The organism is Pseudomonas sp. H1_G08 (assembly GCF_054681355.1).
Map to the genome: position 1 here is coordinate 3,830,109 of NZ_CP162822.1, position 56,269 is coordinate 3,886,377.

Consider the following 56,269-nt stretch of genomic DNA (forward strand, 5'->3'; position numbering starts at 1 on the left):
AGGAGGCTTGATGAATGATGAACTGCAACACCTGAAAAATCTTGGCAAGACATCGGCGCAATGGCTGCATGCCGTGGGCATCCACAGCGCCTCGGACTTGCGTCGCCTCGGTGCAGTGGATGCCTACCGGGCCGTGCGTACTCGAGGCTTTCGCGCTTCAAAGGTGTTGTTGTATGCGATCGAAGGGGCGTTGATGGACGTGCACTGGAACGACATCCCTGCCGAGCGCAAGGACGCCTTGAACAAGCAGCTCGAAGCCATTTCTGCGCGCCATAAAAACTGAACAGGCGCTGACGCCATGTATTTGCTGGGGGAACAGTCGGCGCACGCCGACGTATTGATCAATCGCTTGCAGAGTCTTCCCGGGCAATGGCTACAGGATTTGTCGCCGTGTGCGCCTGTTGTCGAACTGGAGGCCACGGATGATTTGTTTGCGCAGTTGCCGGACGATCAGCTGTTTTTGCTGAGCGAGGGCGTTGTGCATGGCTGCATCGCGGGCCGCCCTCTGTTCTATTGGCAGGAAGGTGATCTGCTCGGTCTGCAACGTGGCGAGCAATGGAGCGACTGTCGCGTATGCGGCGACAGCACTGTGCGCCTGCTGCCCTACGGTCGCGCAGAGGTTTTGCAGCATTTGTATGCCGACCCTGATCGAGCCGAGCAGCTTCTGAGCTATCTGCTCGGGCAAATGGCGCTGCTCGCCCACGCTGTGGCCGAGTTGAAACCCCGGGAGTTCCGCAGCACCAACGGCTTCAAACGGGTCGAGGCCGGCGCCGTGCTGATCCAACAGGGCGATGCAGCGGATCATGTCTTCGTGATCATCGACGGGCACGCCGAGGCATTTGTTGACGGGCACAAGGTCGGTGACGTGCCGAAGGACGAGATTTTCGGCGCCATGGCGTTGTTTACCGGCGAGCCGCGCAACGCTTCGGTGGTGACGTCCGAGCCGAGCACGGTGATGTTGATTCCCGGTGATCAATTTTTGAGCATGACTCGCAGCAATCCGAAGATCGCCCATGGCCTGATTGAGGGTATGGCTCGACGCATCGGACAGTTGAATCGCCAGATCACGCAGTTGACGACGCAGCGCACCTAGCGCATAGCCCTTTATTCACAGGGCCTCACCACCACTCGCAAAACTAAATTACAGATTTGCAAAAACAGCGGTTGACGCGGTAATGAGAATCGCTATGATTATCACAACTGGTCGCGAGATCAGTCGATATTCTGAAAAGCCCTTGGTTCGGACTCTCAGATTATCTCCTCATCAGGCTAATCACGGTTATTTGACCCGGTTTTTTACCGGGTCTTTTTTTGCCTGCCGAAAAGTCATTTGGCGAATTGCTGACGCATCTGCTCGCAGTAATCCGGCTTCGGTGTGGCCGGCGTGTACCAGACGTAATCGGCCATCGCCGGCGTTACCGCAGCGCCCTGCTCGGCCAGCATCAATACGATCGGTGGCTTGCCAGCGCCGAGATCCATCAGATGCAGCGGCACGCCAACATCCTTGCGCGCATGCCAGGCACCGGCCAGCAGGATCGAAGGCATTGGCGCCGCCAGCATGCGTTCGGCCATGCGTCGATCACGCTGTTGCTGAATTGCCAGCATCGCCGGCATCCGTGATTCGGGCAGCAGGCCGCAGTGGGATTCACTGACTTGTCCAAGCAACGTGTTCTGCACGGACAACGCATTACTGCGAGGACCGTTCAGCGCAGGTGGATTTCGGTAAAACGCACGGATTTCCCTGTCATCGAGATTGGCCGCCAGCAGCGGATATGGCTGTGTCAGAGCGAAGCGCACGATCGGCCCGTAAAGATTCCAGTCCCAGCCCTCCTGCCAGGTCAATGCCGCAGGCAAATCAGCCGCGACGGACTTCGACTGGCGCAGCGCATCGACTTTCGCTTGTTGATCCGGCGTGAGCATTTCCAGCAGCAGACTGCCTTGCGCCCGGCGCTCGCCCAGCGACTGCAACAGCCACAATTGCGCAGCATGATGATCGGCATTGTCGTGCTGCTCACCGATGATCAAACGCTCAGGTTCAGCGAGACGCACCAGCAGTTGCTGCGCGGTGAGCATCTCGCCGCTGCGCAGATCGCGGATATCGCCGCCCACCGGTGGAGCCGCCACGTGCTGACACCCCGCGAGCAACACCAGTGCCAACAACCACAATCCACGCATGCGACACCTCGATGATTGATCAGCGGGCGATGATCAGCGGATGCCCACGCTCCGGGTGCGGTTGCACCAAAACCTCCAGGCCGAACACCGCTCTGAGCGTATCCGGACGCAGAACCTGCTGCGGGGTATCCAGCGCAACCGGGCGCCCCTCCTCCAGCAACAGCACGCGATCACAATAGCGCGCCGCAAGATTCAGATCATGCAGGATCACCAGTACCGCCGCGCCGCGATCGGCGAACTCGCGCACCGCCTGCAAGGTGGTGTGCTGATGCAGCGGATCGAGCATCGATGTCGGTTCGTCGAGCAACAAGGTTTGCCCGGCCTGACCCGGCCAGAGTTGCGCCAGCACCCGCGCCAGATGCACGCGCTGACGCTCGCCACCTGACAACGCCAGATAGCTGCGCCCACTCAGGTGCCCGGCATCGGCGGCGGCCAGCGCTCCCGCGACGATTTCGTCATCACGTACGCGCCCGGTCTGGTACGGCAAACGGCCCATGCCGACGACCTCTTCGACGGCGAAGGCAAAATCCAGCGTCGACACCTGCGGCAACACCGCCAGTCGTTGTGCCCGCTGTGTTCCGCTCCAATAGCTCAATGCCTGACCATCGAGCGAAACGTTGCCGTCACTGGCAAGCAACTCCCCGCACAAGGCGCCAAGCAACGTGCTTTTCCCGGCGCCGTTCGGCCCCAGCACCCCAAGCACCTCGCCGGGTTCGAGTTGCAGCGTGACCCCACTGAGCACTGCTTTGCGGCCACGGCGGACATGCAGATTGTGCGCAGACAACATCAGGCACGCCCTCGCAGCAGCAGATAAAGGAAGAACGGCGCGCCGATAAACGCGGTGACAATGCCGATCGGCAACTCCGCCGGCGCCAGCGCCAGGCGCGCCACCAGATCGGCGAGCAATAACAGGCTCGCACCCGCCAGCACCGAGGCTGGCAATAGCACTTTGTGATCGGGGCCGGCCAGCAGGCGCACCAGATGCGGCACCACCAGCCCGACAAAACCGATCATGCCCGCAGCGGCCACCGCCGCGCCGACACCCAGCGCGGTGCAGAACACCAGTTCGCGCTTGAGCCGTTCGACATCGATGCCCAGATGACCGGCCTCGGATTCACCGAGCAACAAGGCATTCAATGCCTTGGCCCGACGCGGCAACCACAGCGCCACGCCGATGGTGATGATCAGCAGTGGCCACAGCCGCGCGTAACTGGCGCCGTTGAGGCTGCCCAGGTTCCAGAATGTCAGGGTGCGCAGCGTGGCGTCATCGGCCAGGTAAGTGAACAGACCGACCGCCGAACTGGCCAGCGCCGTCAGCGCGATACCGGCCAGCAACATGGTCGCCACGTGGGTCTGACCGTTGCGCCTGCCCAGCCGATAGACCAGCGCCGTCACCCCGAGCCCGCCAAGAAACGCGCACACCGACAACAGATACGGCCCGAACCACTCCGGCAGGCCGCCAAAGAACGAGCCGCCGACAATCGCAATCGCCGCGCCAAGTGCCGCGCCACTGGACACCCCGACCAGCCCCGGGTCCGCCAGCGGATTACGAAACAGACCCTGCATCGCCACGCCGGACAGCGCCAGCACGCCACCGACAGCCAAGCCGAGCAAGGTTCGCGGCAGGCGGATCTGGCCGAGAATCAGCTCGGCCTGCTCCAGACCTTCCGGCGCCAGCGGCACGCCGATCAGACGCAGCGCCGCGCGCAGGGTATCGAACAACGGCAGGCTCACCGGCCCCAATGCCAGCGACAGCCAGATCGCCAGCAAACACAGCAATGTCAGGCCGATGAACAAGCCACGGGGTTTGACCTGTGTGGTCATTGGCCGCCCTTGGCCGGGTAGAAACCGTCCGTCAGGGTTTGCAAAGCAGCCGGCAACCGTGGCCCGAGACCGCCCACCAGCAGCGTCGGGTCCAGCTCCATCACCCGCCCGCTCTTGGCCGCGCGGCTGGAATTGAGGATGGGGTTTTCCTTGAACAACGCGGCTTTTGCCGCCTCGCCGGTCAATGCTCGGTCAGCGAACACCAGCACTTCGGGATCGAGGCTGGCGAGGGATTCGACAGAAAACGGTTTGTAGCCGGTATGCGTCGCAAGGTTGTGCCCGCCAGCCTGTTGCAGCAACCAGTCGGCGGCAGTGTCCTTGCCGGCGATCAACGGCTTGCCGCCGGCGTGCCCGAGCAACAGCAACACACCGGGGGCTTTCTGTGTGGTTTGCACTTGGGCAACTCGCACTGTCTGCGCCTGGAGTTGCTGTTGATAACTCTGCAGTAGCTGCGCCGCCTGGCTTTGTGCGCCGAGCAACTGGCCCAGATGAGTGACATTCTTTTCCAGCGTCGGCAGATCAGGCTGGGCTGAAAACAACTCGACCTGTACCTTGGCTGCTTTGACTTGCGCCAGAACCGGCGGCGGCCCCATTTCTTCGGTACCGATCAGAATGTCCGGACGCAGGCTCAAGATGCCTTCGGCCGACAGGCTGCGCTGATAACCAATACTCGGCAGCGCCTGCAACGATTCGGGATGCTGGCTGGTGGTATCGACCCCCACCAGCTTCGACTCGCCGCCCAGTGCGCTGACCCATTCCGACAGCGCGCCACCGGCGCTGACCCAGCGTTGCGGTAAATCCGCCGCAGCCGCCTGATGGCAGAGCAAAAGGCCGGCGCACAGCACGGCAACGCGGGTTTTCAGGCGCATACACAGCTTCCTTGAACAAGGTTTCCCGGGCATCGGCGCAGCGAGCCAAGTATCCTCGGCAACGGCCAGACTCCCTGTGGGAGAAGGTCGCCATTTGATAATTGTTTGCATTTGAACGTCAAGCTCGGACATATCCAGACACGAGCGGACATTAGAGGATAGCCATGAAGTTTCTCTGCGCCGGCAGTGATCTGGCCGAAGCCGGCAGTCGCGGTTTCGAAATTGAAGGCAAAAAGCTTTTCGCCGTGCGTCGTGGCGGGCAGGTCTATGTCTACTTCAATCGCTGCCCGCATCGCGGCGTCGGGCTGGAATGGCAGCCCGACCAGTTTCTCGACCCCAGCAACAGTCTGATCCAGTGCGCCACCCATGGCGCACTGTTTCTGATCGAGAACGGCGAATGCGTCGCCGGCCCCTGCGCCGGGCAGTCACTCACGGCAATTGAATGCCGGGAAGATACACGAGGCGTGTGGATCGACGTTTAACCGTTGAGCCGCACGTCGAGTCGGCGATCGATGACCATCTCTTCATGGTCAAGGCGCACGCCATACGCCAACACCTCGACACCGCACGCGACCGCCTCACGCAGCGCCTCGGCGTAAGCCCAATCGATTTCCTCGGCCGGGCGCACGGCATCGATGCCGGTGAGGTTCACGCAGTACAACTGCACCGCCCGAATGCCGTCGCGCGCCAGATGCGCCAGCTCGCGCAGATGTTTGGCGCCGCGCTGGGTCACCGCATCGGGAAACGCCGCCACCGCCGTGCCGTCGAAGCCGAGGGTGACGCTTTTGACTTCGACATACGCCGGGCCGCTGGGGTATTCGAGGCGGAAGTCGATGCGGCTTTTTTCCTGTCCGTAGGCAACCTCACGCTTCAACGCGGTAAAGCCGTTCAACTCGGTAATCACCCCAGCGTGCAAGGCTTCTTCGACCAAACCGTTGGCGCGCCCGGTGTTGACGCAAAACAGCCGGCCCTGCGGGGTTTCGCCAATTTCCCAAGTGCCGGGCAACTTGCGTTTAGGGTCATTGGAGCGACTGAACCAGACCTGCCCGCCCTCGACCTGGCAATTGAGCATCGAACCGGTATTCGGACAGTGAATGGTCAGCAACTCGCCGCTAACGGTCTCGATATCAGCGAGAAAACGCTTGTAACGTCGAATCAGCCGCGCTTCTTCCAGAGCAGGATAAAAGCGCATCAGCCTTGCCAGCTCTTCAAGCCGCGCGCGATGCGCTCCACCGCTGCCTGCAAACGTGCGAGGTTTTGTGTGTAAGCGAAGCGCACGTGATGACCGGCCTGATAACGACCGAAATCCAGTCCCGGCGTAAAGGCGACGTGCTCGGTTTCGAGGAAATGCCGGCAGAACGCGAAGGCATCGCCGCCGAAACGGCTGATATCGGCGTACAGATAAAACGCACCTTCAGGCTCAACGGCAATGTTGAAACCGAGTTCACGCAGCGCCGGCAGGAGAAAATCGCGACGGCGCGCAAACTCGGCGCGGCGCTCTTCGAGAATCGCAATGGTGGCGGGCTCGAAACAGGCCAGCGCAGCGTATTGCGCCATGCTTGGCGCGCTGATGTAGAGGTTCTGCGCAAGCTTTTCCAATTCGCTGACCGCCGCGTCTGGCGCCACCAGCCAGCCCAGGCGCCAACCGGTCATACCGAAATACTTGGAGAAACTGTTAAGGACAAAAGCGCCGTCATCGACTTCCAGCACACTGGCAGCATCAGTGCCGTAGGTCAGGCCGTGGTAGATCTCATCCACCACCAAGTGCCCGTGCCGGGCCTTGATAGCTGTGGATAATCCGCCCAGTTCATCGCGGGTCAGCAGGGTTCCGGTCGGGTTGGCCGGCGAAGCGACGAGGGCGCCGACACTGTCGTGGTCCCAATGCCGCGCCACCAGATCCGGGGTCAGTTGATAACGCACCTCCGGCCCGACCGGCACCAATTGCGCCGCGCCTTCGACCAGCCGCAAGAAATGCCGATTGCACGGGTAGCCGGGGTCGGCGAGCAGCCAGTGTTTACCCGGATCGACCAACAGGGCACTGGCCAGCAACAACGCGCCGGAGCCGCCCGGCGTGATCAGAATCCGCCGTGGGTCGATATTCAGGCCGTAACGCGATTGGTAGAAACCGGCGATCGCCTCGCGCAGTTCGGGAATGCCACGGGCGGCGGTGTAGCGGGTCTTGCCCGCCGTCAGCGCCGCTTGTCCGGCGCGAATGATCGGCTCGGCGGTGGTGAAGTCCGGCTCGCCGATTTCCAGATGGATCACGTCGTGGCCTTCGGCCTGCAATTCATTGGCCCGCGCCAGCAGCGCCATCACATGGAACGGTTCGATCGCACGACTGCGCGCACTGTAGGGGGCCATTGGAATGCCTTCGACGGAAAAAAGAGACGATTCTACCTGTCTGCCGGAACGAGCGAGAACCCGTGAAGGTCACAGCCTCAAGAACGCTGGACCGTAACGATCTGAACGTACGCTCCAGGATTGACTAAAATCAGTGATTGAACAGGTCTCCCTTCCCACAGACACGGCTTGTCAGACATCTGCAAGCGCCACCCGCCGGGGGCTCGACATCCGGGAGTAGCGCAGGCTGATTTGATCTGGTAAGTTCGCCCGCTTGCAGCCGCAGGGCCGGCAGGTGTCGGTGATGGAGCAATCCTGCGCAATGGATTACAAGAGTAGAGGCGGTCCATTTCATGCCCACCCAAGCAAAGCAACAGCAGCAAACGTCGATCAGCGGCTTCGAACCTTACGTTCAGAAGGCGGGTGAAGAGTACATGGGCGCTCCGATGCGCGCGCACTTCACCAAGATCCTGAACAAGTGGAAACTGGACTTGATGCAGGAAGTCGACCGTACGGTTGATCACATGAAAGACGAAGCGGCCAACTTCCCTGACCCGGCCGACCGTGCCAGCCAGGAAGAAGAGTTCTCCCTCGAACTGCGCGCCCGCGACCGCGAGCGCAAGCTGATCAAGAAAATCGACAAGACCCTGCAGTTGATCGAAGACGAAGAGTACGGCTGGTGCGAGTCCTGCGGCATCGAGATTGGCGTCAAGCGCCTCGAAGCCCGTCCGACCGCGGATCTGTGCATCGACTGCAAGACCCTGGCGGAAATCAAGGAAAAGCAGGTCGGCAAGTAATCTCGGCCTGAACGAAAAACGGAGCGTGTGAACGCTCCGTTTTTGTTTCTGTGTTTTGCCCGCGGAACCTGCTTCTGCCTCTGTGGGAGCGAGCCTGCTCGCGAAAGCGTCCTCTCAGATAACTCTCTTTCATGACTGACACAGCTTTCGCGAGCAGGCTCGCTCCCACAGGGGTAACCTGCTTAAATTCTGAATAGCCTTTATCGCCTCCATGACTGCCAAATCCCCCGCCTACATCGGCCGCTTCGCCCCTACCCCCAGTGGCCACCTGCACTTCGGTTCGCTGGTCGCTGCGTTGGCGTCTTACCTCGACGCCCGCTCCGTCGGTGGGCGCTGGCTGGTGCGCATGGAAGATCTCGATCCGCCGCGCGAAGAGCCCGGTGCGCAAGCGGCGATTCTCAAGGCGCTGGAAAGCTACGGTTTCGAATGGGACGGCGAAATGGTCCGCCAGAGCGATCGGCACGCTGCCTACGCCGAAGTGCTCGACAGCCTGTTCAACCATGGCCTTGCCTACGCCTGCACCTGCTCGCGCAAACAACTGGAGCCCTATCACGGGATTTATCCGGGGTTTTGCCGCAATGCCGGGCATGATCAGCACGACGCCGCGATCCGCCTGCGCGTGCCGGAGCTGGAATACCACTTCATCGATCGCGTGCAGGGCGAATACCGTCAGCACCTGGGCCGCGACGTCGGCGACTTCGTCATTCGTCGGCGCGATGGTCTCTACGCTTATCAATTGGCGGTGGTGCTCGACGACGCCTGGCAAGGCATTACCGATATTGTGCGCGGCGCCGATCTGCTCGATTCGACGCCGCGTCAGCTGTACCTGCAAGAACTGCTCGGCCTGAAACAGCCGCGCTATCTGCACCTGCCACTGATCACCCAGCCGGACGGCAACAAACTCGGCAAGTCCTACCGTTCGCCGCCGCTCGAAGCCGATCAGGCCACGCCGTTGCTGCTGCGGGCCTTGCGCGCGCTGGGGCAGCATCCCGGCACCGAACTGGCTCACGCTTCGCCGCGCGAACTGCTGGCCTGGGGCAGCGCACATTGGGATGCTGCCAAGATCCCGCGCACACTGACCCTGCCCGAAGCGCAACTGCAATGACGACACTTGCAGTCGCGCGCCCATCCGTTACCATCGCCGCACGTTTTCGGGCACGCGCATAAAAAAGAGAGGCCGGGATGTACATCTATCGCTTGGTCCTGCTTTTGGTCGTCGGGATCTACCTGTTCTCCCCCGCCATCATGGATTGGTGGATCGACGCGACGGGCGCCTGGTATCGCCCTTATCTGCTCTGGCTGATCCTGATTGTCGTGACCTTCATCCTGCAGAGCCAAAAAGATGCCGATGAGCTTTAGCCTGACCCAGATGATCCTGATCAGCGCCGCGTACCTGGCGGCGCTGTTCGGCGTTGCCTGGGTCAGCGAACGGGGCATGATCCCGCGCGCGATCATTCGCCACCCATTGACCTACACCCTGTCGCTGGGGGTTTACGCCAGTGCCTGGGCGTTCTACGGCACGGTGGGCCTGGCCTATCAGTACGGTTACGGCTTTCTGTCCAGCTATCTCGGCGTGTCCGGTGCATTTCTGCTGGCGCCGGTGCTGCTCTATCCGATCCTGAAGATCACCCGCACCTATCAACTGTCGTCGCTGGCCGACCTGTTTGCCTTCCGCTTTCGCAGCACCTGGGCCGGCGCGCTGACCACGATTTTCATGCTGATTGGCGTCTTGCCATTGCTTGCCCTGCAGATTCAGGCAGTGGCCGACTCGATCGGCATCCTCACCGGCGAACGCGTGCAGAGCCGCGTGGCGCTGGCGTTCTGTGCGCTGATCATTCTGTTCACGATTTTCTTCGGTTCCCGGCATATCGCCACGCGCGAGAAACACGAAGGGCTGGTGTTCGCGATTGCCTTTGAGTCGATCATCAAACTGATCGCCCTCGGCGGCGTTGGCCTGTATGCGCTGTATGGTGTGTTCGACGGCCCGCAACAGCTCGAACTGTGGCTGCTGCAAAACCAGACGGCCCTCGCCGCCCTGCACACGCCGTTGCAGGAAGGCCCGTGGCGCACGCTGCTGCTGGTGTTCTTCGCCTCGGCGATCGTGATGCCGCACATGTATCACATGACCTTTACGGAAAACCTCAACCCGCGCTCGCTGGTCAGCGCCAGTTGGGGCCTGCCGCTGTTTCTGCTGCTGATGAGTCTCGCCGTACCGCTGATTCTCTGGGCAGGCCTGAAACTCGGCGCCACCACCGACCCGGAATATTTCACCCTCGGCATCGGCATTGCCGCCAACAGCAAACCGCTGGCCTTGCTCGCCTACGTCGGTGGCCTGTCCGCCGCCAGTGGCCTGATCATCGTCACCACCCTGGCCTTGTCGGGCATGGCGCTGAACCATCTGGTGCTGCCGCTCTATCAGCCGCCGGCCGAAGGCAACATCTACCGCTGGCTGAAATGGACCCGTCGGGCGCTGATCGTGGCGATCATCATGGCCGGTTTCGGTTTCTACCTGATGCTCGGCGTCGAACAGGATCTGGCCAACCTCGGCATCGTCGCGTTCGTTGCGACCCTGCAATTTCTGCCCGGGGTGTTGTCGGTGCTGTACTGGCCGACCGCCAACCGCCGCGGTTTCATTGCCGGTCTGCTGGCGGGGATCACGGTCTGGGTGGTGACCATGCTGCTGCCGCTGGTCGGCAATCTGCAGGGTTTCTATATCCCGCTGCTGAACATGATCTACGTGCTCGACGACACCAGTTGGCACATGGCGGCCATCGCCTCGCTGGCCGCCAACGTGTTGATGTTCACCCTGATCTCGCTGTTCACCAACGCCAGCCCGGAAGAAGCCAGCGCCGCCGAAGCCTGCGCCGTGGACAACGTGCGCCGCCCGCAACGCCGCGAACTGCACGCCGCTTCGCCGCAGGAGTTCGCCACGCAACTGGCCAAGCCGCTGGGTGCCAAGGCCGCGCAGAAGGAGGTCGAGCAAGCGCTGCGCGACTTGTATCTGCCCTTCGATGAACGCCGGCCGTATGCCTTGCGCCGGTTGCGCGACCGCATCGAGGCCAACCTGTCCGGCCTGATGGGTCCGAGCGTTGCGCAGGACATGGTGGAAACCTTCCTGCCCTACAAGGCTGGCGGCGAAAACTACGTCACCGAAGACATTCACTTCATTGAAAGCCGTCTCGAGGATTACCACTCGCGCCTCACCGGCCTGGCCGCCGAACTCGACGCCCTGCGCCGCTACCACCGCCAGACCTTGCAGGAACTGCCGATGGGCGTCTGCTCGCTGGCCAAGGATCAGGAGATCCTGATGTGGAACAAGGCCATGGAAGAGCTGACCGGCATCGCTGCGCAGCGAGTGGTCGGTTCGCGTCTGAGTACCATCGCCAACCCGTGGAAAGAGCTGCTGCAAGGCTTCATCAACCTGCCCGACGAGCATTTGCACAAACAGCATCTGGCCCTCGATGGTCAGACCCGCTGGCTGAATCTGCACAAAGCGGCAATCGACGAGCCGTTGGCCCCGGGTAACAGTGGCCTGGTGTTACTGGTCGAGGATTTGACCGAAACGCAGATGCTCGAAGATAAACTGGTGCATTCCGAACGGCTGGCCAGCATCGGTCGACTCGCAGCGGGTGTGGCCCACGAAATCGGCAACCCGATCACCGGCATCGCCTGCCTGGCGCAGAACCTGCGCGAAGAGCGCGAAGACGACGGCGAGCTGACGGAAATCAGCGGGCAGATTCTCGAGCAGACCAAACGCGTCTCGCGCATCGTCCAGTCGCTGATGAGCTTCGCCCATGCCGGCAGTCATCAGCACAACGACGAACCGGTGTGTCTGGCCGAAGTCGCGCAGGATGCCATCGGCCTGCTGGCGCTGAACCGGCGCAATTTCGAAGTGCAGTTCTACAACCTGTGCGATCCCGATCATTGGGTCGAAGGCGACCCGCAACGGCTCGCCCAGGTGCTGATCAATCTGCTCTCCAACGCCCGCGACGCCTCGCCGCCGCACAGTGCGGTACGGGTCAAGAGCGAAGCCGGCGAACACACGGTCGATCTGATCGTCGAAGACGAAGGCAGCGGTATTCCGTCGAGCATCATGGACCGATTGTTCGAACCTTTCTTCACCACCAAGGATCCGGGTGAAGGCACCGGTCTGGGCCTTGCACTGGTCTATTCCATCGTTGAAGAGCATTATGGACAAATCACCATCGACAGCCCGGCTGATGTAAAAAGCCAACGCGGCACCCGTATCCGGGTGACCTTACCGCGTCATGTCGAAGCGACGTCCGCTGTGAACTGAGACCGTCGAGAGTATCGAATCAATGCCGCACATTTTGATCGTCGAAGACGAAACCATTATCCGCTCCGCCTTGCGCCGCCTGCTGGAACGCAACCAGTACCAGGTCAGCGAAGCCGGATCAGTGCAGGAAGCACAAGAACGCTTCACCATTCCTACGTTCGATCTGATCGTCAGCGACCTGCGCCTGCCGGGCGCTCCGGGCACCGAGCTGATCAAGCTCGGCCAGGGCACACCGGTGCTGATCATGACCAGTTACGCCAGCCTGCGCTCGGCGGTCGACTCGATGAAAATGGGCGCAGTCGATTACATCGCCAAGCCGTTCGACCACGATGAAATGCTCCAGGCGGTTGCGCGGATCCTGCGTGATCGTCAGTCGGCGCCAGCTGCCGGCGAAGCCACGGCGAGCAAGCCTGCCGCCGGCAATGGCAAAGCCGCTGTGGATAACAGCAATGGTGAAATTGGCATCATCGGCTCCTGCCCGCCGATGCAGGACCTGTACAGCAAGATCCGCAAAGTCGCGCCAACCGATTCCAATGTATTGATTCAGGGTGAGTCCGGCACCGGTAAAGAACTGGTGGCCCGCGCCCTGCACAATCTGTCGAAACGCGCCAAGGCGCCGATGATCTCGGTGAACTGCGCGGCGATTCCGGAAAGCCTGATCGAGTCCGAACTGTTCGGCCACGAGAAAGGCGCGTTCACCGGCGCCAGCGCCGGTCGCGCCGGTCTGGTCGAAGCGGCGGACGGCGGCACCCTGTTCCTCGATGAGATCGGCGAACTGCCCCTCGAAGCCCAGGCTCGCTTGCTGCGGGTTCTGCAGGAGGGCGAGATCCGCCGCGTAGGTTCGGTGCAGTCGCAGAAAGTCGATGTGCGCCTGATCGCTGCAACGCACCGCGATCTGAAGAGCCTGGCGAAAATCGGCCAGTTCCGTGAAGACCTTTATTACCGTCTGCACGTGATTGCCCTGAAGCTGCCGCCGCTGCGCGAGCGTGGCGCCGACGTCAACGAAATCGCCAATGCCTTCCTCGCTCGCCAGAGCGCGCGGATCAATCGCACCGACCTGAAATTCGCTGCCGACGCTGAACAGGCGATCCGGCACTATTCGTGGCCCGGTAACGTGCGTGAGCTGGAGAACGCTGTCGAGCGCGCGGTGATTCTCAGCGAAAGCCCGGAGATTTCGGCCGACCTGCTGGGCATCGACATCGAGCTGAGCGATCTGGAAGACGACGAGTTCATCGGTCTGCCGCCGCAAACCGGCGGTAACGCCAGCAACAGCAGCCATGAGCCGACCGAGGATCTGTCGCTGGAAGACTATTTCCAGCACTTCGTCCTCGAGCATCAGGACCACATGACCGAGACCGAACTGGCACGCAAACTGGGCGTCAGCCGCAAATGCCTGTGGGAACGCCGCCAGCGTCTGGGCATTCCACGACGCAAGACCGGGGTCGCCAGCGAAAGCTGAGCGTTACCCACCGCGTGCGCGGGTAACGCATGACAATGTGAAAAAACTGTTACCGCAGTCGATTCACGTAACAGAAGCCGGGGTTATCGGTAACGAAACCCCGGCTTTTTTTCGCCCCTGCAAAACGGTTATATCGACCTAACCCCTTGTTTTACTGGGCTTGGCAAAAGTTGGCACGCACCCTGCTATATGTTTGGTACAAGAACAATAACAAGCAATGCACAAGACAATAAAAATAAGACGAATCGACTCACGCACAATAAAAACAAGACGGCGAGAGGCGCAGCTAACTGATTCTTTTGGAGAGGCGTTGTATTTGGGGCTTGCCCCACGACCAGGCCGAGAACAACAAAAACTGTCCTAAGACAGAGCCTGTACTGGTTGGATCGACAGATCACTGCAATTCAGCGACCAAAGCAATCCGTTTGCTCTTGGCTCCCGATTGGGAGGGTCACGAAGGAAACGCTTCGTGGCGAGGGCACTCAACAAAAACAAGAAGCCCGAATCAATAATAAAAAGAGCACGCAACTACTTCTTGGGGAGCTTCGGCTCCCCTTGTAGTTTCTCCCCTCCGTGAAATTCCCCCGTTTTCCTCGCTGGACCCTTGTAGCTTGGGGCTTGCAGCTCATATCTGCCGCGTCCTACACCATCCCCCGACTAAATGCTAGAATCTGCGCCCATCATGCGGTCATTCTTTTGGTATGGCCGAACATTCCTTCAAACAGTGCATCCCATGCTGAAGAAGCTGTTCCAGTCATTCCGAACTCCCGTGCGTCGTACGCAACACATCCGCAGCACCCCTGAAGTGCTCAACAGCGGCCAACATTCGCTGCAGAAAACGCAGTTCAGCCGCTATGCGGTGAATATCGTCGAACGCCTGCAAGGTGCCGGTTACCAGGCTTATCTGGTCGGTGGTTGCGTGCGTGACATGCTGTTGGGCATCACGCCCAAGGATTTCGACGTCGCCACCAGCGCCACCCCCGAGCAGGTCCGTGCCGAATTCCGCAATGCGCGGATCATCGGTCGCCGGTTCAAACTGGTGCACATCCATTTCGGTCGCGAAATCATTGAAGTCGCGACCTTCCGCGCCAATCACCCGGTCAACGAAGACGAGGAAGACAGCAACCAGTCTTCGCGCAACGAGAGCGGGCGGATTCTGCGCGACAACGTCTACGGCACCCTGGAAGAAGACGCGCAACGCCGCGACTTCACCATCAATGCTCTGTATTACGATCCGGTCAGCGAGCGCATTCTCGATTATGCCAATGGCGTGCACGACATCCGCAATCACCTGATCCGTCTGATCGGCGACCCGAAGCAGCGTTACCAGGAAGATCCGGTGCGCATGCTGCGGGCCGTGCGTTTTGCCGCCAAGCTCAACTTCGGCATCGAGAAGCACACCGTGCAGCCGATCCGTGAGCTGGCGCCGATGCTGCGCGAGATTCCTTCGGCGCGGCTGTTCGAAGAAGTGCTCAAGCTGTTCCTCTCCGGGCACGGCGCGATCACCTTTGAAATGCTGGTCGATCTGCAACTGTTCGCCCCGCTGTTCCCGGCCAGTGCCGAAGCGCTGGAATACAATCCGGAATACACCCACACCTTGATCAGCGAAGCGCTGACCAACACCGACCTGCGCATCAAGCAGAACAAACCGGTGACCCCGGCGTTCCTGTTTGCCGCCCTGCTCTGGCCGGCACTGCCGGCCCGCGTGTTGCGTCTGCAGGAACGTGGCATGCCGCCGATTCCGGCGATGCAGGAAGCCGCTCACGAGCTGATTGCCGAACAGTGCCAGCGCATCGCGATTCCGAAGCGCTTCACCATGCCGATCCGCGAAATCTGGGACATGCAGGAACGCCTGCCACGGCGCAGTGGCAAACGCGCCGATCTGTTGCTGGACAACCCGCGCTTCCGCGCCGGCTACGATTTCCTCCTGCTGCGTGAAAGCGCCGGCGAGGAGACCGATGGCCTCGGCGAATGGTGGACCGATTATCAGGACGCCAACGACAGCGAGCGTCGCGACATGATCCGCGACCTCAGCGGCAAGGGTGACGATACCAGCGGCGCGCCACGCAAACGTCGCCGCAGCGGCGGTTCCAAGCGCAAGCGCGCCGGCGCCTCGAGCGCGACGGGCGAGTAAGCGATGGAACGCATCTACATTGGTCTGGGCAGCAACCTCGCTGACCCGGCCGACCAGTTGCGCAGCGCCATCGCGGCGCTGGGGCAATTGCCGCAGACGAGTCTTGCCGGCGTTTCAGCCTTTTATCAAAGCGATTCACTGTTGCCGGGCCAGCCGCGCTACACCAACGCTGTCGCCGCCCTCGACAGCTCGCTCGCACCGATCGAGTTGCTCGACGCCTTGCAGGCGATCGAAAACGCTCAGGGCCGCGAACGTCTGGAACGCTGGGGGCCACGCACCCTGGATCTGGATATTCTGCTGTTCGGCGATCGCCTGATCGACGAGCCACGGCTGAAAGTCCCGCATTACCAGATTCAGGAGCGGGCGTTCGTTCTCTATCCCCTCGCTGAACTGGCACCGCAGGATCTGCGTCTCGCCGATGGCCGCACGCTGACAGACCTGCTGGCCGCCTGCCCGTTCGTCGGCCTCGAACGCATCTCCCAGCCCTGACAAAAATCTTCTGTGAAATGTGGTTATGTGGCGAGGGGATTTATCCCCGCTGGACTGCGAAGCAGGCCCAAATCTGACCAAGCCGTATACAAACATGGGGCCGCTCCGCGACCCAACGGGGATAAATCCCCTCGCCACAGGTCACCTGCCAATCTCCAGTTTTTGTCAGACAAAAATCCCCCCAATCAGGCCCGCCAAGCCGCTGAATCGCATCAGTAACGCCGGTAACACCGCCCGCGTAACAAGGCGGTAACACACGCAATTGACTTCCTGTTGGCTCATCACGACTATAGGCGTCCCGCTGCCGCCAACCCGGCATGAACGGGCGCAATCCAGGCCTTTCAAAGCACGACACAAGACCGTGCGCCTGAGTAGATGAAGAATCACGCGCGTGACTCGCAGCAGTTTCCAGAGCGCCTGAACGAGGATTTTTTACATGCCAGCCATCACCCTGACCACGCTCCAGAGCCTCAAGCAGAAAGGTGAAAAAATCACCATGCTGACCTGCTATGACGCGACCTTCGCCCATGCCTGCAATGAGGCCGGTGTCGAAGTGCTGCTGGTCGGCGACTCCCTCGGCATGGTCCTGCAGGGGCACGACAGCACCCTGCCAGTGACCACGGCGGAAATGGCCTATCACGTCGCCAGCGTCAAGCGTGGCAATGGCGATGCCCTGATCCTCGCCGACCTGCCGTTCATGGCCAACGCCACCCTCGAACAGACCATGAACAACAGCGCCATGCTGATGCAGGCCGGTGCGCACATGGTCAAGGTCGAAGGTCAGCTGTGGCTGGCGGAGTCGATCCGTCTGCTCGCCGAACGTGGAGTGCCGGTGTGCGCGCACATGGGCCTGACGCCGCAAGCAGTGAACATTCTCGGTGGCTATAAAGTGCAGGGCCGCAATGAGAACCAGGCGCGGCAGATGCGTGCCGATGCGATCGCGCTGGAGCAGGCCGGTGCGGCCATGCTGTTGCTCGAGTGCGTGCCGAGCGAACTGGCGGCAGAAATCAGCCAGGCAGTGGGCATTCCGGTGATCGGCATCGGTGCCGGCAACGCTACCGACGGCCAGGTGCTGGTATTGCACGACATGCTCGGCCTGTCGATCAGCGGCCGCGTACCCAAATTCGTCAAGAACTTCATGCAAGGTCAGGACAGCATCCAGGCCGCGCTGAAGGCTTACGTCAGTGAAGTCAAAGCCACCACGTTTCCCGGCATCGAACACGGATTCTCTGCATGAACACCGTCAAAACCGTACGCGAACTGCGTGCCGCCGTCGCCCGCGCGCGCAGTGAAGGCAAGCGCATCGGCTTCGTGCCGACCATGGGCAACCTGCACAGCGGCCACGTCGCATTGATCACCAAGGCTACGCAGCGAGTGGATTTCGTGGTCGCGAGTATTTTCGTCAACCCGCTGCAATTCGGCGCCGGCGAAGACCTCGACAAATACCCGCGCACTCTCGCCGCCGATCAGGAAAAGCTCCTCGAAGCCGGTTGCGACCTGCTGTTCGCGCCGACGGTTGAAGAGATGTACCCGGACGGCATGGCCGGGCAAACCCGGGTCAGCGTGCCGCAATTGTCCGAAGGCCTGTGTGGTGCCAGCCGTCCGGGGCACTTCGAAGGTGTGGCGACCGTAGTCAGCAAGCTGTTCAACATGGTCCAACCGGACCTGGCGATCTTCGGCCAGAAGGATTACCAGCAACTGGCGGTGATCCGCGCACTGGTGCATGACCTGAACATGCCGATCCAGATCATCGGCGAGCCAACCGTGCGTGCAGCGGACGGTCTGGCGCTGTCGTCGCGCAACGGCTTCCTCAATGAAGATCAGCGCGCCGTGGCACCGGTGGTGTATCGCGTGCTGAGCAGCATTGCCGAAGCGATCAAGCAAGGTGAGCGTGATTACCCGGCGCTGATCGCTGCGCAGTTGCAGGTGCTGGAATCAGCGGGGCTGCGTCCGGATTATCTGGAAATCCGTCATGGTCTGACCTTGCGTCCGGCGACGGCGGAGGATCGCGATCTGGTGATTCTGGTAGCGGCGTTTCTCGGCACCACGCGGTTGATCGACAACCTGCACCTGAATCTCGATAGCCCGGTTTAAGCAGCAACGAATTTCCCTGTGGGAGCGAGCCTGCTCGCCAAGGCGGTGTATCAGCGACTTATAAGTTGCCTGACACCACGCCTTCGCGAGCAAGCTCGCTCCCACATGTGTTTTCGGTGCATGCCGGTTGGGCGAAAGTCTTCCGGGCACCTCCGTTTGTCGGCCAGATTCCTCTGCGGATGTTAAAAAAGTACAGGGATCTGGTCAGACAAAGTCAAGACAGAACGCAGCGCGAGGTTTACTGTATTCGCCCTGTGTCCAGATCTCGTGTCGACGCAGTTGATCCCATGCGCTAAAACTCGTGGTTGATCTGTACCGTGTTCAAAAGGCCGTTCAAGTAAAAAGGAAAACCGCAGCGATGGCGTACTACCGCACTCCTCACGACGTTACCGCTCTGCCCGCCTGGCAAGCGTTGAAAGACCACCGCCAAGCCATGCAGGATTTCAGCATGCGCGAAGCCTTCAACGCCGATCCGCAGCGTTTCAATCAGTTCACCCTCAGCAGCTGCGGTCTGTTTCTCGATTATTCGAAGAATTTGATCAACGCCGAGACCCGCAACCTGCTCGTGGGCCTGGCCAATGAAGTCGATCTGAAGGGCGCGATCAAAGCGCTGTTCGACGGCGAAATCGTCAATGCCTCCGAAGGCCGCCCGGCACTGCACACCGCCCTGCGCCGCCCGGTCGGCGACAAATTGTCGGTCAACGGCGTCAACGTGATGCCGGAAGTGCACAAGGTGCTGAACCAGATCACCGATCTGGTCGGCCGCATTCACGATGGCTTGTGGCGCGGTTACACCGAGAAGCCGATCACCGACGTGGTCAACATCGGTATCGGTGGTTCGTTCCTCGGTCCTGAGCTGGTGTCCGAAGCACTGCTGTCCTACGCGCAGAAAGGCGTACGTTGCCACTATCTGGCAAACATCGACGGCAGCGAGTTCCATGAGCTGACGCAGAAACTGCGCGCCGAGACCACGCTGTTCATCGTTTCGTCGAAGTCGTTCAACACCCTCGAAACGTTGAAAAACGCACAGGCCGCCCGCGCCTGGTACCTGGCGCAGGGCGGTTCCGAAGCCGAGCTGTATCGCCACTTCATCGCTGTGTCGAGCAATAACGCCGCAGCGGTGGCCTTCGGTATCCGCGAAGAAAACATCTTCCCGATGTGGGACTGGGTCGGCGGGCGTTACTCGCTGTGGTCGGCCATCGGTTTGCCGATCGCACTGGCCATCGGCATGTCCAACTTCAAGGAACTGCTGTCCGGTGCCTACACCATGGACCAGCATTTCCAGACCGCGCCGTTCGAACAGAACATGCCGGTGCTGCTGGCCCTGCTCGGCGTCTGGTACGGCAACTTCTGGGGTGCGCAAAGCCACGCGATCCTGCCGTACGACCACTACCTGCGCAACATCACCAAGCACTTGCAACAGCTGGACATGGAGTCCAACGGCAAGAGCGTGCGTCAGGACGGCACCTCGGTGTCGACCGATACCGGCCCGGTGATCTGGGGCGGCGTCGGCTGCAATGGTCAGCACGCTTATCACCAGTTGCTGCACCAGGGCACCCAACTGATCCCGGCCGACTTCATCGTGCCGATCGTCAGCTTCAACCCGGTTTCCGATCATCACCAGTGGCTGTACGCCAACTGCCTGTCGCAGAGCCAGGCGCTGATGCTCGGCAAGACCCTGCCGGAAGCCGAAGCCGAACTGCGCGACAAAGGCATGGGCGAAGACGACGTGCGCAAACTGGCGCCGCACAAGGTGATCCCGGGCAATCGTCCGAGCAACACCTTGGTAGTCGAACGCATCAGCCCGCGTCGCCTTGGCGCCCTGGTGGCGATGTATGAGCACAAAGTGTTCGTGCAAAGCGTGGTCTGGGGCATCAACGCCTTCGACCAGTGGGGTGTGGAACTGGGCAAGGAATTGGGCAAAGGCGTCTACAACCGCTTGGTCGGCAGCGACGAGACCGTGGCTGACGATGCCTCGACTCAAGGCCTGATCAACTACTTCCGTGGGCGTCATCGCGGCTGATAAAAGCCTTCCGGCACAACGCTGTTCCCCTGTGGGAGCGAGCCTGCTCGCGAAATCGGTGCGTCATTCAACAGTGTGTTGACTGACACTCCGCCTTCGCAAACAGGCTCGCTCCCACAGTTGTTTTGGCGCATGACTTGAACCTGTGCAGCGCTCGGCGCATCTTTATTCGTGTCGCACCACAAGAATAAGGAACCGTCATGTTCGATATCAGCACGTTCCCCAAAGCCGATGCCGTGCGCCAGGCCGCTCAGTTGAGCCAGGACGAGTATCGGCGCCTGTACCGCGAATCGATTGAACACCCCAGCGCCTTCTGGGCCGAGCAGGCCACGCGTTTCCTCGACTGGAGCACGCCGTGGCAGACCGTTCAGCGCTATGACCTGAAAACCGGAGAAGCCGCCTGGTTTGCCGGCGGCAAGCTCAACGTCAGCTACAACTGCATCGACCGTCACCTCAAGCAACGCGGCGAGCAGACCGCCCTGCTCTGGGAAGGCGACGATCCTGCCGAATCGGCGCAGATCACTTACAAAAAACTCCATCACCACGTCTGCCGTTTGGCCAACGTGCTGAAAAGCCGTGGCGTAAAGAAAGGCGACCGGGTGTGCATCTACATGCCGATGATCCCCGAAGCCGCCTACGCCATGCTCGCCTGCGTGCGAATCGGCGCGATTCATTCGGTGGTGTTCGGCGGATTTTCCCCGGATTCCCTGCGTGATCGAATTCTCGACGCCGACTGCCGTACCGTGATCACCGCCGATGAAGGCGTGCGCGGCGGCCGCTTCGTGCCGCTGAAAAACAACGTCGACAAAGCCCTGCAAAGTTGCCCGAACGTCAGCACCGTGGTGGTGGTAGAGCGCACTCAGGGCCAGGTCGACTGGGTCGAGGGCCGTGACCTGTGGTACCACCAGGCGGTGCGCGAGGTCAGCGACGACTGCCCGCCGGAACCGATGGACGCCGAAGATCCGCTGTTCATCCTCTACACCTCCGGCAGCACCGGCAAACCCAAAGGCGTGCTGCACACTACCGGCGGCTATCTGCTGCAAGCGGCGATGACCTTCAAGTACGTGCTGGATTACCGCGACGGCGAAGTGTTCTGGTGCACCGCCGACGTCGGCTGGGTCACCGGCCACAGTTACATCGTCTACGGGCCGCTGGCCAACGGTGCGACCACACTGATGTTCGAAGGCGTGCCGAGCTACCCGAGCAGTTCGCGCTTCTGGCAGGTCATCGACAAGCACAAGGTCAACATTTTCTACACAGCACCCACCGCCCTGCGCGCGCTGATGCGCGAAGGCGCCGGACCATTGAAGGAAACTTCGCGCGCCAGCCTCAGATTGCTCGGCAGCGTCGGTGAGCCGATCAACCCGGAAGCGTGGGAATGGTATTTCAATGCTGTCGGTGAACAGCGCTGCCCGATCGTCGACACCTGGTGGCAGACCGAAACCGGCGGCATCATGCTCAGCCCGCTGGTCAGCGCCCAACGGATCAAACCCGGCTGCGCGACGCAACCGATGTTCGGCGTGCAACCGGTATTGCTTGACGAAGCCGGCAAGGAAATCAAAGGCGCCGGCAGCGGCGTGCTGGCGATCAAATCCAGCTGGCCGGCGCAGATTCGCAGCGTCTACGGCGATCCGCAGCGGATGATCGACACCTACTTCAAACCCTACCCCGGCTATTACTTCACTGGCGACGGCGCCCGCCGCGACGAGGACGGCGATTACTGGATTACCGGACGCATCGACGATGTGATCAACGTCTCCGGCCACCGCATCGGCACCGCCGAAGTGGAGAGCGCCCTGGTGCTGCACGACAGCATCGCCGAAGCCGCCGTGGTCGGTTATCCCCACGACGTCAAAGGCCAGGGCATCTACGCATTCGTGACGCCAATGAACGGCACCGAGGCCAACGAAGAGCTGAAGAAAGACCTGCTGGCGCATGTCAGCAAGGAGATCGGCAGCTTCGCCAAACCGGACCTGATCCAGTGGGCGCCGGCGCTGCCAAAGACCCGTTCGGGCAAGATCATGCGGCGTATTCTGCGCAAGATTGCCTGCAATGAGCTCGACAGCCTTGGCGATACTTCGACGCTGGCTGATCCAAGTGTGGTGCAGGACCTCGTTGATAAACGTTTGAATCAATAGCTTCGCGAGCAGGCTCGCTGCCACAGGTGATCGCATTGCACATGTGGCAGCGAGCTCGCTCGCGAAGGGCCATCACGCGATCCCCCGGCAAACTGTTAAACTCCCGCGCCCCAATTCCCCTCAGCAAGGCGCCCGCATGTCTTCCTTGAATCTGGCGCTGCGCGCCGCCCTCGATCAACGCCAGGACCTGCTCGCTGCGCTGCACAGCCAGGGCACCGATTGCTATCGGCTGTTCCACGGCAGCCAGGAAGGCGCCGGCGGCCTGACCATCGACCGCTACGGCCCGCAACTGCTGGTGCAGAGTTTTCACCAGACGCTCGAACGTGACGACCTGCTGCAACTGCACGCCATGGTCAACCAGACCCTGGGCTTCGACAGCCTGCTGGTCTACAACGACCGCTCCCGTGGCAACTCGCGGATTGATCGCGAGGACAGCGTCTATAAAGCCGATGACGCCGCACTGGCGGATCTGGTCGGTCATGAATGGGGCCTGAACTACCGCGTGCGCGGGCGTCATGCCGGACAGGATCCGCTACTGTTCCTCGACCTGCGCAACACCCGTGGCTGGGTCAAGGATCACGCGCAAGGCAAAAGCGTGCTCAACCTGTTCGCTTACACCTGTGGTGTTGGCCTCAGTGCAGCGGCCGGCGGTGCACGTGAGGTGTGCAACCTCGATTTTGCCGAGGGCAACCTGGCGGTCGGTCGCGAGAATGGTTTGCTCAACCCGCAACTGCCGCCGATGCAATTCATTCAGTCCGATTACTTCCCGGCGATCCGCCAGCTCGCTGGCCTGCCGATCAGCGTGCGGCGCGGGCAGAAGCTGCCGAGCTATCAGCGCCTCGAACAGCGCCAATACGATCTGGTCCTGCTCGATCCGCCGGCGTGGGCCAAAAGCGCATTCGCCACCGTCGACCTGCTACGCGATTATCAGAGCCTGCTCAAACCCGCGCTGCTGGCCACCGCCGACAACGGCGTACTGATCTGCTGCAACAACCTGGCGAAAGTCAGCATGGACGACTGGCGCGAACAAGTGCTGCGCTGCGCCGAAAAGGCCGGTCGCCCGGTGCGCGAATGGAGCGTGATGACCCCGGGTGCGGACTTCCCCTCGCGGGACCAGCAGCCACCGTTGAAGACACTGATTTTGCAGCTGTGATCCCTCCGGCATGAGCGATTTCATTTCCCTGTGGGAGCGAGCCTGCTGGCGAAAGCGCAGTGTCAGTCGACTTGTTTTTCACTGAACCAGCGCATTCGCGAGCAGGCTCGCTCCCACCGGGGAGATCTATTCCTACAGAAATTTCTGAACAATCCTGTCCCACATCAAGCACTTCGGAACCAGAATCGCGTGCCATACTCCAAGGCACTCCGATTCAGACAGATGAAGCCGCACATGCCCAAAGGATTGATTCGCGCGATTGGCGCACTGCTGACAGCCCTGGCCCTCTACAGCCTGCTGGGGTTTTTGATCCTGCCGGGCATTGCCTTGCGCGTGGCCAACCAGCAACTGGCGAACTACGCGACGATGCCGGCGCATCTGCAGCGCATCGAACTCAACCCCTTCAGCCTTGAGGTCACCCTGTGGGGGCTGGTGATCGGCGAGCCGGGCAAGGAGCAGGTCGGCTTCGATCGCCTCTATGCCAACCTGCAAATCGACAGCCTGTGGACCAAAGCGCTGCATCTGTCCGACATCGAACTGGACAAACCCAAAAGCGAAATCCTCTTCGCCAAGGACGGCAAGCTCAACCTGCTCGGCCTGTTCAACGTGCCGCCGAGCGAGCCGACACCCGCCGATCCCGACGCCAAGCCATTCCCGCTGCGTATCGACAACATCAAACTGGCCGGCGGCGTGGTGCATTTCGAGGATATGCGGCCCAGCGAGCCGATCGAATTTCTTTACGACGACCTCAGTTTCGAGCTGAAAAACCTCAGTACCCTGCCCGAGGACAGCGCCGACATGACCCTCGTCGCCATCGGCCCCGCTGGCGGGCGGATCGACTGGACCGGCAATTTCAGCCTGATCCCGTTCACCTCCGAAGGCACCCTGAAAGTCACCGATGGCCAGATGAAATCCTTCTGGCCCTACGTGCGCGACGCCGTGCCGCTAGTGCTGGAAAACGGCGTGGTCAGCCTCAGCACCGAGTACAAACTCAACCTGTCGAAACAGACCGAACTGCTGCTGAACAACGTCGCGGTGAGCATTGCGCCGTTCGCCATCAAGGCTCCGGACGGACGTCCGCTGGCCAGGCTCGAACGCCTCGACGTCAGCGAAACCTCGCTGGACCTGGCCAAGCAGCAAGTGGTGGTCGGCAAGATCCGCAGCAACAAACTGGAAACCTGGGCGGCGCTGGAAGCCGACGGCCAGTTGGATTGGCAGAAGCTGTTCGCCAGCCAACCGTCGAAACCGGCTGCCAAAGCCGCTGCCGAACCGGCGGATACACCGGCCGCCGCCGACTCGCCGAAACCTGAGCCAAGCGCGCCGAGCAAGCCATGGCAGGTGCTGGTCAAGGATGTGCAACTGCGCAACTACACGGTCCATCTCGCCGACCGCTCGGCGCAACCGGCAGTAGCGCTGGACATCACCCCGCTGAACGTCGATCTGCAGGATTTCGACAGCCTCAACGGCTCGCCTTTCAAGCTCAAGCTCGACAGCGGCCTGGGCAAGCAAGGCAAGATCAGCGCCGACGGCACGGTCAATCTGGCCCCGGTCAACGCGCAGCTCAACGTGAAAACCCAGGACGTCGACCTGCGTGTCGCGCAGTCCTATATCAACCCGTTCATTCGCCTGGAACTGCGCAGCGGCATGCTCGGCAGTGACCTCAAGGTCAACCTGAAAAGCACCGAACCACTGGCCCTCAGCGTCACCGGCCGCGCGCAGATCGATCAACTGCACACCCTCGATACGCTCAAGACCCGCGATTTTCTCAAATGGCAGCAAGTAGTGGTCGACGGCATCAACTATCAGCACGGCGACAGCCTGTCGATCGACAAGGTCAACCTGTTGCAGCCCTATGTACGCTTCATGATCAACGACGATCGCACCACCAACGTCGACGACCTGCTGATCCCGCAACCGGCCGACAGCGGAGCAAAAAGCACCGCAGCCAAACCGGCAGGAAAGGACAAACCGCTGGGTATTCACATCGGCGCGATTGCGATCAACGACGGCTCGGCCAACTTCGCCGACTTCAGCCTGACGCCGAATTTCGCCACCGCCGTGCAGCAGCTCAACGGTCAGATCGGCACCATTGACAGTCGTCAGGCGAAGCCGGCCAGCGTCGATATCAAAGGCAAGGTCGACCGTTATGCGCCGGTGACCATCAAGGGTGCGGTCAATCCGTTCGACCCGATGGCCAGCCTCGACATCGCCACCAGCTTCAAGCGCGTCGAACTGACGACCCTGACGCCCTACTCCGGCAAATTCGCCGGCTACCGCATCCGCAAGGGCCGGCTCAACCTTGATCTGCACTACCTGATCACCAAAGGCCAGCTGAAAGCCGAGAACAAAGTCGTCGTCGAGCAGCTGCAACTGGGCGAGAAGGTCGACAGCCCTGATGCAGTGAGTCTGCCGCTGAAACTGGCGATCGCCCTGCTCAAGGACGTCGACGGCAAGATCTCCATCGAATTGCCGGTGACCGGCGACCTGAATAATCCACAGTTCAGCGTGATGCCGATCGTCTGGCAAACCCTGCGCAATTTGATCGTCAAAGCGGCCGCCGCACCGTTCAAAATGATCGGCGGGCTGGTCAGTGGCGGCGGCTCCGAAGACCTCGGCACGGTGTCCTTCGCGCCGGGCTCCAGCGATCTGAGCAAAGACGCCGAAGCGGCGCTGGTGAAACTGTCGCAGGCACTCAAGGAACGTCCGGCGCTGCGCCTGGAAATCGAAGGCACGGCCGCGAAGAGCAGCGATGGGCCACTGCTGGCCGAGCAACGTCTGGAACGCGAATATCAGTACAACTACTACAAGATGCTCCAGCGCCGTGGCGACAAAGTCCCGGCCCAGGCCTCGCTGTTGCAAGTGCCCGAAAGCGAGAAAGGCGCGTTGCTCGAAGGCATCTACCGCACCCGCTTGAAAACCCAGCCACCGGCAGAATGGAAAGACCTCGGCAAAGAAGAACGCACGGCGAAAATGCGCCAGGGCGTGATCGCATTCTGGAGTGGCAGCGAGGTGCTGTTGCGCCAGTTGGGCCAGGACCGCGCCAGCACCATCAAGGATTACCTGGTCGACAAGGGCAAGCTCGAGGATGACCGCGTGTACTTCATCGACGCCAACCTCGGCGAGGCCGAAAGCGATGGCCGCGTGGTCACGCAAATGCACCTGGATGCCGAATGACCGTGCGTAACTGGTTGATGGCGCTCGCTCTGACCTGCGCCGCCTGCCATGCGTCGGCTTCGGATACATTGCGCTGCGGCAGCCAATTGATCAGCCTCGGCGACCGCGCCAGCGAAGTGCTGCAAAAATGTGGTGAGCCGGTCAGTCGCGATGTGCTCGGCTACAAGCGCAGTGCCAATCGGCGCGAAGAGTTTCAGGTCGAGGAATGGACCTACGGGCCGAACAACGGCATGTACCAGTACCTGCGCTTTGAAGGTAATCGCTTGAGGCAGATCAACAGCAAACGCGGTAACTGAGAAGAGCAAAAGATCGCAGCCTTCGGCAGCTCCTACATTTGGAATGCATTTCCCTGTAGGAGCTGCCGAAGGCTGCGATCTTTTGATTCTCCAAATAGAACAGGCCCCGACACAAGTGCCGGGGCCTGTAATGGTCACATCCGTGTGACCGTTCGCATGAACTCTAAAGTTGCGGCAGACGTATTGCTCGGCCCGTCTGTCGCGTCTTCTCCCGGTTCAGGCGAGAAGTCTTGCCTTACTCGGCTTTCAGGCCGTCAGCGGAGACCGCTTTAACGCCTTTGATTTTCTTGGCGATGCCTACGGCGACTTCTTTCTGCGACTCGGTTACCGCAGTGGTCGACGACAGGGAAACTACACCCTTGTTGGTTTCGACTTTGATATCAGTGCCTGGAATGCCTTTTTCGGTGACTAGATCAGCTTTGACCTTGGTGGTGATCCAGGTATCGGAAGTCTCTTCTTTAGCCTTGGTCATTTCACCGGCAGCCAGAACCATTGGCGACTGGGTAGCCTGAGCGGACTGGGCGAAAGCGCCACCAGCCATGGTCAGGGTCAGAGCGGTAGCAGCGGCAGTGATAGCGAACTTCTTCATACGAGTAACTCCTGTTTTTACTGGAAGTCTGCTGTAACGCTTGTCAGCAGGGTTACCGGAGATATTGCGAACGCTGTGCCAACTTTTTTTGCCATATAAATTCTTTTAAAAACAATGAGTTATGAAAAATGCCAATTTTCATTTTCATGCAAAATGCATGACTCGCTCAATCTTCGCATGCAAGTTGCGGTTTTTTGGAAAGTTCATAAGCTGCTGAAATTATTGGAGCTTTTAAAAACCGTTGCGCCATAAAAAGCTCCGCAATTGCGGAGCTTTTTAAGTTGCAGGTGCGTGTCAAACGCCTGGGCAGCTCGTAGTTGTATATTCTTTCGAGCCGGAGAACTTACAGGTCCAGCCAGTGGTAGGACTGCGTGTCAGCGTTACGGTCTGGCCGAGAACAGGCGCTGGAGCGTTGAGAAGCGTACAAGTAATAGTACCCGTCCCATCGGCGACTTTTCCGGATGCCGCCAACGTGCAATTCTGCGTGGCCGCTGTGCCGCCGTTCACGTTGGTAATGCTCGGGTCAGTCGATCCGGCATTGATCACGTCTTCAAAATTGACCTTAAGAGCTGATGCTTCCGCAATCCCAGCGGTCACCTTCGACCGCGCCTGATACTTCGAATACTGCGGCAGGGCGATAGTCGCCAGAATGCCGATGATCGCCACAACGATCAGCAGCTCGATCAATGTGAAACCTTGTTGTTTTTTCATAGACACGCTCCATGCATGAGTCGAAATCTCATGATCTGAACAAGGCTCAGCACAGCCCATGCCAACGCCTTTCAGGCCCCGCCTGCTGGGCGCGCGCAATCGCCTGCGCCGTTTCCTACAACCCGCAACCGCACTATCTGACACTTTTTGTCACCTGCACCGGCCGTGTTTGGCGCTGTCACTTGACTAGGCTATAAGTCATGAACGGCAAGCGTGCGGAATCCCCATGAATGACATCGCTCTGAGCGGTCTGGCCAAGCAATTGGTCCAGGCCGAACTGCTCACGGAAACAAGCGCCCGGCAATCCTGGGCGCAGGCCCAGCGCAATCGCGTGTCTCTGGTCAATTACCTGGTGCACAACAAACTGGTCAACAGCCGGCAAATTGCCGAGATCGCCTCGGAACATTTCGGCATGGCCCTGCTCGATCTGCATTGCCTCGACAAAGAGACTCAGCCCAAGGGTCTGGTCAGTGAGAAACTGGTTCGCCAGCACTGCGCCCTGCCCCTCTGGCGGCGCGGCAACAAACTGTTCGTGGGCCTTTCCGACCCAAGCAATCAGCAGGCGATCAGCGACATCCAGTTCAGCACCGGCCTGAGCACCGAAGCGATTCTGGTGGAGGACGACAAGCTCAGCGACGCCATCGACAAGTTCTTCGACAGCCATGCCTCGGGCCTGGAGGAAATGGCCGATGTCGATCTCGACGGCCTCGACGTCGAGTCCATTGATGACAACAAACAGGACGTGATCGGCGGCCTCGATGCCGACGACGCCCCGGTCGTACGTTTTGTGCACAAGATGCTGCTCGATGCGATCAAAAGCGGCTCTTCCGACCTGCATTTCGAACCCTACGAAAAAAACTATCGGGTGCGCATGCGCACCGACGGCATGCTGCGCGAGGTGGCCAAGCCGCCGATCCAGTTGGCCGGGCGCATTGCCGCGCGCTTGAAGGTAATGGCCAGTCTGGATATCTCGGAACGGCGCAAACCTCAGGACGGCCGCATCAAAATGCGCCTGTCGAAAAGCAAATCCATCGATTTTCGCGTCAACACCCTGCCGACTCTGTGGGGCGAAAAAGTGGTGATCCGGATTCTCGACCCGTCCAGTGCACAAATGGGCATCGATGCACTGGGTTACGAAGCCGAACAAAAAGCCTTGTACCTCGCCGCGCTGAAACAGCCGCAAGGGATGATTCTGGTCACCGGCCCCACCGGCTCCGGTAAAACCGTGTCGCTGTACACCGGGCTGAATATCCTCAACACCGTCGACATCAACATTTCCACCGCCGAAGACCCGGTGGAAATCAACATGGAAGGCATCAACCAGGTCAACGTCAATCCCCGCCAAGGGCTGGACTTTGCCCAGGCGCTGCGCTCGTTTCTGCGTCAGGACCCGGACGTGATCATGGTCGGCGAGATCCGCGATCTGGAAACCGCCGAGATCGCGATCAAGGCCGCGCAGACCGGCCACTTGGTACTGTCGACCCTGCACACCAACAGCGCGGCGGAAACCCTCACGCGCCTGCACAACATGGGCATTCCCGGTTTCAACATCGCCACCTCGGTCAGCCTGATCATCGCCCAGCGTCTGGCGCGCAAATTGTGCGCGCACTGCAAGCGGCCGCTGGAAATCCCCCACGAAACCTTGCTCAAGGAAGGCTTCCCTGAGGAACGCATCGGTCATTTCACGATCTACGAGCCGGTCGGTTGCGATCACTGCAACGGCGGTTACAAAGGACGCGTGGGGATTTATGAAGTGGTAAAGAACACACCGGACCTGCAACGGTTGATCATGGCCGAGGGCAATTCGCTGGAAATCGACATCCAGATGCGTCGCGACGGTTTCGCCGATCTGCGCACCTCCGGGCTGCACAAGGCCATGCAAGGCATCACCAGCCTTGAGGAAATCAACCGGGTCACCAAGGATTGAACATGGCGGTCAAGGCAGCAAAAGTCAGCGTTTACGCCTGGGAAGGCACCGACCGCAAAGGCAGTAAAGTCAGCGGCGAGTTGAGCGGACAGAACCCCGCACTGATCAAGGCGCAGCTGCGCAAACAGGGGATCAACCCGGGTAAGGTGCGCAAGAAATCCGCGTCCCTGCTGAGCTTCGGCAAACGCATCAAACCGCAAGACATCGCCCTGTTCACCCGGCAGATGGCGACCATGATGAAGGCCGGCGTGCCGCTGTTGCAGTCCTTCGACATCATCGGCGAAGGCTTCGAAAACCCGGCCATGCGCAAACTGGTCGACGAGGTCAAACAGGAGGTCGCGGCCGGTAACAGCTTCGCTACGGCCCTGCGCAAGAAACCGCAATACTTCGACGAGTTGTACTGCAATCTGGTCGACGCCGGCGAACAGTCTGGCGCCCTCGACACCTTGCTTGAACGGGTCGCGACCTATAAGGAAAAAAGCGAAGCGCTCAAGGCCAAGATCAAGAAAGCCATGACCTACCCCACCGCCGTGGTGCTGGTGGCGGCAGTGGTAACAGGCATTCTGCTGGTCAAAGTGGTGCCGCAGTTCCAGTCGGTGTTTTCCGGGTTCGGCGCAGAACTGCCGGGCTTCACCCTGATGATCATCAGCCTGTCGGAATTCATGCAGCAGTGGTGGTGGGCCATTCTTTTTGCGCTGGTGGCAGCGTTTTTCGGCACTCGCCACGCGTTGAAGACTTCGCAGGCCCTGCGCGACCGGCGCGATGCCTGGCTGCTGAAGCTGCCACTGGTGGGCACCTTGATGTACAAGTCCGCCGTCGCACGTTTTGCCCGCACCCTGTCGACCACTTTCGCAGCCGGTGTGCCGCTGGTGGAAGCGCTGGATTCGGTCGCCGGCGCCACCGGCAATGTGGTGTTCAAGCGCGCGGTGCTGCGCGTGCGGCAAGACGTCTCGACCGGCATGCAACTGAATTTCTCCATGCGCAGCACCGGTGTGTTTCCCAACATGGCGGTGCAGATGACCGCCATCGGCGAGGAATCGGGCGCGCTGGATGACATGCTCGACAAGGTCGCCGGTTTTTATGAAGCGGAAGTCGATAACATGGTCGACAACCTCACCAGCCTGATGGAGCCGTTCATCATGGTGGTGCTGGGGGTCATCGTCGGTGGACTGGTGGTGGCCATGTACCTGCCGATCTTCCAGCTCGGCTCAGCGATCTGACATGTCTATCGATGAACTGTTTGCCGTGTATCCGCTGGCCTTTGTGGTCAGCGCGCTGCTGCTCGGGCTGGTGGTCGGCAGCTTCCTCAACGTAGTGGTCTGGCGCCTGCCGAAGATGCTCGAGCGCGACTGGCGCCAGCAGGCCCATGATGTGCTCGGCCTGCCCACTGAAACGCCTGTGCCGACCTACAACCTGATGCTGCCGCACTCCGCGTGCCCGCATTGCGGACACCGGATCCGCCCTTGGGAAAACATTCCGCTGCTCAGTTATCTGCTGCTGCGCGGTCGCTGCTCGGCCTGCTCGGCGCCGATCAGCAAACGTTACCCGCTGACCGAACTGGCCTGCGGCGTCCTCTCGGCGTTCATTGCCTGGCATCTCGGCTTCGGTTGGCCGGCAGGTCTGCTGATCTTGCTGACATGGGGCTTGCTGGCGATGAGTCTGATCGACTGCGAACATCAGCTGCTGCCCGATGTGCTAGTGCTGCCGCTGCTGTGGCTGGGGCTGATCGTCAACAGCTTCGGCGTGTTCGTGGCGTTGCCCGATGCGTTGTGGGGCGCGGTCGCGGGTTATCTGGCGCTGTGGTCGGTGTTCTGGCTGTTCAAACTGCTCACCGGCAAGGACGGTATCGGCCATGGCGATTTCAAGCTGTTGGCCTTGCTCGGCGCATGGGGTGGCTGGCAGATTCTGCCGCTGACGATTCTTCTATCTTCCCTGGTGGGGGCGATATTGGGCGTTGTCATGCTGCGTCTGCGCGCCCAGGAATCCTCGACGCCGATCCCCTTCGGACCCTTTCTGGCAATTGCCGGCTGGATTGCCTTGCTCTGGGGTGGTCAAATAACCGACTTCTATTGGCAGTCTGTCGGTTTGAAATGAATACCCCTGTGGAAAAACCCTGGATTCTGGGCCTGACCGGCGGCATCGGCAGCGGCAAAAGCGCGGCGGCGCAGCACTTCATCGACCTCGGCGTGCACGTGGTGGATGCCGATCACGCGGCGCGCTGGGTAGTCGAGCCGGGGCGTCCGGCGCTGGCGAAAATCGCCGAGCATTTCGGTTCCGGCGTGTTGCAGGCCGATGGCACGCTGGACCGCGCCGCCCTGCGCAAACTGATTTTTGAAGACCCTGAACAGCGGCGTTGGCTAGAGGCGCTGTTGCATCCGTTGATCGGCGAAGAAATCGCTCATCATCTGGCGCAGGCAAAATCGCCTTACGCGATTCTGGTGTCACCGTTGCTGATCGAGTCCGGGCAATACGCGATGACCCAGCGCATTCTGGTCATCGATGCGCCGCAACCACTGCAGATCGAACGCACCTTGCAGCGTGACCAGACCAGCGAAGCGCAGGTGCAGGCGATCCTCAAGGCGCAATCGAGCCGTGAAGACCGCGTGAGCCGTGCCGACGACGTGATCGTCAACGACCGCGACCTCGCCTGGCTGCACAGCGAGGTCGAGCGTCTGCATCACTTTTATCTGACTTTATCCGGAGGCCAAGCATGAGCCAGATTCCAACCGTTGAATGCCCAACCTGCGGCGCCCCCGTCGAATTCACCCCGGCGAACAAATTCCGTCCGTTCTGCTCCGACCGCTGCAAACTGATCGACCTCGGCGCCTGGGCCTCGGAAGAGCACAAGATTCCGGTCGCCCCGGATGCCGAAGACGAGCTGTTTTCCGGCGATTTCGATCCGCGTCACTGATCGCTGATCAGGGCCGCATAAAGCCGTAGTCCTGACTGTCGTCGAGGTTCTCCGCGAGAAAGCGCAACTCGTCGGCCAGGTCTTCGGCATTGCGCACTGCCTTGCTCTGCTGCACCACGGCGCTGAGCAGGGCGCGCAAACTCAGGCCCGGGTCAAAGCCCACTTCCTGCGCCAGCTCCAGACTCTGCCGGGTTTCCTGCCGCGCCCATTCATAAACGCCCATGCCACTGCTCCTGAAGGGATTTGCGCGAGCATGAAATCTCTGCGGCATGGCCGGTTTGATGTGGATCAAGACTTCGGATCGTCGTCCTTCCACGGCGCCGAAAGGTAGCGGGTGCGGTTGAAGGTCTCCAGCCATTCCGGGCAGAACACCACCAATGCACTGACGACCATGCCGTTGATAAAAGCCTCGGGGAACAACAGCAACCACAGGTAGCCGACGAAATCTTCCAGCCATTCCGGCATGGCGAAGAGGCCGTCGTACCACAGCAGCGTCAGGCTGAGGATCAGGCACAACAGGCCTGACAACGCAGCGGCGAAGAAACCGGAACAGAAGATGTAAACGAATGGATTGCGTGGCTGCGCACGCTCCACGAGGATTGCCACGCATTCGGTGATCAGCACTGGCAGCAGAATCAGCAACGCGCCATTGACGCCGACCGCAGCCAGGTCCTGACGGCCCAAAAGCACTAGGCCAATCTGCGCAACCAGTCCGCCGACGATCGCCAGCGGCCAATCGAGCAGCAGCGTCACCGCCGTCATGCCGATGAAGTGATACGACACGCCGGTGTCGAAATCCCTGCGCACCAGCCACAGCAGAAACAGCGCTAACACCGTGCCGAACAGCAAGTGCTGCCGGCGACTGTCGCTGAACAGCTCGACCCATGGCGCACGCATGATCGCCCAGAGCAGCGCCGGCAGATAAATCAGCCAGCCGAGTGTCAGGCTTGCCGTTGAAAGCAGTTCGGCACCGATCATGATTCCCTCACCTGCTACTCGACACGCTTTTTTGTAGGAGCTGCCAAAGGCTGCGATCTTTTGATCTTGTTTATAAAAGCAAAAGATCGCAGCCTTCGGCAGCTCCTACAAGGGCGCAATCGCGCGACGTTTATGTCTGAGCCGATGCAAAGCTATCTGCTTGTCGCATTTGGACGCTAAGCTTGGGCTTATGGATGATTCAGATTATTTACGCCTGCTGACCATCGCGGCCGAGCAAGCCAACGCGTTCCTGTCCAATGCCCGCAAATGGGAGCGTGAGCGTTGGGTCTGCCAGCGCCTGCTGCAAGGTCTGAACATCCCCTACCGCGCCGACGAATTCGCCCCGGCCGGTGAGCCGCCGGACGTGTTGTTCCGCGATGCCAATTTCGAAGTTTTTTTCGTCCTCGACGAAGGCCGCCGTCTCAATGATGAATGGCGCGACGAATTGCAGCGTCGGCGCAGTGCGTTCTCCCTGAGCCAACTGGTGCGCCGCGAAGCCAAACCCAAGCGCATCCCGGCCAATGAATTTCTCCTGCGTCTGGCGCCAACCCTGCGCAAGAAGGCGCACAACTACAAGGAACGCGGCATGGATCTGGGTGAACTGGACATCATCGCCTTCGCCAGCCTCAAGCGCGAAGTGCTGGATCTCAACAGTCATTTCCCGCCACCGACCGAATATCTGCGTCAGGGCTGGCGCTCGCTGTCGCTGGTCGGCCCGACATTCGCCAGGGTGCTGTTTGCTCATCCCGACGCGCCGGACTTTCTGCGCAGCAACCTCGGCCGCAGCATTGTGTTCGACGTGGGTATCAGCCTGTGACGCCGCTGCAGCAGTTGATCGCTGAGGTTCCGCAAACCGGTCGTGTGCGCTGGATCGGTGTGCGTCCAGAATCCCGTGGGCCGATGCTTGAGCTGGACGCGGTCGAGGCGCGGCTGGAAGCCGGGCTCACCGGCGACCACGCCCGCCCGGGCGTTCGCAATGCGCGACAGGTGACGCTGATTCAGTGGGAGCACCTGGCGGTAATCAACGCATTGATGGGCCGTCCCGATGACGAGCCGGTCCGGCCTGAAGATCTGCGGCGCAATCTCGTTATAAGCGGAATCAATTTGTTTAGCCTGAAGGGGCGGCGCTTTCGCATCGGGCAAGCGATACTCGAAACCACTGGCTGGTGTCAGCCCTGCGCACGTTTGCAGAACAATCTCGGCCCGGGCACTTTTCAAGCCGTGCGCGGGCATGGCGGGATCACCGCCCGGGTGTTACAAAGCGGCATCATTCGCCTCGACGATAGCGTGTGCGTCGAACCGGTCCCGGGCAGCGGCTACGCTGCGTTCAATCCGGGCTGAAAACCGCTGTAGCCTGTGCTCATTCAGTAACGTCTACCTGACGAGGCAAATATGACCAGCCGCCTGAACCCCGAAGACCAAAAGCATGTCGAAGAGTACCTGCAATTGTCCCAACACCGTGTCGAGCGCCGGCCTTTCCGGCCTTGGATGCTCCTGGTGCTGGTGCTGGCAGTGACCATTGGTCTGGGCCTGTTGAGCCGATTTATCAGTTACCTGACGTTATGAGCTGCCTTGCGCTCCCTCGGGTAACCGCACCGATTTCCTTTAAAAACCTTGCGAGTTATCCCTATGTCCCATCGTATTGTCATTGTCGGCGGCGGCGCCGGCGGTCTGGAGTTGGCTACCCGTCTGGGTAAGACTCTGGGCAAGCGCGGCACGGCCAGCGTGATGCTGGTCGACGCGAACCTGACCCACATCTGGAAACCGCTGCTGCACGAAGTGGCCGCCGGTTCCCTGAACTCCTCCGAAGACGAACTCAACTATGTCGCCCAGGCGAAATGGAACCACTTCGAGTTCCAGCTTGGGCGCATGAGCGGGCTTGATCGTGCGCAGAAGAAAATCCAGTTGGCCGCGACCTATGACGAAAACGGCGTCGAGCTGGTACCGGCGCGTGAAGTGGCTTATGACTCGCTGGTGATCAGCGTCGGCAGCACCACCAACGATTTCGGCACCCAGGGCGCGGCGCAGCATTGTCTGTTCCTCGATACACGCAAACAGGCTGAGCGCTTCCACCAGCAATTGCTCAATCATTATCTGCGCGCCCACGCCGGGCAGACCGACGTGGTCGAGCAGATCAGCGTGGCCATCGTCGGCGCTGGCGCCACTGGCGTCGAACTGGCGGCAGAGCTGCACAACGCCGCCCATGAATTGGCCGCTTATGGTCTGGACCGGATCAAACCGGAAAACATGCACATCACGCTGATCGAAGCCGGCCCACGGGTGCTGCCTGCCCTGCCGGAGCGCATCAGCGGGCCGGTGCACAAAACCCTGGAGAAGCTCGGGGTCAATGTGATGACCAACGCAGCAGTCAGCGAAGTGACTGCCGACAGCCTGATCACCGCCGATGGCAACGAGATCAAGGCCAGCCTGAAAGTCTGGGCTGCCGGCATTCGCGCACCGGGCTTCCTCAAGGACATCGACGGTCTGGAGACCAACCGCATCAATCAGCTGCAAGTGCTGCCGACTCTGCAAACCACTCGCGACGAAAACATCTTTGCCTTCGGCGACTGCGCGGCCTGCCCGCAACCGGGCACCGATCGCAACGTGCCGCCACGGGCACAAGCGGCACACCAACAGGCGTCGCTGCTGGCCAAGTCGCTGAAATTGCGCATCGAAGGCAAGACCCTGCCGGAGTACAAATACACCGACTACGGCTCGCTGATTTCACTGTCGCGTTTTTCTGCTGTGGGTAACTTGATGGGTAACCTGACCGGCAGCGTCATGCTCGAAGGCTGGCTGGCGCGGATGTTCTATGTGTCGCTGTACCGTATGCACCAGATGGCGCTGTACGGGCCGTTTCGCACAGCGATGTTGATGCTGGGGAGCAAGATTGGTCGTGGCACCGAACCGCGTCTGAAACTGCACTAAAGCGCCAACCTGTGGGAGCGAGCCTGCTCGCGAAAGCGGTGGGTCTGTCAACACTGTCGTTGAATGATCCGGCCCCTTCGCGAGCAGGCTCGCTCCCACATTGTTTCGTGTTGTGCGCAAATCAGCAGGCGAAGGCCTGCAATTGATCTCTGTTCATCAGAGCTGAAAGCGTCGCACCATGCCCTGTAGCGCATTGGCCAGTTGCGACAGTTCGTGGCTCGATGCGCTGGTCTGATCAGCCCCCGCAGCCGAACGTACCGACAGGTCGCGAATGTTCACCAGATTGCGATCCACTTCCCGCGCCACTTGCGCCTGCTCCTCGGCGGCGCTGGCGATCACCAGGTTGCGCTCGTGAATCTCGTGCACCGACGCCGTGATCGTCACCAACGCCTCACCTGCCCGCTCTGCGAGAACCAGCGTACTCGCCGCACGAGATGCGCTGGCCTGCATTGACTCCAGCGCCTGGCTCGAACCGCTGCGCATGCCTTGCACCATCTGTTCGATTTCCTGCGTCGATTGCTGGGTGCGATACGCCAGCGCGCGCACCTCATCGGCTACCACCGCAAAGCCGCGACCGCTTTCGCCCGCGCGTGCTGCCTCGATGGCAGCGTTGAGCGCCAGCAGATTGGTCTGCTCAGCGATTGCGCGAATCACGTCCAGAACCTTGCCGATGTCTTGCGATTGATTGGCCAGCGACTGCACCAGCTCGCCGGTGTTTTGCACATCACTGGCCAGGGCATTGATCGCGCTGGCGGTTTCGCTGACGCGCTCCTGGCCCAATTGCGCTGATTGACTGGACTGGCGCGTGGCATCGGACGTCGACACCGCGTTGCGCGCGACCTCCTCCACCGCAGCGGTCATCTCGTTGACCGCAGTGGCAGCTTGTTCAATTTCGTTGTTCTGCTCTTGCAGGCCTTGGGTGCTGTCGACAGTGACGGCGCTCAGTTCGTCAGCGGCGGTGGCCAGTTGTGTGGCTGAGCCGCTGATACCTTGCAGGGTCTCGCGCAGGTTCTGTTGCATCGTCGCCAAGGCTTTGAGCAAGCGGCTGACTTCGTCGTTGCCATGGGTTTCGATCGGCCGCGTGAGATCGCCCTTGGCGACACTTTCAGCGGCATCCACAGCGCTGCTCAGCGGGCGCACGATACTGCGCGTGAGCAACATCGCCAGCGCCACTGTGGCCAGCGCTGCCAATCCAATGAACAGGCTGACGATGGTCCGCGAGGTTTCATAATGCGCGGCGGACTTCTCGCTTTCGGCGGCGACCTGGCGGGCGAACAGATCGGCGAGATCGTTGAGTTGCTTGCCGGAGCCGTCGACCACGGTCTTCATGTCAACCAGCAACAATTTGGTCAACTCGTCACGCTTGCCTTGCTCGGCAAGGGTGAATGACTGGGCGATGCCGGTGCGATAGGCGGCGAAGGTTTTCTTGAACTGGTCATACAGCTGCTGACCTTCGGCAGTGTCGACCAGTTTGTCGTAGGCGGCGATTTTCTCGCTCAGTTCCTTGTCGCGGGTGTCCATCTGGCCGCGATAGGTGGCGATATTGGCCGGATCCTGATCGAGCGCCATGCGCAGGGAGATGGTGCGGATGCGCAGCATCAGTTCGCGGATCTCGTCGCCGCCACGGATGCTCGGCAACCAGCGGTTCTCCACCGCCACCTCGCTGTCGCGAATGCTCGACATCTGCCCCAGCGCAAACACGCCGAGCAAGGCCACCAACACCGCGATCAGGGCAAATCCCAGGGCAGCCCGGGGAGCAATATTCAACTGACGAAGCAACATGACGAACGCCCTTATTCTTGTAATGGCCAGATCAAGGGGCGAAGCGTTGGCAGTCCCCTCGTGTTAGCGGGCTATCGGCAGGTTGTATGACGACTTGAAGGGATTCGCCTTTCAGCAGGCAAAAAAAATCCCCGCATCTTTCGATACGAGGATTTTCAATATGGTCGGGGTAAGGGGATTCGAACTCCTGACATCCTGCTCCCAAAGCAGGCGCGCTACCGGACTGCGCTATACCCCGGTAAAAAAAAGGCGACCTTTCAAAGATCGCCTTCTTCGATCAGCGCTTTTGGCCTCTGATCTTAAGATTCGATCCCAGCGCAAACTGGTTTCAAAAATGGTGGGTCGTGTGGGATTCGAACCTACGACCAATTGGTTAAAAGCCAACTGCTCTACCAACTGAGCTAACGACCCAAAAATGGTCGGGGTAAGGGGATTCGAACTCCTGACATCCTGCTCCCAAAGCAGGCGCGCTACCGGACTGCGCTATACCCCGGTTTGAAATTGGCTCCGTGACCAGGACTCGAACCTGGGACCCAATGATTAACAGTCATTTGCTCTACCGACTGAGCTATCACGGAACTACACATTTCAATTTACAACGGTGAAGCTTTGTTGCATCTCGCCACCCGTTCGCATCGCTGCGTTCGTGTGTCTGAGGCGCGCTATTCTACAACCTAGAACACCTCTGTCAACCCCCTAAATTGCTTTCAAGTTAATGATTTGCAACTTATTTCAGATTCCAACCCGGTGGGTTGAAACGCTGCCGGTGACTGACTGCGGGGCGCACTTTACAAGCCTTTTCCTTTGAGTTCAACAGCCTGGCGAAAAAAAGGCCTCGCAATGCGAGGCCTTCCCGGTTTCATTGCCGCTGAGGCTTAGCCGAAAACGATTTCGTCGTTCTCGACCTTGCCGGTGGCGGTGTCGCCCGGCATGAAATGACCCGACAGGATCAACTGCGCCAGCGGGTTTTCGATCCAGCGCTGGATCGCCCGTTTCAAAGGACGTGCGCCATACACCGGGTCGTAACCGACGGCGATCAGCTTGTCCATCGCCTCCGGGCTCAGCTCCAGCTTCAGCTCGCGCTCGGCCAGGCGGCTACGCAGGCGGCCCAACTGGATCTCGGTAATGCCGGCGATCTGATCCCGCGCCAGCGGCTCGAAGATCACCACTTCGTCAACGCGGTTGATGAACTCAGGACGGAAGTGCGAGGTCAGCGCGTCCATCACAGCAGCACGCTGCGCCTCACGATCACCGACCAGTTCCTGGATCTGCATCGACCCGAGGTTGGACGTCATCACGATCACCGTGTTGCGGAAGTCCACCGTACGCCCGTGACTGTCGGTCAGACGGCCATCCTCAAGCACTTGCAGGAGGATGTTGAACACATCCGGGTGCGCCTTCTCGACTTCGTCCATGAGGATCACCGAGTACGGCTTGCGACGCACCGCTTCGGTCAGGTAACCGCCCTCTTCATAGCCGACGTAGCCTGGTGGCGCACCGATCAGACGAGCCACGGAATGTTTCTCCATGAACTCGGACATGTCGATCCGCACCATCGCCTCTTCAGTATCGAAAAGGAATTCGGCCAGCGCCTTGCACAGCTCGGTTTTACCGACACCGGTCGGGCCGAGGAACATGAACGAGCCGCTCGGACGATTCGGGTCGGACAGTCCGGCGCGGGAACGCCGCACGGCATTGGCCACAGCCACGACCGCTTCTTCCTGACCGATTACCCGTTTGTGCAACAGGCTCTCCATTTTCATCAGCTTGTCGCGCTCGCCTTCGAGCATTTTCGACACCGGGATGCCAGTCCACTTCGACACGACTTCGGCAATCTCTTCTTCAGTCACCTTGCTGCGCAGCAACTGGTTCTCGCTCTTGCCGTGCTGGTCGACCATTTGCAGGCTGCGTTCCAGATCGGGGATCACCCCGTATTGCAACTCGGCCATGCGATTCAGGTCGCCTTTACGGCGCGCGGCTTCCAGTTCCTGGCGCGACTGTTCGATCTTCTGCTGAATCTGCGCAGAACCCTGCACCTCGGCTTTCTCCGAGTTCCAGATTTCCTCCAGATCGGAATACTCACGCTCGTGACGCTCGATTTCTTCCTGGAGTTTTTCCAGGCGTTTCTTCGCCGCGTCGTCGCTTTCTTTCTTCAGCGCCTGGGATTCCACCTTCAGCTGAATCAGGCGCCGCTCCAGACGATCGAGTACTTCCGGTTTGGAGTCGATCTCCATGCGGATACGGCTGGCCGCCTCGTCGATCAGGTCGATGGCCTTGTCCGGCAGCTGTCGATCCGTGATGTAGCGATGGCTGAGCTTGGCCGCAGCGATGATCGCGCCGTCGGTGATCGCCACCTTGTGGTGAACCTCGTAACGTTCCTTGAGGCCACGCAGAATGGCGATGGTGTCTTCTTCGCTCGGCTCGTCCACCAGGACTTTCTGGAAACGCCGCTCGAGCGCCGCATCCTTCTCTATATATTGGCGATACTCGTTGAGCGTGGTCGCGCCGACGCAGTGCAACTCGCCGCGAGCCAGCGCAGGCTTGAGCATGTTGCCAGCGTCCATCGAGCCTTCGCCTTTACCGGCGCCGACCATGGTGTGCAGTTCGTCGATGAACAGAATGATCTGCCCTTCCTGCTTCGACAGTTCGTTGAGCAACGATTTCAGGCGCTCTTCGAACTCACCGCGATACTTGGCGCCGGCAATCAGCGCGCCCATGTCCAGCGACAGCAGGCGCTTGCCCTTAAGGCCGTCCGGCACTTCGCCGTTGATGATGCGCTGCGCAAGCCCCTCGGCGATTGCGGTTTTACCCACGCCAGGTTCACCGATCAGCACCGGGTTGTTCTTGGTGCGGCGTTGCAGAACCTGAATGGTGCGACGGATTTCGTCGTCGCGGCCGATCACCGGATCAAGCTTGCCGTCTTCGGCGCGTTTGGTCAGATCGACGGTGTATTTATCCAGTGCCTGCCGCGACTCTTCGTGGTTGGCGTCATTTACCGCTTCGCCACCACGCAGGTTGTTGATCGCGTTTTCCAGGGCTTTCTTGCTCACGCCTTGGCCGAGCAGCAACTTGCCGAGCTTGCTGTTCTCGTCCATCGCGGCGAGCAGCACCAGTTCGCTGGAAATGAACTGGTCGCCCTTCTGCTGAGCCAGACGGTCAGCCTGATTGAGCAGGCGCGCCAGATCCTGCGACATGTTGACGTCGCCGGTCGGGTTCTGGATTTTCGGTAGTTGATCGAGCTCTTTGGTCAGCTCTTTACGCAAGCTGTTGACGTCGAAGCCGACTTGCATCAGCAGCGGCTTGATCGAACCGCCCTGCTGTTCAAGCATGGCCTGCATCAAGTGCGCCGGCTCGATGGCCGGATGATCGTGGCCAACCGCCAACGACTGGGCGTCGGACAGGGCCAACTGTAATTTGCTGGTTAAACGGTCAATACGCATGGGTCACCTTCCTTTTGAGCAGGCCGGACCTAAGAAACCATCCTGAATAAAGAAACCTGCCAGATACCACTGTAGATGCGGTCGATTCTGGGAGATTCAAGCGTCGGAGAGTTGATGCAGATCAGAGAGTTTAGCGGGTGAGCCAAACAAGGGAGGCGAAACGACCGGTCCGCGACGCACGGCGATAGGAGAAGAAGCGCGGATCGGTCACGGTGCAGAAACCGCCACCATAAACAGCCGTGACACCCCGTTCAGCCAGACGCAGGCGCGCCAGCAGATAGATATCAGCCATGAACTTGCCGGCATTGTTGCTCGGTACGAACGCTTCTGCTGCTTCAGGCAGTTGATTGATGAAGACTTCCCGTACTTCCGGACCGACTTCAAAGGCTTTGGGGCCAATGGCCGGGCCGAGCCAGACCAGTACCTCGTCAGCAGGAACATCGAGGCTGTCGAGAGTTGCCTCAAGCACGCCCGCCGCCAGACCCCGCCAACCGGCATGAGCGGCCGCGACACGCGTGCCGGCACGATCGCAGAACAATGCCGGCAAACAGTCTGCCGTCATCGCCGCGCAGGCAATACCCGGCGCTGCCGTCCAACTGGCATCTGCAGTCGCAACGACGCCCGGATCAGCATGGGCAACGGTGATCCCGTGCACTTGCTGCAACCAGGCAGGCTGTATGGAGAAGTGATCGGTCAAGCGTCGACGGTTCTCAGCGACGTCCTGCGGACGATCATCGACATGATCGCCCAGATTCAGGCTGTCGAACGGCGCCTCGCTGACACCACCCTCGCGGGTGGTGACACAGGCCCTGACGCTGGCCGGCGCAGGCCAGTCCGGCGTCAGCCAGTTCATCCGACGAAGGCCTCGCGATCCTGCTTGAGCAGGGTCAGCAGCCAGACGAAATCTTCCGGCAGCGGCGATTCCCAGCTCATGCGCTCACCGCTCGTCGGGTGATCGAGTTCAAGGAAGCGCGCGTGCAGCGCCTGACGCGGGAAGTGCTTGAGCGATTCCACCATGGTCGGGTTGGCCGCAGGCGGAATGCGGAAACGCCCGCCGTACGCCGGATCGCCGACCAACGGGAAGTTGATGTGCGCCATGTGCACGCGGATCTGGTGGGTCCGACCGGTTTCCAGTTTCACCCGCACGTGGGTGTGCGAACGGAAACGTTCGAGCACGCGGTAGTGGCTGACGGCAGGCTTGCCGCCTTCCATCACTGCCATGCGCTGGCGTTGCTGGCCGTGACGACCGATCGGCGCGTTGATCTTGCCACCGGCGGTGACCACGCCAATGACGATGCACTCATAGATGCGGCTGACACTGCGGCTCTGCAATTGCGCAACCAGTTTGGTCTGCGCCTGAATGGTCTTGGCCACCACCATCAGACCGGTGGTGTCCTTGTCCAGACGATGCACGATACCGGCGCGCGGGACATTGATGATGTCCGGCACATGGTGCAACAAAGCGTTGAGCAGGGTGCCATCGGCGTGACCGGCGGCCGGGTGCACCACCAGGCCCGCAGGCTTGTTGATCACCAGGATGTCGTCGTCTTCATAGACGATGTCGAGCTCGATGTCCTGGGCGATCCACTCGCCCTGGGCTTCCTGCTCGGCAGTCAGCTCAAGGACGGCACCGCCATGCACAATGTCGCGCGGGCGGATCACCGCCCCGTCCACAGTCAGGCGACCTTCTTTGATCCAGGCGGAAAGGCGCGAGCGTGAGTGCTCAGCGAAGAGTTGGGCGGCGACTTGATCGAGGCGTTGGCCGCCCAATTCGGACGGCACCTCTGCGCGAAGTTCAATTTTATCGGACATGCTCGGACTGGGCGTCGGCACAGCCTTTGGTTTCGGCTGCGCGCTTGTGGTTAAATACGGCGTCTTTTGCCCCGAGGCTTTTCAACGGGGCGCTCATCATAACAGGACGGCCCCGCCCAAGACAGCGGCCGTCATAGGGACGCAAGCCGCCATGCAAGTGAAACACCTGCTGCTGATCGCCATCCTCGCATTGACCGCTGCTTGCTCATCGAAGGAAGTCGTAGACGAAAACCTCAGCGAAGCCGAGCTGTATCAGCAGGCTCAGACTGACCTGGACAACAACAGCTACACCAGCGCCACAGCCAAGCTGAAGGCTCTGGAGTCGCGTTATCCGTTCGGTCGCTACGCCGATCAGGCTCAGCTGGAGTTGATCTACGCCAACTACAAGAACGCCGAGCCGGAAGCTGCAAAGTCTGCCGCCGAGCGTTTCATTCGTTTGCATCCGCAGCATCCGAACGTGGATTACGCGTACTACCTCAAGGGTCTGACTTCGTTCGACCAGGACGTCGGCCTGCTGGCGCGCTTCCTGCCGCTGGACATGACCAAGCGTGACCCGGGCGCCGCCCGCGACTCGTACAACGAGTTCGCGCAGCTGACCAGCCGCTACCCGAACAGCCGCTACGCGCCGGACGCCAAGCAGCGCATGATCTATCTGCGCAACCTGCTGGCCGCCTACGAAATCCACGTCGCCGACTACTACCTGACCCGTCAGGCTTACGTAGCCGCTGCCAACCGTGGCAAGTACGTCGTGGAAAACTTCCAGGAAACCCCATCGGTCGGCGACGGCCTGGCGGTGATGACCGAAGCCTACCAGCGTCTGCACCTCGACGATCTGGCGGCCACCAGCCTGGAAACCCTGAAGCTCAACTACCCGGATCACCCGAGCCTGGAAGATGGCCAGTTCGTGCCACGCGTAGCCGAGGCCGACAACCGTTCGTTCCTGAGCAAGGCGACTTTGGGCCTGATCGAATCGCGTCCACCGCTGCCGCCGGGCGAAACCCGTGCCAACCAGGACGTGCAGAAGCAGTTCCAGGACGCGAAAGATGCGATCCCGAACGAGCTCAAGCCTAAAGACGAAAACGGCGACGTGATCGAAGAGCCAGAGCCGGAATCCAGCGACACCGATCGCTCGTGGTTCAGCTACATGACCTTCGGCGTGTTCGACTGACCACACCGGCTGTACGAAAAAAGGGAGATCTGCGGATCTCCCTTTTTTATTGCCGCGCTTTAATAGGCTGTGCGCTGATCGGGTCCTTGGCTAAACTGCCGGATCATCAGTCGAAAAGCCGCTCATCATGCTTCGTTTATTGTTCTGGATTGCCCTGATCTTCGCCGCCATCTGGCTCTGGCGCAAATTCAAGGCCCCCGCCTCGTCCACCCGATCGTCGCGCGAACAGGACGCGCCGCCGATGGTGCGTTGTGCCCACTGCGGCGTGCACCTGCCGCGCGACCGCGCGCTGGGCAACCAGCAACTGTGGTATTGCAGCCAGGCTCATCTCGAGCAAGGCCCGGGCGCCAGTGGTCGCTGAGGCCGTCAACGCCGACCAGAAACAGGCGCAGCGTCTGCTGCGCCTTTATCACCTGTACCGTTTAAGTGTCGGCATCACTCTGGTGTTGCTGATCTCCAGCAACATGGACAACCGCCTGCTGACGTCGGCCAACGACGATCTGCTGCGCGGCGGCAGCTGGCTGTACCTGATCATCAATATGCTGCTGGTGGTGTTCCTCGAAAACACCCGGCGCCCGGCGCAGTTGTTCACCCTGGCGCTTGTCGATGTGCTGCTGTTGTGCGGCCTGTTCTACGCGGCCGGCGGCGTGGCCAGTGCGCTGGGCAATCTGCTGGTGGTCTCGGTGGCAATCAGCAACACCCTGCTGCGCCGACGCATCGGCCTGCTGATTGCCGCCATCGCGGCGATCGGCATTGTCGGCCTGAGTTTTCTGCTGGGGCTCAGCCGCCCCTTGAGCGCCAACGCGTACCTGCAAGCCGGCACCCTCGGCGCGCTGTGCTTCGCCGCCTCATTGCTGGTGCAAGGGCTGATTCGTCGCCTCGAAGTCAGCGAGACCCTGGCCGAACAGCGCGCCAGCGAAGTGGTCAGCCTAGAGGCGCTGAACGCGTTGATCCTACAACGCATGCGCACGGGGATTCTGGTGCTCGACGAACAACGCCGGGTGCAACTGGCCAATCACAGTGCGCAGAGTCTGCTCGGCCATAGTCACCTGCAAGGTCATTTGATCGACGAATATTCGCCAGCACTCGTCGAGCGCCTGCAACTGTGGCGCAACAACCCGACCTTGCGCCCGCAGAGCCTGAAAATCCCCGGCAATGGCCTTGAGCTGCAACCCAGCTTCATCGCTCTCGAGCAGAGTCCGAACCAGCAGACACTGGTGTTTCTCGAAGACCTGGCGCAAATCACCCAACAAGCCCAGCAACTCAAGCTCGCTGCGCTCGGGCGTTTGACCGCCGGCATCTCCCATGAAATTCGCAATCCACTGGGCGCGATCAGTCATGCCGCGCAGCTGTTGGCCGAGTCCGAGGAACTCGATAGCGCAGATCGACGTCTGACGCAGATTATTCAAGACCACTCCCAGCGCATGAACCGAGTCATCGAAAACGTCCTGCAACTGTCCCGCCGCCAGCAAAGCGCGCCGCAACGGCTGGACCTCAAGCCGTGGCTGGAAGACTTCGTCGGCGAAACCCGCGAGCAGGCCAACGAACGCCAGCACATTCATCTGCGAATCAATTCCGGCGATTTCACCACGCTGATGGACCCCAACCAGCTGCGGCAGATTCTCGACAATCTGATCCGCAACGCCTGGCGTCACAGCGCCCAACTGCACGAGCAGGCCGAAGTATGGCTGGCACTGTTCGTCGACCCCGACAGCCAATTGGCAGTGCTCGAAGTACAGGACAACGGCCCCGGCGTGTCGGCCGATGAACAGGCGCATCTGTTTGAGCCGTTCTTCACTACGAGCAGCCAGGGCACCGGTCTTGGCCTTTATCTGTCCCGTGAGCTGTGCGAAAGCAACCAGGCACGCCTAGACTTCAAATCACGCCAAGGCGGCGGCTGCTTTTGCATCACTTTTGCTCACGGACGGAAACAAAGTTGAATACAAGCCCACGGCAAAAAATTCTAATCGTCGACGACGAACCGGATATCCGCGAGCTCCTGGAAATCACCCTGGGACGGATGAAACTCGAGACCTTCAGCGCACGCAATCTGGGCGAGGCTCAGGCGCTGTTGCAGCGCGAGCACTTTGACCTGTGCCTGACCGACATGCGCCTGCCCGACGGCACCGGGCTGGAGCTCGTGCAACACATTCAGCAACGCGATCCAAACCTGCCGGTGGCGATGATCACTGCGTACGGAAGCCTGGAAACGGCCATCAATGCATTGAAGGCCGGGGCGTTCGATTTCCTCACCAAACCGGTGGAGCTGCCGCGCCTGCGCGAACTGGTCAGCTCGGCGCTGCGCCTGCCGACAGCGGGCGGCTTGAGCACGGCAATCGAGCGACGCTTGCTGGGCGATTCGCCGCCGATGGCCAATCTGCGCAAGCAGATCGACAAGCTCGCACGCAGTCAGGCGCCGGTGTACATCAGTGGTGAATCCGGCAGCGGCAAAGAACTGGTCGCACGTCTGATTCACGAACAAGGCCCGCGCGCCAGCCGGCCGTTTGTGCCGGTGAACTGCGGGGCAATTCCGTCGGAACTGATGGAAAGCGAATTTTTCGGCCACCGCAAAGGCAGCTTCACCGGTGCCGTCGAAGACAAGCCGGGGCTATTCCAGGCGGCCCATGGCGGCACTCTGTTTCTCGATGAAGTCGCCGACCTGCCGCTGTCGATGCAGGTAAAACTGCTGCGAGCGATCCAGGAAAAAGCCGTGCGCAGCGTCGGCGGCCAGCAGGAAACGGTGGTCGACGTGCGTATCCTTTGCGCCACGCACAAAGACCTTGAAGCCGAAGTTTCGGCCGAACGCTTCCGCCAGGATCTGTATTACCGGCTCAACGTCATCGAACTGCGCGTGCCGTCCCTGCGCGAACGCCGCGACGACATCGAGGCGCTTGCCATGCACGTACTCAAGCGCCTGGCCAAAGACACCGGACAACCCGAAGCGCGCCTGCACCCGCAAGCGCTGGAGGCGCTGAAGAACTATCGCTTTCCCGGCAACGTGCGCGAACTGGAGAATGTTCTCGAACGCGCGCACACCCTGTGTGAAAACCGCACGATCGAAGCGCAGGATCTGCGTTTGAGCGAAGGCAATTGCACGGCGGACGGGGCGATGGCCGATCTGACGCAGATCGACAATCTCGAGGATTATCTGGAGAGCGTCGAGAGGAAGCTGATTTTGCAGGCGCTGGAGGAAACCCGCTGGAACCGCACGGCGGCGGCGCAGCGGTTGAGTCTGTCGTTCAGGTCGATGCGTTATCGGCTGAAGAAATTGGGACTGGATTGAAGGCCCCTTCGCGAGCAGGCTCGCTCCCACATTTGGAATGAGTATTCCTGTGGGAGCGAGCCTGCTCGCGAAGGCGGTCTACCAGCCTCTGACTAAATCCGGCCCTCAGGCGCATACGGCGCCGGATCAATAATCGGCGCTCGCCCCAACATCACATCGGCAAACAACTGACACGATGCCGGCGCCAGCACCAGCCCGTTGCGGTAATGCCCGCAGTTCAGCCACAACCCCTCGAACCCCGGCACCCGGCCAATAAAGGGAACCCCTTCCGGCGACCCCGGCCGCAGCCCGGCCCAGTGCCCGACCACCTCGGCATCCGCCAACGCCGGCAGCAATTCGATCGCCGAGGCCTTGAGGCTTTGCAGCGCTACATCGGTCGGGGTCTTGTCGTAACCTTCGTGCTCCAGCGTGCTGCCGATCAGAATGTGACCGTCGCGACGCGGGATCGCATAACGTCCCTTGGCCAGCACCATGCTCGGCAGGAAATCAGCCGCGCACTTGTAGAGAATCATCTGGCCTTTGACCGGTTCGACCGGCAGCGTCAGGTTCAGCGTCTTGAGCAGATCGCCGCTCCACGCCCCCGCCGTCAGCACAAACTCGTCGCCGCTCATCACCCCAGTGGAGGTTTGCACGCCAACCACGCGCTCGTCCTCGCGGACGAAACCACTGACTTCGCATTGCTCGTGAATCGTCACGTTCGGCAGCGCCAGCAGCGCGGCTTTCAGCGATTTGACCAGCCGTGGATTGCGCACGTTGGCGACATCGGCCATGTAGATCGCTCGGCTGAAACCGCTGCCGAGCACCGGCACCGCGTCATGTGCCGCCGAGATATCCACAGCCCGCAGCGGCCGATTTTCCCGCGCGGCCCAGGCCATGGCTGCGGCTTCATCGTCCAGATCCAACCAATACAGACCAGTGGTGTGCACTTCAGGATCAACGCCAGTGTCAGCAAACAAGCGCTCGCCGAGCTGTGGATAAAAATCCTGCGACCAATGCGCCAGCGCGGTGACTGCCGGACTGTAGCGCCACGGGTATAACGGCGAGACGATGCCGCCGCCAGCCCAGGACGATTCCTGGCCGACATTCGAGCGATCCAGCAGCACCACGCTGCGCACTTCGGAGGCGAGATTGTAGGCAGTGAGCAGGCCAATCACCCCGCCGCCGACAATCACCACTTGCTGTTGCCTGGTCATGTTTGATCCAACCGTAAAAAAGACAGTGGGCGCAAAAGGCGCCCGAAAAAGAATGCGTCAGCGACCCCAGCAATCCTTGGCGGTCACTCCGGTGGTCGCGTTGTTCATGCTTCGCACGCCGGTGTTGGTCAGGGTGAAATCCCCGCATTTGTCGGTGGCCATGGCCGAGCCGGTTTTACGAATCGCGGTGAGCACAAAGGTCTGGTCGGTCAGCGTCGGGGTGATGGTATAGAAATCATTGCCCGTGCTCAGTCCGGTGACGCCGGTGTAGACATTGTTGCGGGTGTAGAAGCGTTCGAGGGTCTGCGCCTGCTCCGAGAGCAGCGAGACCACTTCGGCGCGACGGCCCTTCTTCACGTATTCGTTGTAGCTGGGGATGCTGATGGTGAGGATGATCCCGATAATCGCGATGACGATCATGATCTCGATCAGGGTAAAACCTCGGCTGGATCTGCGCATGCCTCAAATTCTCGCTTACTGGATTTGTCGCCACATGATACGACGGCTGCCGCCGCCACCTTTTTCCACAATGACCGTGACCGCGCCGCTGGTGTCAGTCGTGCCCTTGCGCTCGCCGTTAGCCGAGATGAAGTTCAGGGTCGGAATGCCGCCGGTAAAAATCACGCCACTGGATATCGTATCGTTGCTGTCGACCAAACGGTCACCGGTGGTGTCGATCACGGCGTAGTTGAGCATCTTACCGTTGAACGCATCGAGTTCGACCAGTCGGCCCGTACCAAAACTCGAACAAGGGTCGGTGGTATCGACGCTGGCAGTGGTGAAAACAACTCGTCCCAACACAATACTGGCCTGATTGATCACGCGCTCGCCGGTCAGCACGTTGTTGTACACCAGCGGCAGATACCAGCCTTTCTCTGCCGGATACGTCGTTTCATTCTGGCTGGTGGTCAGAAACTGCCCGGAACTGCCGGAGAACGAGCCGGTAATCGCCTGCGCTTGCAAACTGCTAACGGTGATTTGGCCGGCCCCACCCTCTGCATCCCAGATTGAATAGAACGCCTGCAGATCCTTGTTGGTCTTGTCGGCAGTCTCGTTGAACTTGCCGGTGCCAAAGAACACCTGCTTGCCGCCCTGCGGATTATCCGCCAGCAGCGGTTGCGCGGTGATCGGCTGCGTTGCCCCGCCCGGGGCGGTGAACAATGGCTTGCCGGCAAACGCCACGCCCCAGCTTTCTGCCCCGGGTGCGCTCAAGTCGAATTTCCACATACGCCCCTTCAGGTCACCAGCGTAGGCAGCCTGCACTACGTTCGAGGAATTGACCCTGAGTTTTACCGAAGACAGACCGTTAGTGGTTTCCGTGCTGTCGATGACGATTTTCCTGATCAGCGAACCATCCAGCGCATCCAGCACATACAACGCTGCAACCCCCGAATTGCTGCCGTAACCATTGGCGATGAATGTCGCCCAGCGACCATTGGCCAAGCGTGCGACTTCCGGACGGGCGTAGGCGTAACCCAGATCATTGAAAGCATTCGACGCATTGGCCGTAGCCGGCGCACTGACTTCCCACAGTGCCTTGATCACGTTGCCTGCCGAGGCATCGAACAGTTGCAGCCCATAGAAGGTTTTGCCGCCGGCCCCCGTTCCGCCAATGGCCAGGGTTTTCCAGGTGGTACCGGCCTGCGCATCGAACACGCCGACCTGACCATCCACCAGAAATTTGTGGCTGACGCCGTTGACGTAGTTGGTGTCCGCGATCAGCCGCAACGAAGGCAGCACGCTGGAAGGCATGTAGGCATAACGGCGGGTGCCGTTCGCCGAATTGATCACGTTGACGAAACCGTCGTTGGCGTTCACCACCAGACTGGCATTCATGTTCGCAGCCTTGGTGGTCAGGTAGTTGGTGTAACTGCTGTCACCCGTCAGATCGGATGCGGTCTTGTCTGAAGGCGACGCGAGCACCAGCGGCGAATTGATGATGTCGCCCAGCAGCGCAGTGCGCACTTTGAGCCCGGCCTTGTTGGTCCCTTTGCTCCACTCCACCAGATCATTACCGTTGATTCCGGCGGGCAACCCCTGATTCAGCGTAGTCTGCTGCGCCGGGGAAAAGTTGAGGAGTGCCAGGGCAATAGGCGTGTTGCTCAAGGTGTTCCATGACTGGAAAGTCGGCGCTGTGGCAGAGGGCACGATGGTGGTGTCGGTCGACCATTGCGCCGCCGAGGTATTTACCGTGCCGGTCGAGGTAAAGCCGAACGACCTGATCGTGCCCCGCCAATCCTTGGGATCGTAAGTGGTCTGGTAAAAACTGCTGCCACTGCTCAAGGTGCTGCTGCTGGCGACGCCGGCACCACCGGAGCCGGCCTTGGAAGTGATATCGCTCAATGCCGACGATAACGCCGCATTGAGCCCGGAGCTGTCGGTCGCCTGGTAGTACCTGCCCTGCCCGTAACTGGCGGCGTCGGACAACATGTCGTTATCCGCCGCGAAACCCACGGTGTAGGTGTTCATGTTCTGCCGGGGAAAATCCACCGCGTTCCAGCTCTTGCCTGCTGCGTCAGTACCGGTCGAACGCATGTCGATGTCGAAGGCGAATTTGGCGATGTCATCCAGATAAAGCGTGTCGCCTTCACCGTCACCGTTGAGGTTGTCGCCATCGTTATTCACGCCATCCCAGTTCGGTAGCCGGCTGCCTCCCAGCGGATCGTTGGTCGGGAAGGTACGGTCATAGGTTGGCAAGCCATCGGTAATCACCACGCCGTAGTTTTTCTGGCAGCGGTATTGAATCGGACTGGTATAGCTCGCCGGCGTGCCGTTGTAGTAAGGCGCCAACCCACGCATGTAGCGCGTGACTTCGTAATAGCTCTCGGCCAATGGCGTGTTGGCCACGGCGTTCAAGCCGTTGATCGATGAGATCAGCGCGTTGTAGTTGGTGTCTGCCTGGGCCTGGGTGACGCTGCCCGCGACGGGTGACAAATCGGTGATCGAGCGAGCGATGAAACCGCCGTTGCCCGGGTTGCTGCTGGTCGCCGGATTGAATGTCGACAGGCCCATGCGCAAGGTGCGGTTGCTGCTCACCAGTGCGGTGGAAACGTTGCGCGCCACGTTCATCCGGTAATCGTTGGGAATCGCCCCCGTGGTGAAGTCTCGGGTGCCGGTGCTGTTGGCGAGGCTGACTATGTAGGAAATGTAATCGGCGGAATACCGAGTGTTCTCGTTGCCTACGGGGTCTGGGAGCTTGAGGCACAAGGGCGCCACGCTGTTGTTGTAGAACGCATAGGCGCCTCCCGAGCAACCGGAAGTCGGCAGGCTCGATAGAAACACTGTGTCGCCAGTAATCTGCGGCGCATTGAGTGCAGAGCACAATCCGAGGAAGGCATTGCACTGCCGGGCGGGAGTGCGGTTGACGTTCGGGTCGAATCCGGCGGCGTAGATGATGCTGTTCATACTCCCCGAGTCATCGATCAGCAGCATCACGTTTGGCGCCACCGCAGCCGCGCTCAGCAATGGCGAATCGGAAGGCGTGAAAGCCCAGGCCGGTGCCGCCAGGTAGCAACTCAGCAGCATGCCGATCAGCAGCGACAGGCCGCGCTCAATACTTCGCATAGACACTCTCCACCACGCTACGCGAATTGCCGGCGATGCCGACCGCAGTGACTCGATACAACGTCGCCGAAGTGTTACTCGGCACGTTCACCGCCGTCAGGGTCGTGCCGATGTTCTGCACGCCATAAAAGCCATTACCGGCGGCGATCCAGGTCACCCCGGAGGTCGAATTGAACCCGGCCGAGCTGACCACTGACGACTCCGCCGGCGGCAGACATTGGGTCGTGCCGCTGCACACCGCCAACGAGTAACTGTCCAGCTGCACCGCACTTTCGCCGATACGCAACGCCGCTTCCGCAACCTGAAACGATTGATTGCGCAGGCTTACGCTGCCGGCCATTTTCTCTTGCAGGTTGGCGCTCTGCATCGAGGACAAACCGATCAATGTGAGCAACAGCAGAAACACCAGGCTCACCAACAGGACCATGCCGCGCTGGGCCTGACGTTGTTGCAAGGAAATCCTCATCGCCGCCCCCTCATGGCAAGCGGTTGCGTAATGCCGCAACCACGTTGAAGGTTTGATTGCGCACCCGATTGTTCGGGTCGGTGAGGGTCAGGCTCAGGCGCACGCTGCGGATGCGCGCCGGATCGCCGGGGTTGCTGCTGTACGTTGAAGCTGCGACGTCGGTCGCGGAGCTGGCCAGACCGAATGTGACGTTGAAGGCGCTGACGTTGTTCACCAGCACTTGCTGCGCCGGATTGCCGCTGCCAGTGCCCATGAGGATCTGGTTATTGCTGAAGCTGTAGATCAGGCGCCGGATCGGGAACGCGATCTGCCCCGTGGTCGGGCTGCGCAATCCGCTGTAGGCGACCGCGCTGTTGCGACAATCGGAAATCACTGTCCAGGTCGGCGTTCCCCCGCCGCTGCCGACATCGGCGGTGACCAGGGTCAGCTTGAGACTAGCGTTATCCCAGCTGATCGGGATGAGTTGCGCAGTGTTGAAATCCCCTGCTGAGCTGGAGTCGACGATGGTGCCGAGGCAGCCGAACATGCCGACCATACGGATTTCCTGAATCATTTTGCTGAGGACGAAGCGCGCATCTTCCTGCATCGCTGCGGCGCTGTTCTGACTGACGTAAGTGTTTTTTGCGGCGATGAAAATCTGTACCACGCCGAGCACGACGATCAGCCCCAAAGCCAGGGCAATCAGCAACTCGATCAGGCCGAAACCACGGCTGGTGTGCTTCATGGCGTGGCCACCGGATCGACCGCCGCCCGGCTGGTCAGGACGAAACTGCGCTGGGCACTGGCAGAGTTGGCCGCGCGCGCATCGCTCCAGGTAATGGTGATGGTGTAGACCCGCTGGTTGAGGGTGATGCTGCCCGTCGCGGTCGGGCCGCCGAAGTTGGCGATATTGGTGGTGAAGTCGTAGAGGTCCTGGTCCCGCGCATTACTCAGATTGCCCGAGGTCGGCGGCGTAACGGTGTAGTTGGCGCCGGAATTGGCGCGGATGCGATCCATCATGTCATAGGCGATGAAACTGGCCTGACTGGTCATCCGCGAACTGTCGGTGTACTTCAGCGCATTGAGCTGCACCGCCGCTGCGCCCAACAGCCCGACGGTAAGAATCAGCAACGCGACCAGCACTTCGATCAGCGTCATGCCCTCCTGTGCGTTTTTGCTCCCTGCCCTCATCCGCAATTTCCACCCAGTTGAATGCGTCCGTTCAAACACACGTTCAGCGTCCTGCTTTGCGTGCCCAGCGTGTAACCGATGACTACCGCCGTCGACGGTGCCGCCAGACCACCAAGATTGTTGAAATCCAGTGCGGTCACTCCTGAGGGTAGCGTCAGAGTCGCGCCGCTGCTCATCGCTGGAACAACCCGCAACACATTGGCCGGATTGCCAGTACTGTCGTAGACCGCCAGCTCACCGGTCCACACACTGCCGCCAGCGGTCGGACGCAGACGCGTGGTCACGCCGCGATTGATCGCTTCGAGCCGGGCGAAATTGATCGCGCGCTGCAAGTCGCCGACTTCGGTATCTGCCTTGCTGCTCTGGATCGTACGGGTAAAGGCCGGCACCGCCAGCGTGATCAGTATCAGGAACACCGCAATGGCGACCAGCAACTCGACCAGCGTGAAACCTTTTGTACGAAGATCCATCGGTGCCCTCCCTTGCCGTCGGCTATACCTGCTTTTACACGCTAGAACATTCGCTCGGCACGCGCCGACTGATTTGCCCTGCGCGGCGCACGGATTGCGCTGCTCATACCATTCCACGGAGGGATTTTTCATGCCGCAACACGGTTTCAGCCTGATTGAACTGCTTATGGGACTGGCGATTGGCGCAATTGTTCTGCTGCTGGTCAGCCCGGTGTTCGCCGCGCTCAAGCAAGCGACTCAGCGCGACCACGCAGCGCAGTCGCTGCTCGAGGGCATCCGCCACGCTCGCACCCTGGCTATGACCCACAATCAAAGTGTGGTGATCCATGGCATTGACGGCGACTGGAGTCAGGGTTGGCGAATCATTCTGGATCTTAGCGGCAAGGGGCCGGAGGACAGCAGCAATCCGCTGCTGGTTGAACGCGCCAGTGAGGCGAAGGTGGCGATTGTCGGCAACTGGTGGGTGAGCCGCTACGTGCGGTTCAGTCATCTGGGGCAGCCACTGATGCCGGGACGGCGATTTCAGGCGGGGACAATACACGTCTGCTCGCCGCGCGAGCCGGTCAGCCAGCGGCAGATCGTGCTGGCGGCGACCGGTCGCGTGCGCCTGGGCAG

52 protein-coding genes and 4 tRNA genes (1 of these 56 running past the window's edge) are annotated in these 56,269 nt (G+C 60.5%); 31 read left to right on the forward strand and 25 right to left on the reverse strand.

Going from position 1 to position 56,269, the window contains the following annotated elements:
• The first annotated feature begins 10 nt into the window (after positions 1 to 10).
• Together AB4N85_RS17355 and AB4N85_RS17360 are read left to right on the forward strand one after the other, a co-directional pair.
• On the forward strand, positions 11 to 283 hold the full coding sequence (locus tag AB4N85_RS17355; RefSeq protein WP_016773175.1) for a TfoX/Sxy family protein: 273 nt from the start codon (positions 11 to 13) through the stop codon (positions 281 to 283).
• A gap of 15 nt (positions 284 to 298) precedes the next feature.
• Positions 299 to 1,093 (forward strand): Crp/Fnr family transcriptional regulator, encoded by a 795-nt coding sequence (locus AB4N85_RS17360; protein WP_252868288.1) that lies wholly within the window; start codon positions 299 to 301, stop codon positions 1,091 to 1,093.
• A gap of 233 nt (positions 1,094 to 1,326) precedes the next feature.
• Here the strand turns inward: AB4N85_RS17360 and AB4N85_RS17365 are convergent, their stop codons facing one another.
• Genes AB4N85_RS17365 through AB4N85_RS17380 form a run of 4 tightly spaced genes read right to left on the reverse strand, consistent with a single transcriptional unit; the run spans position 1,327 to position 4,868 of the window.
• A complete protein-coding gene (locus AB4N85_RS17365; RefSeq protein ID WP_460065204.1) occupies positions 1,327 to 2,175 on the reverse strand; it encodes a ChaN family lipoprotein in 849 nt (282 codons plus the stop codon).
• Between the two features lie 19 nt (positions 2,176 to 2,194).
• Complete coding sequence (locus AB4N85_RS17370) at positions 2,195 to 2,962, reverse strand: heme ABC transporter ATP-binding protein (protein WP_460065208.1); 768 nt, start codon at positions 2,960 to 2,962, stop codon at positions 2,195 to 2,197.
• The gene (locus tag AB4N85_RS17375; protein ID WP_163032956.1) at positions 2,962 to 3,945 is read right to left on the reverse strand and encodes a FecCD family ABC transporter permease; all 984 of its coding nucleotides are present in this window, start codon (positions 3,943 to 3,945) and stop codon (positions 2,962 to 2,964) included. The genes AB4N85_RS17370 and AB4N85_RS17375 overlap by 1 nt, the downstream gene beginning before the upstream one ends.
• Before the next feature lie 50 nt (positions 3,946 to 3,995).
• Positions 3,996 to 4,868: a heme/hemin ABC transporter substrate-binding protein gene (locus AB4N85_RS17380; RefSeq protein ID WP_460065211.1), complete on the reverse strand. Its 873-nt coding sequence runs from the start codon at positions 4,866 to 4,868 to the stop codon at positions 3,996 to 3,998.
• A gap of 164 nt (positions 4,869 to 5,032) precedes the next feature.
• On the opposite strand from AB4N85_RS17380, the gene AB4N85_RS17385 reads away from it, so the two are divergent.
• A complete protein-coding gene (locus tag AB4N85_RS17385; RefSeq protein ID WP_305381540.1) occupies positions 5,033 to 5,350 on the forward strand; it encodes a Rieske (2Fe-2S) protein in 318 nt (105 codons plus the stop codon).
• On the opposite strand, the gene sfsA is transcribed toward AB4N85_RS17385, so the two are convergent.
• Both sfsA and AB4N85_RS17395 read right to left on the reverse strand, forming a co-directional pair.
• The gene (gene sfsA / locus AB4N85_RS17390; protein ID WP_258707209.1) at positions 5,347 to 6,060 is read right to left on the reverse strand and encodes a DNA/RNA nuclease SfsA; all 714 of its coding nucleotides are present in this window, start codon (positions 6,058 to 6,060) and stop codon (positions 5,347 to 5,349) included. The genes AB4N85_RS17385 and sfsA overlap by 4 nt on opposite strands.
• Positions 6,060 to 7,229, reverse strand: a complete 1,170-nt coding sequence (locus AB4N85_RS17395; protein WP_150638524.1) for a pyridoxal phosphate-dependent aminotransferase — start codon at positions 7,227 to 7,229, stop codon at positions 6,060 to 6,062. Before AB4N85_RS17395 ends, sfsA begins: the two co-directional genes overlap by 1 nt.
• A gap of 332 nt (positions 7,230 to 7,561) precedes the next feature.
• On the opposite strand from AB4N85_RS17395, the gene dksA reads away from it, so the two are divergent.
• The 14 genes from dksA to AB4N85_RS17465 all read left to right on the forward strand — a co-directional run bounded on the left by dksA (position 7,562) and on the right by AB4N85_RS17465 (position 27,262).
• Positions 7,562 to 8,005: an RNA polymerase-binding protein DksA gene (dksA, locus tag AB4N85_RS17400; RefSeq protein WP_041477831.1), complete on the forward strand. Its 444-nt coding sequence runs from the start codon at positions 7,562 to 7,564 to the stop codon at positions 8,003 to 8,005.
• 211 nt (positions 8,006 to 8,216) lie between these two features.
• Positions 8,217 to 9,110 carry a tRNA glutamyl-Q(34) synthetase GluQRS gene (gene gluQRS / locus AB4N85_RS17405; RefSeq protein ID WP_252886811.1) on the forward strand — a complete coding sequence of 298 codons (894 nt, stop codon included), beginning with the start codon at positions 8,217 to 8,219 and terminating at the stop codon, positions 9,108 to 9,110.
• Between the two features lie 77 nt (positions 9,111 to 9,187).
• A complete protein-coding gene (locus AB4N85_RS17410) occupies positions 9,188 to 9,364 on the forward strand; it encodes a hypothetical protein (RefSeq protein WP_003176118.1) in 177 nt (58 codons plus the stop codon).
• Positions 9,348 to 12,302 carry a sensor histidine kinase gene (locus AB4N85_RS17415; RefSeq protein WP_460065216.1) on the forward strand — a complete coding sequence of 985 codons (2,955 nt, stop codon included), beginning with the start codon at positions 9,348 to 9,350 and terminating at the stop codon, positions 12,300 to 12,302. Before AB4N85_RS17410 ends, AB4N85_RS17415 begins: the two co-directional genes overlap by 17 nt.
• Positions 12,303 to 12,324: 22 nt before the next feature.
• On the forward strand, positions 12,325 to 13,761 hold the full coding sequence (locus AB4N85_RS17420; protein ID WP_039761623.1) for a sigma-54-dependent transcriptional regulator: 1,437 nt from the start codon (positions 12,325 to 12,327) through the stop codon (positions 13,759 to 13,761).
• A gap of 733 nt (positions 13,762 to 14,494) precedes the next feature.
• Positions 14,495 to 15,895, forward strand: coding sequence for a polynucleotide adenylyltransferase PcnB (locus tag AB4N85_RS17425; RefSeq protein WP_177434229.1), 1,401 nt, complete (start codon positions 14,495 to 14,497; stop codon positions 15,893 to 15,895).
• Between the two features lie 3 nt (positions 15,896 to 15,898).
• Positions 15,899 to 16,384: a 2-amino-4-hydroxy-6-hydroxymethyldihydropteridine diphosphokinase gene (gene folK, locus AB4N85_RS17430; RefSeq protein ID WP_310220213.1), complete on the forward strand. Its 486-nt coding sequence runs from the start codon at positions 15,899 to 15,901 to the stop codon at positions 16,382 to 16,384.
• 436 nt (positions 16,385 to 16,820) lie between these two features.
• Positions 16,821 to 17,621 carry a 3-methyl-2-oxobutanoate hydroxymethyltransferase gene (gene panB, locus AB4N85_RS17435; protein ID WP_150638516.1) on the forward strand — a complete coding sequence of 267 codons (801 nt, stop codon included), beginning with the start codon at positions 16,821 to 16,823 and terminating at the stop codon, positions 17,619 to 17,621.
• Entirely contained in the window at positions 17,618 to 18,478 is an 861-nt protein-coding gene (panC, locus tag AB4N85_RS17440; protein WP_460065222.1) for a pantoate--beta-alanine ligase, read from the forward strand. The genes panB and panC overlap by 4 nt, the downstream gene beginning before the upstream one ends.
• 358 nt (positions 18,479 to 18,836) lie before the next feature.
• Entirely contained in the window at positions 18,837 to 20,501 is a 1,665-nt protein-coding gene (pgi, locus tag AB4N85_RS17445; protein WP_016773160.1) for a glucose-6-phosphate isomerase, read from the forward strand.
• A 200-nt stretch (positions 20,502 to 20,701) separates the two neighbouring features.
• Entirely contained in the window at positions 20,702 to 22,639 is a 1,938-nt protein-coding gene (gene acs / locus AB4N85_RS17450) for an acetate--CoA ligase (RefSeq protein ID WP_460065225.1), read from the forward strand.
• A gap of 136 nt (positions 22,640 to 22,775) precedes the next feature.
• Complete coding sequence (locus AB4N85_RS17455; RefSeq protein WP_460065228.1) at positions 22,776 to 23,792, forward strand: class I SAM-dependent rRNA methyltransferase; 1,017 nt, start codon at positions 22,776 to 22,778, stop codon at positions 23,790 to 23,792.
• A 222-nt stretch (positions 23,793 to 24,014) separates the two neighbouring features.
• Positions 24,015 to 26,966: a DUF748 domain-containing protein gene (locus AB4N85_RS17460; protein ID WP_252868296.1), complete on the forward strand. Its 2,952-nt coding sequence runs from the start codon at positions 24,015 to 24,017 to the stop codon at positions 26,964 to 26,966.
• Complete coding sequence (locus tag AB4N85_RS17465) at positions 26,963 to 27,262, forward strand: DUF2845 domain-containing protein (protein WP_095181833.1); 300 nt, start codon at positions 26,963 to 26,965, stop codon at positions 27,260 to 27,262. The genes AB4N85_RS17460 and AB4N85_RS17465 overlap by 4 nt, the downstream gene beginning before the upstream one ends.
• Before the next feature lie 235 nt (positions 27,263 to 27,497).
• Here the strand turns inward: AB4N85_RS17465 and AB4N85_RS17470 are convergent, their stop codons facing one another.
• Positions 27,498 to 27,851: a BON domain-containing protein gene (locus AB4N85_RS17470; protein ID WP_071173629.1), complete on the reverse strand. Its 354-nt coding sequence runs from the start codon at positions 27,849 to 27,851 to the stop codon at positions 27,498 to 27,500.
• A gap of 294 nt (positions 27,852 to 28,145) precedes the next feature.
• Positions 28,146 to 28,562: a pilin gene (locus AB4N85_RS17475; protein ID WP_056790436.1), complete on the reverse strand. Its 417-nt coding sequence runs from the start codon at positions 28,560 to 28,562 to the stop codon at positions 28,146 to 28,148.
• A 226-nt stretch (positions 28,563 to 28,788) separates the two neighbouring features.
• Between AB4N85_RS17475 and pilB the strand changes: the two genes are divergently transcribed.
• From pilB to yacG, 5 genes are read left to right on the forward strand one after another with little or no spacing between them, the layout of a single operon-like run.
• A complete protein-coding gene (pilB, locus tag AB4N85_RS17480; RefSeq protein WP_056790439.1) occupies positions 28,789 to 30,489 on the forward strand; it encodes a type IV-A pilus assembly ATPase PilB in 1,701 nt (566 codons plus the stop codon).
• Positions 30,490 to 30,491: 2 nt separating this feature from the next.
• Positions 30,492 to 31,709 carry a type II secretion system F family protein gene (locus AB4N85_RS17485; protein WP_252868298.1) on the forward strand — a complete coding sequence of 406 codons (1,218 nt, stop codon included), beginning with the start codon at positions 30,492 to 30,494 and terminating at the stop codon, positions 31,707 to 31,709.
• 1 nt (position 31,710) lies between these two features.
• Positions 31,711 to 32,583, forward strand: coding sequence for a prepilin peptidase (locus tag AB4N85_RS17490; protein WP_252868299.1), 873 nt, complete (start codon positions 31,711 to 31,713; stop codon positions 32,581 to 32,583).
• Entirely contained in the window at positions 32,580 to 33,203 is a 624-nt protein-coding gene (gene coaE / locus AB4N85_RS17495) for a dephospho-CoA kinase (protein ID WP_186569367.1), read from the forward strand. The genes AB4N85_RS17490 and coaE overlap by 4 nt, the downstream gene beginning before the upstream one ends.
• The gene (gene yacG, locus AB4N85_RS17500; protein ID WP_016773149.1) at positions 33,200 to 33,400 is read left to right on the forward strand and encodes a DNA gyrase inhibitor YacG; all 201 of its coding nucleotides are present in this window, start codon (positions 33,200 to 33,202) and stop codon (positions 33,398 to 33,400) included. Before coaE ends, yacG begins: the two co-directional genes overlap by 4 nt.
• 7 nt (positions 33,401 to 33,407) lie before the next feature.
• On the opposite strand, the gene AB4N85_RS17505 is transcribed toward yacG, so the two are convergent.
• Complete coding sequence (locus AB4N85_RS17505; RefSeq protein WP_016773148.1) at positions 33,408 to 33,623, reverse strand: hypothetical protein; 216 nt, start codon at positions 33,621 to 33,623, stop codon at positions 33,408 to 33,410.
• A gap of 65 nt (positions 33,624 to 33,688) precedes the next feature.
• Positions 33,689 to 34,378, reverse strand: a complete 690-nt coding sequence (locus AB4N85_RS17510) for an energy-coupling factor ABC transporter permease (RefSeq protein WP_252868300.1) — start codon at positions 34,376 to 34,378, stop codon at positions 33,689 to 33,691.
• A gap of 190 nt (positions 34,379 to 34,568) precedes the next feature.
• On the opposite strand from AB4N85_RS17510, the gene AB4N85_RS17515 reads away from it, so the two are divergent.
• From AB4N85_RS17515 to AB4N85_RS17530, 4 genes are all read left to right on the forward strand, one after another.
• On the forward strand, positions 34,569 to 35,195 hold the full coding sequence (locus AB4N85_RS17515; protein ID WP_007909887.1) for a DUF1780 domain-containing protein: 627 nt from the start codon (positions 34,569 to 34,571) through the stop codon (positions 35,193 to 35,195).
• Positions 35,192 to 35,719: an MOSC domain-containing protein gene (locus tag AB4N85_RS17520; protein ID WP_252868301.1), complete on the forward strand. Its 528-nt coding sequence runs from the start codon at positions 35,192 to 35,194 to the stop codon at positions 35,717 to 35,719. The genes AB4N85_RS17515 and AB4N85_RS17520 overlap by 4 nt, the downstream gene beginning before the upstream one ends.
• A 51-nt stretch (positions 35,720 to 35,770) precedes the next feature.
• Complete coding sequence (locus AB4N85_RS17525) at positions 35,771 to 35,944, forward strand: DUF3094 domain-containing protein (RefSeq protein ID WP_007909875.1); 174 nt, start codon at positions 35,771 to 35,773, stop codon at positions 35,942 to 35,944.
• 63 nt (positions 35,945 to 36,007) lie between these two features.
• Positions 36,008 to 37,306 (forward strand): NAD(P)/FAD-dependent oxidoreductase, encoded by a 1,299-nt coding sequence (locus AB4N85_RS17530; RefSeq protein WP_016773144.1) that lies wholly within the window; start codon positions 36,008 to 36,010, stop codon positions 37,304 to 37,306.
• Positions 37,307 to 37,462: 156 nt separating this feature from the next.
• Here the strand turns inward: AB4N85_RS17530 and AB4N85_RS17535 are convergent, their stop codons facing one another.
• The 8 genes from AB4N85_RS17535 to rluD form a co-directional block, all read right to left on the reverse strand.
• Positions 37,463 to 39,088: a methyl-accepting chemotaxis protein gene (locus tag AB4N85_RS17535; protein ID WP_041477812.1), complete on the reverse strand. Its 1,626-nt coding sequence runs from the start codon at positions 39,086 to 39,088 to the stop codon at positions 37,463 to 37,465.
• A gap of 161 nt (positions 39,089 to 39,249) precedes the next feature.
• A tRNA-Pro gene (locus tag AB4N85_RS17540) sits at positions 39,250 to 39,326 on the reverse strand.
• A gap of 97 nt (positions 39,327 to 39,423) precedes the next feature.
• Positions 39,424 to 39,499, reverse strand: a tRNA-Lys gene (locus AB4N85_RS17545).
• A 5-nt stretch (positions 39,500 to 39,504) separates the two neighbouring features.
• Positions 39,505 to 39,581, reverse strand: a tRNA-Pro gene (locus AB4N85_RS17550).
• Positions 39,582 to 39,590: 9 nt separating this feature from the next.
• A tRNA-Asn gene (locus tag AB4N85_RS17555) sits at positions 39,591 to 39,666 on the reverse strand.
• A gap of 297 nt (positions 39,667 to 39,963) precedes the next feature.
• Positions 39,964 to 42,528: an ATP-dependent chaperone ClpB gene (gene clpB, locus AB4N85_RS17560; RefSeq protein WP_073475480.1), complete on the reverse strand. Its 2,565-nt coding sequence runs from the start codon at positions 42,526 to 42,528 to the stop codon at positions 39,964 to 39,966.
• Between the two features lie 130 nt (positions 42,529 to 42,658).
• Positions 42,659 to 43,381, reverse strand: a complete 723-nt coding sequence (pgeF, locus tag AB4N85_RS17565) for a peptidoglycan editing factor PgeF (RefSeq protein WP_056790460.1) — start codon at positions 43,379 to 43,381, stop codon at positions 42,659 to 42,661.
• Positions 43,378 to 44,340: a 23S rRNA pseudouridine(1911/1915/1917) synthase RluD gene (gene rluD / locus AB4N85_RS17570; RefSeq protein ID WP_016773140.1), complete on the reverse strand. Its 963-nt coding sequence runs from the start codon at positions 44,338 to 44,340 to the stop codon at positions 43,378 to 43,380. The genes pgeF and rluD overlap by 4 nt, the downstream gene beginning before the upstream one ends.
• A 151-nt stretch (positions 44,341 to 44,491) precedes the next feature.
• Between rluD and AB4N85_RS17575 the strand changes: the two genes are divergently transcribed.
• The 4 genes from AB4N85_RS17575 to AB4N85_RS17590 all read left to right on the forward strand — a co-directional run bounded on the left by AB4N85_RS17575 (position 44,492) and on the right by AB4N85_RS17590 (position 48,791).
• On the forward strand, positions 44,492 to 45,508 hold the full coding sequence (locus tag AB4N85_RS17575) for an outer membrane protein assembly factor BamD (RefSeq protein ID WP_056790462.1): 1,017 nt from the start codon (positions 44,492 to 44,494) through the stop codon (positions 45,506 to 45,508).
• Between the two features lie 127 nt (positions 45,509 to 45,635).
• Positions 45,636 to 45,869, forward strand: coding sequence for a PP0621 family protein (locus AB4N85_RS17580; protein ID WP_252868302.1), 234 nt, complete (start codon positions 45,636 to 45,638; stop codon positions 45,867 to 45,869).
• The gene (locus AB4N85_RS17585; RefSeq protein ID WP_150742245.1) at positions 45,859 to 47,448 is read left to right on the forward strand and encodes a sensor histidine kinase; all 1,590 of its coding nucleotides are present in this window, start codon (positions 45,859 to 45,861) and stop codon (positions 47,446 to 47,448) included. Before AB4N85_RS17580 ends, AB4N85_RS17585 begins: the two co-directional genes overlap by 11 nt.
• On the forward strand, positions 47,445 to 48,791 hold the full coding sequence (locus AB4N85_RS17590) for a sigma-54-dependent transcriptional regulator (RefSeq protein ID WP_252868303.1): 1,347 nt from the start codon (positions 47,445 to 47,447) through the stop codon (positions 48,789 to 48,791). Before AB4N85_RS17585 ends, AB4N85_RS17590 begins: the two co-directional genes overlap by 4 nt.
• Positions 48,792 to 48,883: 92 nt before the next feature.
• On the opposite strand, the gene thiO is transcribed toward AB4N85_RS17590, so the two are convergent.
• Genes thiO through AB4N85_RS17625 form a run of 7 tightly spaced genes read right to left on the reverse strand, consistent with a single transcriptional unit; the run spans position 48,884 to position 55,654 of the window.
• A complete protein-coding gene (thiO, locus tag AB4N85_RS17595) occupies positions 48,884 to 49,984 on the reverse strand; it encodes a glycine oxidase ThiO (RefSeq protein WP_252868304.1) in 1,101 nt (366 codons plus the stop codon).
• Positions 49,985 to 50,041: 57 nt separating this feature from the next.
• Positions 50,042 to 50,443, reverse strand: coding sequence for a type IV pilin protein (locus AB4N85_RS17600; RefSeq protein ID WP_252868305.1), 402 nt, complete (start codon positions 50,441 to 50,443; stop codon positions 50,042 to 50,044).
• A gap of 15 nt (positions 50,444 to 50,458) precedes the next feature.
• Positions 50,459 to 53,548 carry a pilus assembly protein gene (locus tag AB4N85_RS17605; RefSeq protein WP_353188949.1) on the reverse strand — a complete coding sequence of 1,030 codons (3,090 nt, stop codon included), beginning with the start codon at positions 53,546 to 53,548 and terminating at the stop codon, positions 50,459 to 50,461.
• Positions 53,535 to 54,014, reverse strand: coding sequence for a pilus assembly PilX family protein (locus AB4N85_RS17610; RefSeq protein WP_353188950.1), 480 nt, complete (start codon positions 54,012 to 54,014; stop codon positions 53,535 to 53,537). Before AB4N85_RS17610 ends, AB4N85_RS17605 begins: the two co-directional genes overlap by 14 nt.
• Before the next feature lie 10 nt (positions 54,015 to 54,024).
• Positions 54,025 to 54,738, reverse strand: coding sequence for a PilW family protein (locus AB4N85_RS17615; RefSeq protein WP_353188951.1), 714 nt, complete (start codon positions 54,736 to 54,738; stop codon positions 54,025 to 54,027).
• Entirely contained in the window at positions 54,735 to 55,184 is a 450-nt protein-coding gene (pilV, locus tag AB4N85_RS17620) for a type IV pilus modification protein PilV (RefSeq protein ID WP_024014356.1), read from the reverse strand. The genes AB4N85_RS17615 and pilV overlap by 4 nt, the downstream gene beginning before the upstream one ends.
• Complete coding sequence (locus tag AB4N85_RS17625; RefSeq protein ID WP_041477800.1) at positions 55,181 to 55,654, reverse strand: GspH/FimT family pseudopilin; 474 nt, start codon at positions 55,652 to 55,654, stop codon at positions 55,181 to 55,183. Before AB4N85_RS17625 ends, pilV begins: the two co-directional genes overlap by 4 nt.
• Before the next feature lie 130 nt (positions 55,655 to 55,784).
• Here AB4N85_RS17625 and AB4N85_RS17630 point away from each other — a divergent pair, with 130 nt between their 5' ends.
• Positions 55,785 to 56,269 carry the 5' portion of a GspH/FimT family pseudopilin gene (locus tag AB4N85_RS17630; RefSeq protein WP_460065253.1) on the forward strand. Its footprint extends 85 nt past the window's final position, so 485 of the gene's 570 nt are visible here — the first part of the coding sequence; its start codon is at positions 55,785 to 55,787; its stop codon lies beyond the right edge, outside the window.

What these genes read in the sequence shown, in the direction of transcription:
- AB4N85_RS17355 (WP_016773175.1), top strand. Translation starts at nt 11, where the DNA reads ATGAATGATGAACTGCAACACCTGAAAAATCTTGGCAAGACATCGGCG.
- AB4N85_RS17360 (WP_252868288.1), top strand. Translation starts at nt 299, where the DNA reads ATGTATTTGCTGGGGGAACAGTCGGCGCACGCCGACGTATTGATCAAT.
- AB4N85_RS17365 (WP_460065204.1), bottom strand. Translation starts at nt 2,175, where the DNA reads ATGCGTGGATTGTGGTTGTTGGCACTGGTGTTGCTCGCGGGGTGTCAG.
- AB4N85_RS17370 (WP_460065208.1), bottom strand. Translation starts at nt 2,962, where the DNA reads ATGTTGTCTGCGCACAATCTGCATGTCCGCCGTGGCCGCAAAGCAGTG.
- AB4N85_RS17380 (WP_460065211.1), bottom strand. Translation starts at nt 4,868, where the DNA reads ATGCGCCTGAAAACCCGCGTTGCCGTGCTGTGCGCCGGCCTTTTGCTC.
- AB4N85_RS17385 (WP_305381540.1), top strand. Translation starts at nt 5,033, where the DNA reads ATGAAGTTTCTCTGCGCCGGCAGTGATCTGGCCGAAGCCGGCAGTCGC.
- sfsA (WP_258707209.1), bottom strand. Translation starts at nt 6,060, where the DNA reads ATGCGCTTTTATCCTGCTCTGGAAGAAGCGCGGCTGATTCGACGTTAC.
- AB4N85_RS17395 (WP_150638524.1), bottom strand. Translation starts at nt 7,229, where the DNA reads ATGGCCCCCTACAGTGCGCGCAGTCGTGCGATCGAACCGTTCCATGTG.
- dksA (WP_041477831.1), top strand. Translation starts at nt 7,562, where the DNA reads ATGCCCACCCAAGCAAAGCAACAGCAGCAAACGTCGATCAGCGGCTTC.
- gluQRS (WP_252886811.1), top strand. Translation starts at nt 8,217, where the DNA reads ATGACTGCCAAATCCCCCGCCTACATCGGCCGCTTCGCCCCTACCCCC.
- AB4N85_RS17410 (WP_003176118.1), top strand. Translation starts at nt 9,188, where the DNA reads ATGTACATCTATCGCTTGGTCCTGCTTTTGGTCGTCGGGATCTACCTG.
- AB4N85_RS17415 (WP_460065216.1), top strand. Translation starts at nt 9,348, where the DNA reads ATGCCGATGAGCTTTAGCCTGACCCAGATGATCCTGATCAGCGCCGCG.
- AB4N85_RS17420 (WP_039761623.1), top strand. Translation starts at nt 12,325, where the DNA reads ATGCCGCACATTTTGATCGTCGAAGACGAAACCATTATCCGCTCCGCC.
- AB4N85_RS17425 (WP_177434229.1), top strand. Translation starts at nt 14,495, where the DNA reads ATGCTGAAGAAGCTGTTCCAGTCATTCCGAACTCCCGTGCGTCGTACG.
- folK (WP_310220213.1), top strand. Translation starts at nt 15,899, where the DNA reads ATGGAACGCATCTACATTGGTCTGGGCAGCAACCTCGCTGACCCGGCC.
- panB (WP_150638516.1), top strand. Translation starts at nt 16,821, where the DNA reads ATGCCAGCCATCACCCTGACCACGCTCCAGAGCCTCAAGCAGAAAGGT.
- panC (WP_460065222.1), top strand. Translation starts at nt 17,618, where the DNA reads ATGAACACCGTCAAAACCGTACGCGAACTGCGTGCCGCCGTCGCCCGC.
- pgi (WP_016773160.1), top strand. Translation starts at nt 18,837, where the DNA reads ATGGCGTACTACCGCACTCCTCACGACGTTACCGCTCTGCCCGCCTGG.
- acs (WP_460065225.1), top strand. Translation starts at nt 20,702, where the DNA reads ATGTTCGATATCAGCACGTTCCCCAAAGCCGATGCCGTGCGCCAGGCC.
- AB4N85_RS17455 (WP_460065228.1), top strand. Translation starts at nt 22,776, where the DNA reads ATGTCTTCCTTGAATCTGGCGCTGCGCGCCGCCCTCGATCAACGCCAG.
- AB4N85_RS17460 (WP_252868296.1), top strand. Translation starts at nt 24,015, where the DNA reads ATGAAGCCGCACATGCCCAAAGGATTGATTCGCGCGATTGGCGCACTG.
- AB4N85_RS17465 (WP_095181833.1), top strand. Translation starts at nt 26,963, where the DNA reads ATGACCGTGCGTAACTGGTTGATGGCGCTCGCTCTGACCTGCGCCGCC.
- AB4N85_RS17470 (WP_071173629.1), bottom strand. Translation starts at nt 27,851, where the DNA reads ATGAAGAAGTTCGCTATCACTGCCGCTGCTACCGCTCTGACCCTGACC.
- AB4N85_RS17475 (WP_056790436.1), bottom strand. Translation starts at nt 28,562, where the DNA reads ATGAAAAAACAACAAGGTTTCACATTGATCGAGCTGCTGATCGTTGTG.
- pilB (WP_056790439.1), top strand. Translation starts at nt 28,789, where the DNA reads ATGAATGACATCGCTCTGAGCGGTCTGGCCAAGCAATTGGTCCAGGCC.
- AB4N85_RS17485 (WP_252868298.1), top strand. Translation starts at nt 30,492, where the DNA reads ATGGCGGTCAAGGCAGCAAAAGTCAGCGTTTACGCCTGGGAAGGCACC.
- AB4N85_RS17490 (WP_252868299.1), top strand. Translation starts at nt 31,711, where the DNA reads ATGTCTATCGATGAACTGTTTGCCGTGTATCCGCTGGCCTTTGTGGTC.
- coaE (WP_186569367.1), top strand. Translation starts at nt 32,580, where the DNA reads ATGAATACCCCTGTGGAAAAACCCTGGATTCTGGGCCTGACCGGCGGC.
- yacG (WP_016773149.1), top strand. Translation starts at nt 33,200, where the DNA reads ATGAGCCAGATTCCAACCGTTGAATGCCCAACCTGCGGCGCCCCCGTC.
- AB4N85_RS17505 (WP_016773148.1), bottom strand. Translation starts at nt 33,623, where the DNA reads ATGGGCGTTTATGAATGGGCGCGGCAGGAAACCCGGCAGAGTCTGGAG.
- AB4N85_RS17510 (WP_252868300.1), bottom strand. Translation starts at nt 34,378, where the DNA reads ATGATCGGTGCCGAACTGCTTTCAACGGCAAGCCTGACACTCGGCTGG.
- AB4N85_RS17515 (WP_007909887.1), top strand. Translation starts at nt 34,569, where the DNA reads ATGGATGATTCAGATTATTTACGCCTGCTGACCATCGCGGCCGAGCAA.
- AB4N85_RS17525 (WP_007909875.1), top strand. Translation starts at nt 35,771, where the DNA reads ATGACCAGCCGCCTGAACCCCGAAGACCAAAAGCATGTCGAAGAGTAC.
- AB4N85_RS17530 (WP_016773144.1), top strand. Translation starts at nt 36,008, where the DNA reads ATGTCCCATCGTATTGTCATTGTCGGCGGCGGCGCCGGCGGTCTGGAG.
- AB4N85_RS17535 (WP_041477812.1), bottom strand. Translation starts at nt 39,088, where the DNA reads ATGTTGCTTCGTCAGTTGAATATTGCTCCCCGGGCTGCCCTGGGATTT.
- clpB (WP_073475480.1), bottom strand. Translation starts at nt 42,528, where the DNA reads ATGCGTATTGACCGTTTAACCAGCAAATTACAGTTGGCCCTGTCCGAC.
- pgeF (WP_056790460.1), bottom strand. Translation starts at nt 43,381, where the DNA reads ATGAACTGGCTGACGCCGGACTGGCCTGCGCCGGCCAGCGTCAGGGCC.
- rluD (WP_016773140.1), bottom strand. Translation starts at nt 44,340, where the DNA reads ATGTCCGATAAAATTGAACTTCGCGCAGAGGTGCCGTCCGAATTGGGC.
- AB4N85_RS17575 (WP_056790462.1), top strand. Translation starts at nt 44,492, where the DNA reads ATGCAAGTGAAACACCTGCTGCTGATCGCCATCCTCGCATTGACCGCT.
- AB4N85_RS17580 (WP_252868302.1), top strand. Translation starts at nt 45,636, where the DNA reads ATGCTTCGTTTATTGTTCTGGATTGCCCTGATCTTCGCCGCCATCTGG.
- thiO (WP_252868304.1), bottom strand. Translation starts at nt 49,984, where the DNA reads ATGACCAGGCAACAGCAAGTGGTGATTGTCGGCGGCGGGGTGATTGGC.
- AB4N85_RS17600 (WP_252868305.1), bottom strand. Translation starts at nt 50,443, where the DNA reads ATGCGCAGATCCAGCCGAGGTTTTACCCTGATCGAGATCATGATCGTC.
- AB4N85_RS17605 (WP_353188949.1), bottom strand. Translation starts at nt 53,548, where the DNA reads ATGCGAAGTATTGAGCGCGGCCTGTCGCTGCTGATCGGCATGCTGCTG.
- AB4N85_RS17610 (WP_353188950.1), bottom strand. Translation starts at nt 54,014, where the DNA reads ATGAGGATTTCCTTGCAACAACGTCAGGCCCAGCGCGGCATGGTCCTG.
- AB4N85_RS17615 (WP_353188951.1), bottom strand. Translation starts at nt 54,738, where the DNA reads ATGAAGCACACCAGCCGTGGTTTCGGCCTGATCGAGTTGCTGATTGCC.
- pilV (WP_024014356.1), bottom strand. Translation starts at nt 55,184, where the DNA reads ATGAGGGCAGGGAGCAAAAACGCACAGGAGGGCATGACGCTGATCGAA.
- AB4N85_RS17625 (WP_041477800.1), bottom strand. Translation starts at nt 55,654, where the DNA reads ATGGATCTTCGTACAAAAGGTTTCACGCTGGTCGAGTTGCTGGTCGCC.